The sequence below is a fragment of the Acidovorax sp. FG42 genome, assembly GCF_057809195.1.
The window spans coordinates 1-57,230 of record NZ_JBMDJM010000025.1 but is presented as its reverse complement, the minus strand read 5'-3'; the positions used below and the strand labels follow the sequence as shown (position 1 = coordinate 57,230).

Annotated in this window: 46 protein-coding genes; 26 read left to right on the top strand and 20 right to left on the bottom strand. The window is 64.3% G+C overall.

Features of this window, described 5'->3' with window-relative positions; genetic code table 11:
* Positions 1-36 precede the first annotated feature (36 nt).
* The 5 genes from ACODSM_RS21245 (at position 37) to ACODSM_RS21225 (ending at position 10,639) form a co-directional block, all read left to right on the top strand.
* Positions 37-1,068, top strand: a complete 1,032-nt coding sequence (locus ACODSM_RS21245) for a GGDEF domain-containing protein (protein WP_488806807.1) — start codon at positions 37-39, stop codon at positions 1,066-1,068.
* Between the two features lie 261 nt (positions 1,069-1,329).
* Positions 1,330-4,854, top strand: a complete 3,525-nt coding sequence (gene smc / locus ACODSM_RS21240; RefSeq protein ID WP_488806806.1) for a chromosome segregation protein SMC — start codon at positions 1,330-1,332, stop codon at positions 4,852-4,854.
* 16 nt (positions 4,855-4,870) lie between these two features.
* Positions 4,871-5,986, top strand: coding sequence for a cell division protein FtsZ (locus ACODSM_RS21235; protein ID WP_488806805.1), 1,116 nt, complete (start codon positions 4,871-4,873; stop codon positions 5,984-5,986).
* 152 nt (positions 5,987-6,138) lie between these two features.
* The gene (gene ligA / locus ACODSM_RS21230) at positions 6,139-8,226 is read left to right on the top strand and encodes an NAD-dependent DNA ligase LigA (protein WP_488806804.1); all 2,088 of its coding nucleotides are present in this window, start codon (positions 6,139-6,141) and stop codon (positions 8,224-8,226) included.
* 118 nt (positions 8,227-8,344) lie between these two features.
* Entirely contained in the window at positions 8,345-10,639 is a 2,295-nt protein-coding gene (locus ACODSM_RS21225; RefSeq protein WP_488806803.1) for a penicillin-binding protein 1A, read from the top strand.
* Positions 10,640-10,694: 55 nt separating this feature from the next.
* On the opposite strand, the gene ACODSM_RS21220 is transcribed toward ACODSM_RS21225, so the two are convergent.
* From ACODSM_RS21220 to ACODSM_RS21210, 3 genes are all read right to left on the bottom strand, one after another.
* Positions 10,695-10,928, bottom strand: coding sequence for a DUF1737 domain-containing protein (locus ACODSM_RS21220; RefSeq protein ID WP_488806802.1), 234 nt, complete (start codon positions 10,926-10,928; stop codon positions 10,695-10,697).
* A gap of 8 nt (positions 10,929-10,936) precedes the next feature.
* Positions 10,937-11,488, bottom strand: a complete 552-nt coding sequence (locus ACODSM_RS21215) for an NUDIX hydrolase (protein WP_488806801.1) — start codon at positions 11,486-11,488, stop codon at positions 10,937-10,939.
* Positions 11,489-11,605: 117 nt separating this feature from the next.
* The gene (locus tag ACODSM_RS21210) at positions 11,606-12,301 is read right to left on the bottom strand and encodes a fumarylacetoacetate hydrolase family protein (protein WP_488806800.1); all 696 of its coding nucleotides are present in this window, start codon (positions 12,299-12,301) and stop codon (positions 11,606-11,608) included.
* A 121-nt stretch (positions 12,302-12,422) separates the two neighbouring features.
* Between ACODSM_RS21210 and ACODSM_RS21205 the strand changes: the two genes are divergently transcribed.
* The 3 genes from ACODSM_RS21205 to ACODSM_RS21195 all read left to right on the top strand — a co-directional run bounded on the left by ACODSM_RS21205 (position 12,423) and on the right by ACODSM_RS21195 (position 14,552).
* Entirely contained in the window at positions 12,423-12,878 is a 456-nt protein-coding gene (locus ACODSM_RS21205) for a MarR family winged helix-turn-helix transcriptional regulator (protein WP_043566498.1), read from the top strand.
* Positions 12,879-12,981: 103 nt separating this feature from the next.
* The gene (gene maiA, locus ACODSM_RS21200) at positions 12,982-13,650 is read left to right on the top strand and encodes a maleylacetoacetate isomerase (protein WP_209819693.1); all 669 of its coding nucleotides are present in this window, start codon (positions 12,982-12,984) and stop codon (positions 13,648-13,650) included.
* Complete coding sequence (locus ACODSM_RS21195; RefSeq protein WP_488806799.1) at positions 13,647-14,552, top strand: purine nucleoside phosphorylase YfiH/LACC1 family protein; 906 nt, start codon at positions 13,647-13,649, stop codon at positions 14,550-14,552. Before maiA ends, ACODSM_RS21195 begins: the two co-directional genes overlap by 4 nt.
* On the opposite strand, the gene ACODSM_RS21190 is transcribed toward ACODSM_RS21195, so the two are convergent.
* Complete coding sequence (locus tag ACODSM_RS21190) at positions 14,472-14,813, bottom strand: hypothetical protein (protein WP_488806798.1); 342 nt, start codon at positions 14,811-14,813, stop codon at positions 14,472-14,474. The genes ACODSM_RS21195 and ACODSM_RS21190 overlap by 81 nt on opposite strands.
* A 122-nt stretch (positions 14,814-14,935) precedes the next feature.
* Here ACODSM_RS21190 and ACODSM_RS21185 point away from each other — a divergent pair, with 122 nt between their 5' ends.
* The 4 genes from ACODSM_RS21185 (at position 14,936) to phbB (ending at position 19,925) form a co-directional block, all read left to right on the top strand.
* Positions 14,936-16,636 (top strand): PHA/PHB synthase family protein, encoded by a 1,701-nt coding sequence (locus tag ACODSM_RS21185; RefSeq protein WP_488806797.1) that lies wholly within the window; start codon positions 14,936-14,938, stop codon positions 16,634-16,636.
* Positions 16,637-16,706: 70 nt separating this feature from the next.
* Complete coding sequence (locus ACODSM_RS21180; protein ID WP_060985858.1) at positions 16,707-17,885, top strand: acetyl-CoA C-acetyltransferase; 1,179 nt, start codon at positions 16,707-16,709, stop codon at positions 17,883-17,885.
* Positions 17,886-18,157: 272 nt separating this feature from the next.
* On the top strand, positions 18,158-18,940 hold the full coding sequence (locus tag ACODSM_RS21175; protein WP_343735922.1) for an EAL domain-containing protein: 783 nt from the start codon (positions 18,158-18,160) through the stop codon (positions 18,938-18,940).
* A 247-nt stretch (positions 18,941-19,187) separates the two neighbouring features.
* Positions 19,188-19,925, top strand: coding sequence for an acetoacetyl-CoA reductase (gene phbB / locus ACODSM_RS21170; RefSeq protein ID WP_056062618.1), 738 nt, complete (start codon positions 19,188-19,190; stop codon positions 19,923-19,925).
* A gap of 491 nt (positions 19,926-20,416) precedes the next feature.
* On the opposite strand, the gene ACODSM_RS21165 is transcribed toward phbB, so the two are convergent.
* The 6 genes from ACODSM_RS21165 to dapC form a co-directional block, all read right to left on the bottom strand.
* Positions 20,417-22,456 carry an ABC-F family ATP-binding cassette domain-containing protein gene (locus ACODSM_RS21165; RefSeq protein WP_488806796.1) on the bottom strand — a complete coding sequence of 680 codons (2,040 nt, stop codon included), beginning with the start codon at positions 22,454-22,456 and terminating at the stop codon, positions 20,417-20,419.
* Between the two features lie 114 nt (positions 22,457-22,570).
* Complete coding sequence (gene prmB, locus ACODSM_RS21160) at positions 22,571-23,500, bottom strand: 50S ribosomal protein L3 N(5)-glutamine methyltransferase (RefSeq protein WP_488806795.1); 930 nt, start codon at positions 23,498-23,500, stop codon at positions 22,571-22,573.
* The gene (gene dapE / locus ACODSM_RS21155; RefSeq protein WP_488806794.1) at positions 23,497-24,690 is read right to left on the bottom strand and encodes a succinyl-diaminopimelate desuccinylase; all 1,194 of its coding nucleotides are present in this window, start codon (positions 24,688-24,690) and stop codon (positions 23,497-23,499) included. Before dapE ends, prmB begins: the two co-directional genes overlap by 4 nt.
* Before the next feature lie 164 nt (positions 24,691-24,854).
* Positions 24,855-26,018: a PilT/PilU family type 4a pilus ATPase gene (locus tag ACODSM_RS21150; RefSeq protein WP_060987304.1), complete on the bottom strand. Its 1,164-nt coding sequence runs from the start codon at positions 26,016-26,018 to the stop codon at positions 24,855-24,857.
* Between the two features lie 68 nt (positions 26,019-26,086).
* Positions 26,087-26,920, bottom strand: a complete 834-nt coding sequence (gene dapD / locus ACODSM_RS21145) for a 2,3,4,5-tetrahydropyridine-2,6-dicarboxylate N-succinyltransferase (protein ID WP_060987303.1) — start codon at positions 26,918-26,920, stop codon at positions 26,087-26,089.
* A 16-nt stretch (positions 26,921-26,936) separates the two neighbouring features.
* Positions 26,937-28,142 carry a succinyldiaminopimelate transaminase gene (gene dapC / locus ACODSM_RS21140; RefSeq protein ID WP_209819684.1) on the bottom strand — a complete coding sequence of 402 codons (1,206 nt, stop codon included), beginning with the start codon at positions 28,140-28,142 and terminating at the stop codon, positions 26,937-26,939.
* Between the two features lie 363 nt (positions 28,143-28,505).
* Between dapC and ACODSM_RS21135 the strand changes: the two genes are divergently transcribed.
* Entirely contained in the window at positions 28,506-29,810 is a 1,305-nt protein-coding gene (locus ACODSM_RS21135) for a methyl-accepting chemotaxis protein (protein ID WP_488806818.1), read from the top strand.
* 58 nt (positions 29,811-29,868) lie between these two features.
* Here the strand turns inward: ACODSM_RS21135 and rsxB are convergent, their stop codons facing one another.
* The 3 genes from rsxB to ACODSM_RS21120 all read right to left on the bottom strand — a co-directional run bounded on the left by rsxB (position 29,869) and on the right by ACODSM_RS21120 (position 33,458).
* Entirely contained in the window at positions 29,869-30,576 is a 708-nt protein-coding gene (gene rsxB, locus ACODSM_RS21130; RefSeq protein ID WP_488806793.1) for an electron transport complex subunit RsxB, read from the bottom strand.
* Positions 30,573-32,153, bottom strand: coding sequence for a polyhydroxyalkanoate depolymerase (locus tag ACODSM_RS21125; protein ID WP_488806792.1), 1,581 nt, complete (start codon positions 32,151-32,153; stop codon positions 30,573-30,575). Before ACODSM_RS21125 ends, rsxB begins: the two co-directional genes overlap by 4 nt.
* Positions 32,154-32,369: 216 nt before the next feature.
* Positions 32,370-33,458 carry a GTP pyrophosphokinase gene (locus ACODSM_RS21120; protein ID WP_488806791.1) on the bottom strand — a complete coding sequence of 363 codons (1,089 nt, stop codon included), beginning with the start codon at positions 33,456-33,458 and terminating at the stop codon, positions 32,370-32,372.
* Between the two features lie 224 nt (positions 33,459-33,682).
* Between ACODSM_RS21120 and ACODSM_RS21115 the strand changes: the two genes are divergently transcribed.
* Positions 33,683-36,517, top strand: coding sequence for a bifunctional diguanylate cyclase/phosphodiesterase (locus tag ACODSM_RS21115; RefSeq protein WP_488806790.1), 2,835 nt, complete (start codon positions 33,683-33,685; stop codon positions 36,515-36,517).
* Here the strand turns inward: ACODSM_RS21115 and dusA are convergent.
* Positions 36,510-37,514 (bottom strand): tRNA dihydrouridine(20/20a) synthase DusA, encoded by a 1,005-nt coding sequence (gene dusA, locus ACODSM_RS21110; protein ID WP_488806789.1) that lies wholly within the window; start codon positions 37,512-37,514, stop codon positions 36,510-36,512. The genes ACODSM_RS21115 and dusA overlap by 8 nt on opposite strands.
* Before the next feature lie 282 nt (positions 37,515-37,796).
* A complete protein-coding gene (locus tag ACODSM_RS21105) occupies positions 37,797-38,966 on the bottom strand; it encodes an alkane 1-monooxygenase (RefSeq protein ID WP_488806788.1) in 1,170 nt (389 codons plus the stop codon).
* A gap of 321 nt (positions 38,967-39,287) precedes the next feature.
* Here ACODSM_RS21105 and ACODSM_RS21100 point away from each other — a divergent pair, with 321 nt between their 5' ends.
* Complete coding sequence (locus tag ACODSM_RS21100) at positions 39,288-39,875, top strand: lysophospholipid acyltransferase family protein (protein WP_488806787.1); 588 nt, start codon at positions 39,288-39,290, stop codon at positions 39,873-39,875.
* Between the two features lie 92 nt (positions 39,876-39,967).
* Here the strand turns inward: ACODSM_RS21100 and ACODSM_RS21095 are convergent, their stop codons facing one another.
* Positions 39,968-40,420 (bottom strand): Lrp/AsnC family transcriptional regulator, encoded by a 453-nt coding sequence (locus ACODSM_RS21095; RefSeq protein ID WP_488806786.1) that lies wholly within the window; start codon positions 40,418-40,420, stop codon positions 39,968-39,970.
* Positions 40,421-40,589: 169 nt separating this feature from the next.
* On the opposite strand from ACODSM_RS21095, the gene ACODSM_RS21090 reads away from it, so the two are divergent.
* Complete coding sequence (locus tag ACODSM_RS21090; protein WP_488806785.1) at positions 40,590-41,711, top strand: saccharopine dehydrogenase family protein; 1,122 nt, start codon at positions 40,590-40,592, stop codon at positions 41,709-41,711.
* A 16-nt stretch (positions 41,712-41,727) separates the two neighbouring features.
* On the opposite strand, the gene ACODSM_RS21085 is transcribed toward ACODSM_RS21090, so the two are convergent.
* Positions 41,728-43,584 carry an AMP-dependent synthetase/ligase gene (locus ACODSM_RS21085; protein ID WP_488806784.1) on the bottom strand — a complete coding sequence of 619 codons (1,857 nt, stop codon included), beginning with the start codon at positions 43,582-43,584 and terminating at the stop codon, positions 41,728-41,730.
* A gap of 184 nt (positions 43,585-43,768) precedes the next feature.
* Positions 43,769-44,404 carry a GntR family transcriptional regulator gene (locus ACODSM_RS21080; RefSeq protein ID WP_015014137.1) on the bottom strand — a complete coding sequence of 212 codons (636 nt, stop codon included), beginning with the start codon at positions 44,402-44,404 and terminating at the stop codon, positions 43,769-43,771.
* A 143-nt stretch (positions 44,405-44,547) separates the two neighbouring features.
* Here ACODSM_RS21080 and scpA point away from each other — a divergent pair, with 143 nt between their 5' ends.
* The 8 genes from scpA to ACODSM_RS21040 all read left to right on the top strand — a co-directional run bounded on the left by scpA (position 44,548) and on the right by ACODSM_RS21040 (position 53,111).
* A complete protein-coding gene (gene scpA, locus ACODSM_RS21075; protein WP_488806783.1) occupies positions 44,548-46,719 on the top strand; it encodes a methylmalonyl-CoA mutase in 2,172 nt (723 codons plus the stop codon).
* 59 nt (positions 46,720-46,778) lie between these two features.
* Complete coding sequence (locus ACODSM_RS21070; protein WP_488806782.1) at positions 46,779-46,955, top strand: hypothetical protein; 177 nt, start codon at positions 46,779-46,781, stop codon at positions 46,953-46,955.
* Between the two features lie 53 nt (positions 46,956-47,008).
* Positions 47,009-48,028, top strand: coding sequence for a methylmalonyl Co-A mutase-associated GTPase MeaB (gene meaB / locus ACODSM_RS21065; RefSeq protein ID WP_488806781.1), 1,020 nt, complete (start codon positions 47,009-47,011; stop codon positions 48,026-48,028).
* A gap of 35 nt (positions 48,029-48,063) precedes the next feature.
* Positions 48,064-49,596: an acyl-CoA carboxylase subunit beta gene (locus ACODSM_RS21060; RefSeq protein WP_015014134.1), complete on the top strand. Its 1,533-nt coding sequence runs from the start codon at positions 48,064-48,066 to the stop codon at positions 49,594-49,596.
* Positions 49,597-49,746: 150 nt separating this feature from the next.
* The gene (locus ACODSM_RS21055; protein WP_488806780.1) at positions 49,747-51,795 is read left to right on the top strand and encodes an acetyl-CoA carboxylase biotin carboxylase subunit; all 2,049 of its coding nucleotides are present in this window, start codon (positions 49,747-49,749) and stop codon (positions 51,793-51,795) included.
* Positions 51,796-51,905: 110 nt separating this feature from the next.
* Complete coding sequence (locus ACODSM_RS21050; protein ID WP_060987719.1) at positions 51,906-52,376, top strand: VOC family protein; 471 nt, start codon at positions 51,906-51,908, stop codon at positions 52,374-52,376.
* An 84-nt stretch (positions 52,377-52,460) separates the two neighbouring features.
* Positions 52,461-52,775, top strand: a complete 315-nt coding sequence (locus tag ACODSM_RS21045; protein ID WP_488806779.1) for a hypothetical protein — start codon at positions 52,461-52,463, stop codon at positions 52,773-52,775.
* 90 nt (positions 52,776-52,865) lie between these two features.
* Positions 52,866-53,111: a hypothetical protein gene (locus ACODSM_RS21040; RefSeq protein ID WP_488806778.1), complete on the top strand. Its 246-nt coding sequence runs from the start codon at positions 52,866-52,868 to the stop codon at positions 53,109-53,111.
* A 102-nt stretch (positions 53,112-53,213) separates the two neighbouring features.
* Here ACODSM_RS21040 and ACODSM_RS21035 read toward each other — a convergent pair whose 3' ends face one another.
* Positions 53,214-54,221 (bottom strand): DNA-binding protein, encoded by a 1,008-nt coding sequence (locus ACODSM_RS21035; protein WP_219165071.1) that lies wholly within the window; start codon positions 54,219-54,221, stop codon positions 53,214-53,216.
* A 90-nt stretch (positions 54,222-54,311) separates the two neighbouring features.
* Between ACODSM_RS21035 and ACODSM_RS21030 the strand changes: the two genes are divergently transcribed.
* Positions 54,312-55,511, top strand: coding sequence for a tyrosine-type recombinase/integrase (locus ACODSM_RS21030; RefSeq protein ID WP_245911765.1), 1,200 nt, complete (start codon positions 54,312-54,314; stop codon positions 55,509-55,511).
* On the top strand, positions 55,465-55,686 hold the full coding sequence (gene tnpB, locus ACODSM_RS21025; RefSeq protein ID WP_170073130.1) for an IS66 family insertion sequence element accessory protein TnpB: 222 nt from the start codon (positions 55,465-55,467) through the stop codon (positions 55,684-55,686). The genes ACODSM_RS21030 and tnpB overlap by 47 nt, the downstream gene beginning before the upstream one ends.
* 49 nt (positions 55,687-55,735) lie before the next feature.
* Here tnpB and ACODSM_RS21020 read toward each other — a convergent pair whose 3' ends face one another.
* Positions 55,736-57,124 carry an efflux transporter outer membrane subunit gene (locus ACODSM_RS21020; protein ID WP_170073131.1) on the bottom strand — a complete coding sequence of 463 codons (1,389 nt, stop codon included), beginning with the start codon at positions 57,122-57,124 and terminating at the stop codon, positions 55,736-55,738.
* Positions 57,125-57,230: the final 106 nt, after the last annotated feature.

The following is a 57,230-nucleotide window of genomic DNA, read 5'->3' as shown; positions in this document are numbered from 1 at the left end:
TCCATGTTCTTCAAAAAGCCTTCACCTCCCGCATCCGTGCCATTGCCGCAAGGCTTTGACGCACAGCGCGAGCGCTCGGTGATTGCCGAGATGCTGCTCAAGCGCTCTGCCAAGCTGATCCTGGGGCGCAGCGAGCTGGAGATCATCCGCGGGGTGTGCCAGGCCATTGTGGATGTCACCAGTCACATCCGCCTGGCGTGGACCTGGTTCGGCCCGACTGACACGCACACCATCCGCCCGCAGGTGTACGCAGGCCCGGCGGCCGCTTATGCCGAGTCGCTGACCATCGAGCGCAACCTGCTCACCCGCATCGGCCCTGCCTTCACCACGCTGGAGGGCAAGTCTGCGGGCCCTTTCACGGTGTCGCAGCTTTCCCCGTTTGGCCCCTGGCGCGAGGCGGCACGCCACCACGGTATCCATCACGTGCTGGCCTTGCCCATTGCCTCCACCTTCAATGGCTACAGCGGCATCTTTGTGCTGTACGCCGACCGCGATGGCTACTTTGACGAGGTTGGCGAGAGCCTGTTTGCGGGGCTGGCTGAACTGTTCGGCTCGCTCATGACCGTGGCCGCCGAGCGCCAGGAGCTGCAGCGCGCCGCTTACCACGATGCGCTGACCGGGCTGCTGAACCGCCACGCGGTGGACCTGATCGACCGGCGTGTGTACCGGGCCTCCTTGTTTGAGCCCGCTTCGTCCATCCTGCTCATGGACCTGGACCGGTTCAAGAGCATCAACGACCGCTTTGGCCACGATGCGGGCGACAAGGCCCTGCAGGCAGTGGCCCGGGTGCTGACCGATGCCCTGCGGCGCGGCGACGAGATCATTCGCTGGGGCGGCGAGGAGTTTCTGGTCTGCCTGCCCCAGACCGCACTGCCCGACGCGCTGAAGGTGGCCGAAAAGCTGCGCCGCGCGGTGGAGGGCATCACCGAGCCCGAGCAGCTCACCGTGTCCATTGGCGCGTGCGAGATCTCCGCGCTGCAGCACCTGCCCCAGGCAGTGACCCGCGCGGACGAGGCTCTGTTCAAGGCCAAGTTGGGCGGGCGTAACCAGGTGTGTGTGCTGCCTTGATGATCGTCGCCTTTGGCTATCAAAATCAATAGCAAGAAAGCCATATTGCACTAGCGCATCAGGCCGATTTGGCTGGATTTTTGGTGCCAGCCGGCCTGCGGGCACCCCTGGCGGCCCTTGCGCTCCGGGGCCGGGCAGGCGGCGCGGTATCATTCCGGCCTTGCCCATACCCGGCCCTGCCGGTGTGTTGTACGCCGGGACTGCGCACCGGCGCCCTGGTTGACCGCCGCGTCTCTTCTGCATCTACCCGCCATCTGATCCGTGCGTCTTACCTCGATCAAGCTCTCCGGCTTCAAGTCGTTCGCTGAACCCACCAATTTCATGCTGCCCGGGCAACTGGTCGGCGTGGTGGGGCCTAACGGCTGCGGCAAGTCCAACATCATGGACGCGGTGCGCTGGGTGCTGGGCGAGAGCAAGGCCAGCGAGCTGCGCGGCGAGAGCATGCAGGACGTGATCTTCAGCGGCACCACCACCCGCAAGCAGGCCAGCCGCGCCAGTGTGGAGCTGGTGTTCGACAACTCCGACCACCGCGCGGGCGGCCAGTGGGGCCAGTTTGGCGAAATCGCGGTGCGCCGCGTGCTCACCCGCGATGGCACCAGCAGCTACTTTCTGAACAACCAGCCTGTGCGCCGCCGCGACGTGCAGGACGTGTTCCTGGGCACGGGCCTCGGGCCCCGCGCCTACGCCATCATCGGCCAGGGCACCATCAGCCGCATCATCGAATCGCGCCCCGAGGAACTGCGGCTGTTCCTGGAGGAAGCGGCGGGCGTCTCCAAATACAAAGAGCGCCGTCGCGAGACCGAAAACCGCCTGTCGGATACGCGCGAGAACCTCACGCGGGTCGAAGACATCTTGCGCGAGCTGAACGCCAACCTCGAAAAGCTCGAAAAGCAGGCCGAGGTGGCCGCCAAGTACAACACCCTGCATGCAGACGCGACGCTCAAGCAGCATCAGCTGTGGTTTTTGAAGCGGGCCGAGGCCGAAGAGCAGCAGAACAAGGTGCGCCTCGATGGCCTGCAGGCCGTGAACGACCTCGAATCGCGCATGGCCGACCTGCGCGCCGTGGAGTCGGACCTCGAAACCATCCGCCAGGCCCACTACGCTGCAGGCGACCAGGTCAACCAGGCCCAGGGCAAGCTCTACGAAGCCACGGCCGAAGTCGGCAAGCTCGAAGCCGAGATCCGCTACGTGGTCGAAGGCCGCCAGCGCGTGGAGCAGCGCTTGGTGCAGCTGGCCGAGCAGATCGCCCAGTGGCAGGCCCGCAAGGAAGACGCCGATGTGGAGCTGGAAAACCTGGCCGGTGCCGGTGTGGACGCCGAAGAGCGCGCCGAACTGCTCGCCGCCCAGGTCGAAGAGCAGGCCATGCAGCTGCCCGACCTGGAAGAAGCCCTGCGCCAGGCCCAGGCCCGCACGGCCGAGCAGCGCAGTAGCGTCGTGCAGGTGCAGCAGCAGATTGGCGTGTTGGCCGCCGAGCAGCGCAGCTTTGACGAGCAAAGCCGCCAGCTGGACGCCCGCTTTGAACGCCTGCGTACCGACCGCAACGCGCTGGCCGCGCCCGATGAAGCCCGCCTGAACAACCTGCGCGAGCAACTCGAAGAAGCGCAGGAGATTGCCGAAACCACCGAGGCACGGTTGTATGAACTGCAGGAGTCCGTGCCCCAGCTGGACGAAGACCGCCGCGCCCGCCAGCAGGCGGTGAACGCCGAAAGCGCGCGCCAGGCCGAGCTGTCGGCCCGCATGGAGGCCCTGAAGGCCCTGCAGGAAAAGGTCAAGACCGACGGCAAGCTGCGCCCCTGGCTCGCCAAACACGGCCTCGATGGCCTGCAAGGCCTGTGGAGCCGCATCCACATCGAGCCCGGCTGGGAAAACGCGCTCGAAGCCGCCCTGCGCGAGCGTCTGGCCGCGCTGGAAGTGGGCCGCCTGGACATGGTGCGCGGTTTTCTGGGCTCCGGCGGCAACGATGCGCCCCCGGCGCGCCTGGCCTTTTACAGCGCGCCTGCGGCCGGCCAGCCCGAGGCGCCGTCCCAGCACCAGCGCCTGTCCGATCTGCTGCGCCTGAATGACGCGGGCCTGCGTGCCGTGCTCACCGACTGGCTGCAGGGCTGCTATACGGCCCCCACGCTGGACGAAGCCCTGGCCCGCCGCAGCCAGTTGCAACCTGGGGAGACGGTGTTTGTGCCCACGGGCCATGCCGTCAGCGCCCACAGCGTGAGCTTTTATGCGCAGGACTCCGAGCAGTCCGGCATGTTGGCCCGCGCGCAAGAGATCGAACACCTTGAAAAGGAACTGCGCGCGCAGGCCCTGATCGCCGAAGAATCGCGCACCGCCCTGGTCCGCGCCGAGGCCGCCTATGCCGATGCCTCGCAGCGCCTGGTGTCCGCCCGCCGCGAAGCGACCGAGGCCCAGAGCCGTGCGCACGAGCTGCAGGTGGAGACCCTGCGCCTGACGCAACTGGCCGAGCAGACCCGCGCCCGCAGCGCACAGATCGACGGCGACCTGGCTGAGGTCGAGGCCCAGCTGGCCGACCTGCAGGAGCGCCGTGTGGCCGCCGAGGCGCGCTTTGAAGAGCTGGACATGCAACTGGCCGACAGCCAGGAGCGCGAGGCCCAGTTGGGCGACAAGGTCATCGAGGCGGAGCGCAAGCTGGCCGCCTGCCGTGAACAGCAGCGCACGCTGGAGCGTCAGGCGCAAGAGGCCACGTTCTCGCAGCGCAGCCTGGAGGCGCGCCGCGCTGAATTGAACCGCTCCATCGAAACCGCCACCCAGCAGGCCAAGGCCCTGGCCGACGAAGAGCAGCGTGCGCGCGATGAACTCGCCCGCCTGTCCGACGCCGCCGCGCAGGGCGGCCTGCAGGCCGCGCTGGAGCTCAAGATGGAGCGCGAGAAAGCCCTGGCCGCCCAGCGCAGCGAATACGACGACCTGACCACCAAGCTGCGCGCCAGCGACGAACGCCGCATGCAGCTGGAGCGCGCCCTCGACCCGCTGCGCCAGCGCATCACCGAGTTCCAGCTCAAGGAACAGGCCGCGCGCCTGGGCCTGGAGCAGTACACCACCTTGCTGCAAGACGCCCAGGCCGACCTGGAGGCCGTGGCCCGCTCCATCGAGGAAGGCAATGTGCGCATCGGCGGTCTGCAAAGCGAAATCGACCGCCTGCACCGCGAGATCACGGCCCTGGGCGCGGTCAACCTGGCCGCGCTGGATGAGCTCAAGCTGGCCAGCGAGCGCAAGGTGTTCCTCGACGCGCAGACCGCTGACCTGACCGAGGCCATGAACACGCTCGAGGACGCGATCCGCAAGATCGACGGCGAAACGCGCCAGCTGCTCTCGGGCACCTTTGACACCGTGAACGCGCACTTTGGCCGCATGTTCCCCGAGCTGTTCGGCGGCGGCCAGGCCAAGCTCATCATCACCGGGGACGAAATTCTGGATTCGGGCGTGCAGGTGATGGCGCAGCCGCCCGGCAAGAAGAACCAGACCATCCACCTGCTGTCGGGTGGCGAGAAGGCCCTCACCGCCATTGCGCTGGTGTTTGCCATCTTCCAGCTCAACCCCGCGCCGTTCTGTCTGCTGGACGAGGTGGACGCGCCGCTGGACGACGCCAACACCGAACGTTATGCCAAGCTGGTGTCCAGCATGAGCAAGGGCACGCAGTTTTTGTTCATCAGCCACAACAAGATCGCGATGGAAATGGCCGAGCAACTGATCGGCGTGACCATGCAGGAGCAGGGCGTGTCGCGCATCGTGGCGGTGGACATGGAGTCCGCTTTGTCGATGGTGGACGCTTGAACCCATTCATTCAAACATGAGCACATTGCAACTGAGTCTGGCCATCATCGGTGGCCTGGTGCTGGCCCTGATCGTGGCCTACAACACCTGGACCTCGCGCCGCAACGCGCCCAAGCGCGCCTTGCCCCAAGACAGTGAACATGCGGCAGAACCCGCATTGCGCCAAGAGCCCGGCTTTGATGCAGGCGCGGCCGGTGCGATGCCCCCCGGCGAGTTCCACGGCCTGGACCGAGGACCGGAGCCGTCGGAACACACCGTGGACGCGGGCGAAGCCCTGCAACTGCCCGTGCCGCCGTTTTCGCCCGAGCGCCGCCCGGGGCTGGACCCGCTCATCGATGTGATCGCCTCGCTACAGCCCGAGCATGTGGTGTCCGGCGACGCGGCGCTGGCCGCATTGCCGCCCACCCGCCGCGCAGGCAGCAAGCCCTTTGCCATCGAAGGCCTGAACGAAGCCACCCAGCAGTGGGAAACCCCGGCCCCCGGTCAGCGCTACCAGTCCTTCCAGGCGGGCGTGCAATTGGCCAACCGCATGGGCGCGCTCAACGAGATCGAGTTTTCCGAGTTCGTGGTCAAGGCCCAGGCCTTTGCTGACGCCATTAACGCTGCCCCCGACTTCCCCGACATGCTGCAGGAAGTGGCCCGTGCTCGCGAGCTGGACCAGTTCGCCAGCGACCACGACGCCCAGCTCATGTTCATGCTGCGCGCCCGCCAGGCTGCCTGGAGCCCGGGCTACGTGCAGCAGAACGCCGCCCGCCTGGGCTTTGTGCCCGGTGCCATGCCCGGCCGCCTGGTGCTGCCCGCCAGCACCCAGGGTCTGCCGCCGCTACTCACGCTGGGCTACGACACCCAGGCTGCTCTGGCCGACGACCCCGACCAGTCCGCCATCCGCGACATCACGCTGAGCCTGGACGTCGCCCAGGTCCACCGCACCGAGCAGCCCTTCGCCCGCCTGCGCGACGTGGCCGCCGCCCTGTGCCAGGCCATGGATGGCGTGCTGTGCGACCAGAACGGCACGCCGCTGCCCGCCATGGCCATGGACCCGATCGCTGCCGACCTGGAGCTGCTGTATGACCAGCTCGATGGACGCGATCTGTCGGCGGGGTCGGTGTTGGCGCGGCGCCTGTTCAGCTAAAGATATGAAGCACCCCCTGAGCCGCCTTCGGCGTCTTCCCCCTCAAGGGGGACGACACCTTCGCTGCGGGGCGGCCCTGGCTCGGTGTCCCTGGCATGGACTGCGCCAGTCGTATAGGCCGCATACGGTGCACAGCGGGGTCGATCACTGAAATGACCGAGAATTTCGACCTTTTTTCGGCCTCAGCGCCCGTGGATCAAGCGCAGACAGCTATCAAAATCAAAGCGCTGCGCGACCAGCTCAACCAGTGGGCCCACCAGTACTACGTGCTGGACGAGCCCACCGTGCCCGACGCCGAATACGACCGCGTGTTCCGCGAGCTGCAGGCGCTGGAAGCCGCGCACCCCGACCTTGTCACCCCCGATTCGCCCACGCAGCGCGTGATTGGCGCGGTGATGGAGGGCCTGGCCCCCGTGCGCCACACGGTGCCCATGCTCAGCATCCACACCGAAACCGACACCGAAGCGACGGGCGCCCAGGCGTTTGATGCCCGCGTGCGGCGCGAACTGGGCCTGACCGATGCCGACCCTGCCATCGAATACGTGGCCGAGCCCAAGTTCGACGGCCTGGCCATGAGCCTGCGCTACGAAAACGGCCGCCTGGCGCAGGCTGCCACGCGGGGCGATGGCGAGGTGGGCGAGGACGTGACGCACAACATCCGCACGATCCGCCAGATCCCGCTGACCTTGCCCGACGGCGTGCCTTCTGTGCTCGAAGTGCGTGGCGAGGTCTACATGCGCCGTGCCGACTTCGACGCACTCAACGAGCGTCAGCGGGAGCAGGGCGGCAAGACCTTTGTGAACCCGCGCAATGCCGCCGCTGGCGCAGTGCGCCAGCTCGACTCCAACATCACCGCCCAGCGGCCCCTGAGCTTTTTTGCCTATGGTCTGGGCGCGATCACGCCGCCTGCCGAAGGTGGGCCGGTGTTCCGCACGCACTACGAGATGCTGCAGAAGCTGAAATCCTGGGGATTTCCGGTGGCAGCGCAGGTACAGATTGCGGTGGGTGCTACTGAATTGGTAGCGTTTCACCAGCAGGTGGGTGCCAGCCGCGATGCGCTGCCGTACGACATCGACGGTGTGGTTTACAAGGTCAACTCGTTGCAGCTGCAGCGTGACTTGGGCTTCAAGACCCGCGAACCGCGCTGGGCCGTGGCGCACAAGTACCCGGCGCAGGAGATGGCCACCAAGATCGAAGGCATCGACGTGCAGGTGGGGCGCACCGGCAAGATCACGCCTGTGGCACGCTTGGCGCCGGTGTTTGTGGGTGGGGTCACCGTGACCAATGCCACGCTGCACAACCTGTTCGAGATCCGCAAGAAGGGTGTGCGCGTGGGTGACACCGTCATCGTGCGCCGTGCGGGGGACGTGATTCCCGAGGTCGTGGGTGTCATGCCAGGGCAGCGTTCGAGGTATGTGCCCAACTTCCGCATGCCCACAGCCTGCCCCGTATGCGGCAGCGCCGTGGTGCGCGAAAAGGGCGAGGCCAACCACCGCTGCACCGGCGGCCTGTTCTGCGCCGCGCAGCGCAAGGAGGCGATCCTGCACTTTGCCGCGCGCCGCGCCATGGACATCGAGGGCCTCGGCGACAAGCTGGTGGACCAGTTGGTGGACGCCAACGTGATCCGCACACTGCCCGACCTGTACCGGCTGGGCCTGACCTCGCTCATTGCGCTGGAGCGCATGGCCGAGAAATCGGCCCAGAACGTGCTGGCGGCGCTCGAAAAGTCCAAACAGACCACGCTGCCGCGCTTCTTGTTTGCCCTGGGCATCCGCCACGTGGGCGAGGCCACAGCCAAGGACCTGGCGCGGCATTTCGGAGTGCTTGACGCCATCATGGATGCGACGGAAGAGCAGCTGCTGGCCGTCAACGACGTGGGCCCCATCGTGGCCAAGGCCATCCGCACCTTCTTTGAACAGCCGCACAACCGCGAAGTGGTCGAGCAGCTGCGTGCCTGCGGCGTGACCTGGCCCGAAGGCCCGGTGGCCGAGCGTGCCCCGCAGATCCTGGCGGGCAAGACGGTGGTGCTGACCGGTACCTTGCCGACGCTCAGCCGCGACGCGGCCAAGGACATGCTCGAAGCCGCAGGCGCCAAGGTGGCCGGCTCCGTCAGTAAGAAGACCAGTTACGTGGTGGCGGGCGAAGAAGCCGGCAGCAAGCTGGTCAAGGCCCAGGAACTGGGCGTGCCCGTGCTGGACGAAGCCGGCATGCTGGAACTGTTGTCAGGCCAAGGTGTCTGACGGAGCACGGTGCACCATGCCCGACTCTGCTTTTGCGTTCTCCATCCCCTTTTTCCTTCCTGACCGGCCCCTGGTGGGGCGGTCCTGAAGCGACCCCTTATTTCCCGGCGATTCATTGATGCACAAGTGGCTGCTTTCTTTCCGGGCCCGCATGGCGGGCCTGTTGGCCTGGGTTCCCCGGCCCGTGCGGCGCCTGCTGTTGTGGACGGTGGTGGCGGTGCCTGCTGCGCTGCTGGTGTTCACGCTGGCGCTCGTGCCTTTCACCCCCGGTATCAGCGACATCCGCAAGGCCAAGAGCGAGCTGCCGGCGCAGCTCATGTCGGCCGACGGCAAGCTGTTGGCCGAATACCGCTGGGCCAACCGCGAGTGGGTGGAGCTGAACCAGATCTCGCCCAGCGTGATTGATGCGCTGATAGCGACCGAGGACCACCGCTTTTACAAGCACTTCGGGCTGGACTGGCGGCGCACGGCGTCGTCGGTCGTGCTGACGCTGCGCGGCGACCCGCAGGGCGGCTCCACCATCACCCAGCAACTGGCGCGCAACCTGTTCCCGGAGGAAATCGGCCGCTCGCGCACGCTCACGCGCAAGCTCAAGGAGGCGATCACCGCCCTCAAGATCGAGGCGTCGTATTCCAAGGACGAAATCCTGGAGACCTACCTCAACACCGTGCCGTTTCTCTACAACGCCTACGGCATCGAGATGGCCGCGCGCACCTATTTCGACAAGTCGGCCGACAAGCTCAATGTGCTGGAGAGCGCCACGCTGATTGGCATGCTCAAGGGCACGGCCTACTACAACCCGGTGCTCAACCCCGAGCGCGCACAGGCCCGCCGCAACACGGTGCTGTCGCAGATGGTCAAGCGGGGCAAGCTCGATGCCAAGCAGTTCGAGACCCTGCAAAAACGCCCGCTGCGTATCAACTTTGAACGCCAGACGGAGGTGATGGGCCCGGCGCCGCATTTTGCGATCCAGCTGCGCAAGCAGCTCATCGACTGGGCCGACAGCAAGGGCTACAGCCTGTATTCGGACGGACTGGTGATCCGCACCACCATCGACTCGCGCCTTCAGGCCTATGCCAACCAGGCGGTGGCGCGGCAGGGTCGGCAATTGCAAGGCGTGGCGGACACCGCCTGGTCGCAGCGCAACGGCTGGGGCCCCAAGAACGAGCTGGTGCAGACCCTGGTGCGCGAGAGCGCCGAGTACCGCGCGGCCGTGGACAAGGGCGATACGCCCGACGACGCGCTGAAGGCACTGCTGGACGACGCCGCCTTCATGGCCAAGCTGCGTGCCGAAAAGACGCGCGTGCAGGCGGGCTTTCTGGCGCAAGACCCCGTCACCGGCCATGTGCTGGCCTGGGTGGGCAGCCGCGACTTTGCGCAAGACCCTTTCGACCACGTGCAGGCAGCGCGCCGCCAGCCGGGCTCGACCTTCAAGCCGTTTGTGTATGGCGCGGCGTTTGCCAACGGCGCCACGCCTGAAGACACGCTGATGGATACCGCCGTCGAAATCCCGCTGGGCGGCGGCCGCGTCTGGCGCCCCACCGATGGCGGCCCGCCCAGCGACCAGCCCATGACGCTGGCCGACGGCCTGGCGTTCTCCAAGAACACCATCACCGCGCAGGTGATGCAGCAGGTGGGCCCGGCCCGCGTGGCCGAAGTGGCGCGCGCCCTGGGCGTGCGGCAGTCCAAGCTGGAAGAGGTGCCCTCCTTGGCGCTGGGCACGAGTCCGGTTACGCTCAAGGAGATGATCTCGGCCTACAGCAGCATCGTGAACCTGGGTCGCTATGTGGAGCCCGTGCTCATCACCAGCATCGAAGACCGCAATGGCAAGGTGCTGGAGACCTTTGCCAAGCCCGTGCCCGAAGAGGTCTTCCAGCCCCGGGCAGCGCAGACCCTGCGCAACACCATGCGTGGTGCCGTGGACCGGGGCACGGCCACCGCCATCCGTACGCGCTATGGCATCCAGGCCGACGTGGCGGGCAAGACCGGCACCACGCAAGACAACACCGATGGCTGGTTCATCCTGATGCACACCCGCGTGGTCGCGGGGGCCTGGGCTGGCTTCAATGACGGACGCATCACGCTGCGCAGCGACTACTGGGGGCAGGGCGCGCGCAGTGCGTTGCCCATGGTGGGCGAGTTCATGCAGCAGGCCATTCGCAACAAGGTGATCGACGGCAATGACCGGTTTGTGGATGAGTTTGACACCAGCCCACCGCCACCGCCCGATAGCTCGCTCAGCACCATGCGTGACTGGATTCGTGGCCTGTTCCGCACCGACCCGCAGCAGGCCCCGGTGCCCGGCATGCCGCCCCGGCCCGCGGGTGCGGGCGGTTTGCCGCCGGTCACTATCGACCCACCGGGCTCTGTATCTCCGCCAGTGCCTTCAGAAGAGCGGGTTGGGGGCGAATGAGTGGCCGCGGCAGGCGTTCAGCGCGCGGCCTGATGGCCTGGGTGGGGCGGTGCCGTCAGTCGACCGTGCCGGGCCACACGATGGCCTGGGCCACGATCACGGTCTGCCCATTGAAGGTGGCCGCAGGAGAGCCATACAGCCGATAGCCCAGCGCCAGCGCGTCGCTTACGCGGCGGCAGAAGCTGGCGTCGTCGGGGCCGGTGAGCAGGCGGTAGGCAGGCAGGCCATCGGGCGGCACACTGGCCTGTGGGGTGGATACGGGTGATGCGGTGGAAGAGGCAACTGTCATGGCAGGGCCTACTCAATGTCGATGAAGTGCATGCCCATGGTGCCCGCCTTGCGGTCGGCAAAGTAGCACTCCAGCGTTTCTTTCACGGTGCGGAAGGCCAGCTCGTCCCAGGGCACCTCGTCTTCGGCAAACAGCCGCGCCTCGATGGTTTCGTAGCCTGGGTTGAACTCGTCGCTGAGTAGCGTGGCGCGGTAGAACAGGTGCACCTGGCCCACGCGGCGCACGTTCAGCAGGCTGAACAGAGGGCCGATCTCGATCTGCGCACCGGCTTCCTCATCGGTCTCGCGCGCCGCACCCTGCGCCGTGGTTTCGTCCAGCTCCATGAAGCCTGCGGGCAGCGTCCATTTGCCCCAGCGGGGTTCGATGTTGCGCTTGCACAGCAGAATGCGGCCATCGGGCAGCGCGGGCACCGTGCCCACCACATTGAGCGGGTTCTCGTAGTGCACCGTGTTGCAGGCGGGGCAGACCGCACGCTGTTTGGTGTCGCCGTCGTCCGGCAGGCGGTACACCACGGCGGTGCCACAGGCGCGGCAATGTTTGATGGGGCTGCGGTAGGTCATGCAGGGGTTTGAGGGTCAGAGTGGCTGATAGCGCTAGTGAAACATGCGCTACCAGCTATGAAAATCGTAGCGTTTTCGGCGTTTGCCTGGCCGGGCAGCAGGGCTGCCCGGTGGTCTTCAGACTACGGTCAGGCGCAAGGGCGTGAGTCCTGCTACGCCGCCTTCGAGCGTATCGCCACGCACCACGGCGCCCACGCCTTCGGGGGTGCCGGTGTAGATCAGGTCGCCGGGCTGCAGCTCCCACGCGGCCGACAGGTGCTCGATGGTCTCGGCAATGTTCCAGATCAACTGGGTCACGGTGCTGCGTTGGCGGTCCGTTCCGTTGACCTGCAGCCAGATGGGCGCGTTGGCCACATCACCTGCCTGGGCTGCCGGCGTGATGGGACCGATGGGCGCGCTGGCGTCGAAGCCCTTGCCAATGCACCAGGGGCGGCCCTGTTTCTTCATGTCGTTTTGCAGGTCGCGGCGGGTCATATCCAAGCCCACGGCGTAGCCATAAATGTGGCTGAAAGCGTCGGCGGCCTGGATGTTCTTGCCACCCTTGCCGATGGCCACCACCAGCTCGATCTCGTGGTGCAGGTTGGCGGTCAGGCTGGGGTAGGGCAGTTGTCCGGTTTCGCCCGCGTTGACGACCACGATGGCATCCGCAGGCTTGAGGAAGAAGAACGGTGGCTCGCGGCCGGTGAAACCCATCTCCTTGGCGTGTTCTTCGTAGTTGCGGCCCACGCAGTAGATGCGGTGCACCGGAAACCGTTCGCCGCTGCCCACCACGGGCACGCTGACCACGGGGGCTGGAGGAAACACGTAGCTCATGTCTGCCTTTCAATGGTTCTGGGAATGCTGTCAAAAAACCGGGCGCAGTACCGTGTGCGCCGCAGTGTGGCAGTGTGCCATGGGCGCAGACCCTCTGCTGGGGGGCGCTACACTCGCGCCCATGGCAAAGAGCTTCGATTTCCACAATACGCCGGGCCACCTGGTGCGCCGCGCCCACCAGCGGACCGTGGCACTTTTCATGGAAGAGACGGCCGGATTTGACGTGACGCCGGTGCAGTTCGCCATCCTGCACGAGCTGCTGGCCCAGCCGGGCGAAGACCAGGTCACCCTGGCGGCCCGCGTGGCGTTCGATGCGGCCACTTCCGGCTCGGTGATCGGGCGACTGGAAAAGCGCGGCTGGATCCGCCGCGAGCCCGACACCCGCGACCGCCGCCGCAAGCTGCTGTGGATCACGCCCGAAGGCGAAGTGGCGGCCCTGCAGATGCGCGATGCAGCCCAGCGCGTGCAGGAGCGCCTCACGGCACCGCTCACCGCCCAGGAAAGCGCCGACCTGATGGTGCTGCTCTCCAAAGTCGTCTACAACCACCAGGATCCGGCGGGCACCTCGGGCGCCTGACGGGGATGCCCTTGGCCGCCGGGCGCACTCTTTCTCTGGTCTGTCGGCGCCATGCCGCACGGGCTTAATTTCTTGTTTGACCGACTCCAGGCACCGCTCCGCCATGCAGCTCTACAACTACTTCCGCTCCTCTGCCTCGTTCCGCGTGCGCATTGCGCTGCAGCTCAAGGGCCTGCCCTACGACTACATGCCCGTGCATCTGGTCAAGGGCGAGCACAGGGCGCCCGACTACGCGGGCCGCATCGGGGACGCGCTGGTGCCCACGCTGGTGACCGATGGCGGCACGGCGCTGTCGCAGTCCATGGCCATCATCGAATATCTGGACGAAACCCACCCCACGCCTGCCTTGCTGCCCGCCACACCGTTGGCCCGTGCCCGGGTGCGCGCACTGGCGCAGATGGTGGCCTGCGAAATCCACCCCATCAACAACCTGCGTGTGCTCAGGTACCTGGTGCATGAACTGAAGGTGGACGAGGATGCCAAGAACGCCTGGTACCACCACTGGGTTCGCAGTGGTCTGGAGGCGTTCGAGCGGCAACTTGACCTGCTGGCGCAAGAGCGCGCTGCGCAGGGCATGGCGCCCTCGGTGCTGTGCTGGGGCGACACGCCCACACTGGCCGACTGCTGCTTGGTGCCGCAGATCTTCAATGCCCAGCGCTTCAAGGTCAGCCTGGATGGCCTGCCGCGCACCATGAGCGCGTTCGATGCCTGCATGGCACTGCCCGCGTTCCAGCAGGCGCAGCCCTCGGCCTGCCCGGACAACGAAGCGTGACGGCTGTGGCATCGTCGGTACAGGGCCAGCACGCAGACTGGCTGGTACCCGACTGGCCTGCACCGCCCGGTGTGCATGCGCTGTGCACCGTGCGCGCGGGCGGAGTGAGCCACGCACCGTACGACGAGTTGAACCTGGGCGCCCATGTGGGCGACGATCCACAGGCGGTGGCCGCCAACCGGCAGATCGTGCAGTCCGCCTTGCAATCCACCACCCCGGGCGCGCGTGCAGTGTTCTTGAACCAGGTGCATGGCGATGGCGTGGCGCTGCTCGATGTAGGTACCCCCGACGGGACAGAGGCCGACGCCTGCGTGGCCAGCGCACCCGGCGCCGTCTGCACCATCATGGTGGCCGACTGCTTGCCCGTGTTGCTGGCGCACCGCTCAGGCCTGGTGGTGGCTGCGGCCCACGCCGGCTGGCGCGGACTGGCCGGGCACGCGGGGCAGGGCGTGCTGGAATCGGTTTTCAAGCATTTTTGCCATGAAGCGCTAGTGCGTCATGCCTCGGTAGCTATCAAAAACGGAGCGTCGGCGCCAGCCTCTCTGGTCACTTCAGAGCTTGCTGCCCACACGCTGGCCTGGTTGGGCCCCTGCATCGGCCCCACAGCTTTCGAGGTCGGGGCGGAGGTGCGTGCCGCGTTCTGCGACGCCCCGGGTGCCCTGGGCCCTGCGGCTGCTCGGTGCTTTGTAGCCCGGCCCGATGCTCCGGGCAAGTACCTGTGCGATCTGGCAGGGCTGGCCCGGTTGCGTCTGCAAGCCATGGGCATCACCGCCATCTACGGCAATGACAGCACCGCACCGTGGTGTACCGTCACGCAGGTCTCACGGTTCTTTTCGCACCGCCGCGACAGCGCTGCCTTCGGCGGCAGCGGGCGTTTTGCCGCCTGCATCTGGCGCGGCTGACGTTGCGGGTTCGGCACCCGCATCGGCCATGAGAACTGCGGCCTGTTCCGCGTCATACGCGGCCTGTTCGGCCGCCTCTCGCGCCTTGATCTTGCGCTTGCGCGACGGCGTGCCCAGGATGTAGACCAGAATGCCCATGGGCAGCAGGCCATACAACGCGAACGTGATGACGGCGCCCAGCACAGTGCCCTGTGGACTGGTGGCCTCGGCCACCGCCATCATGAGCGTGACGTAGGTCCAGGCGATGACGATGAGGTACATTGATTTGTGTGCACTGAAAGCGTTGAATTCGTTGCCATGCCCCATGGGGTGGGCAACAATGAACCCGCGAAACAAAAATCAGGCCCCAGCCGCTGCGAGCGACCAACCATTGAGGAATGAGCATGACTTCTGAATCACCCTGGGCCGAGAGCGCCCAGCAGTTCCAGCAGATTTTCGGGCAAAGCTGGTCGCAGGCGCTGCAATCGTTTCAGAAACTGGACCTGGGGGCGCAGGTACCTGCCGCAGCGCCCCTGAAGCTGTCGCAGACCAAGCTGCAGGCATTGCAGCAGCAATACCTCAAGGAAGCGCAGGAGCTGTGGGCCCAGGGCCTGCAGGGCACCCCGGAGGTCAAAGACAAGCGTTTTGCTGGCGAAGGCTGGGCCAGCAACCCGGTGGCGGCGTTTTCTGCGGCTGCCTACCTGCTCAACGCCCGCACGCTGATGGGCCTGGCCGAGGCGGTCGAGGCCGACGAAAAAACCAAGGCCCGCATCCGCTTTGGCGTGGAGCAGTGGATGGCCGCCATGGCGCCCAGCAACTTCCTCGCCTTCAATGCCGAAGCGCAGAAGAAAGCCATCGAAACCAAGGGCGAGAGCATTGCCAAGGGCATGCAGAACCTGCTGCACGACATCACGCAGGGCCATGTGTCGATGACCGACGAAAGCCTGTTCGAGGTGGGCCGCAATGTGGCCACCACCGAAGGCGCGGTGGTGTACGAGAACGAACTGTTCCAGCTGCTCGAATACAAGCCCCTCACGGCCAAGGTGTACGAGCGGCCGTTTTTGCTGGTGCCGCCCTGCATCAACAAGTTCTACATCCTCGACCTGCAGCCCGAAAACTCGCTGATCCGCTACGCCGTCGAACAAGGCCACCGCACCTTTGTGGTGAGCTGGCGCAACCCCGACGACAGCCTGGCCCACAAGACCTGGGACGACTACGTGGAAGACGGCGCCATGGCCGCCATTGACGTGGTGCAGAACATCACCGGCGCCGAGCAGATCAACGCGCTGGGTTTTTGCGTGGGGGGCACCATCCTCAGCAACGCGCTGGCTGTGCTGGCGGCGCGTGGCGACGAGCCCGTGGCCAGTGCCACCTTCCTCACCACGCTGATCGACTTCAGCGACACCGGCATCCTCGACGTGTTCATCGACGAGGCCTTCGTCAAGTTCCGAGAGATGCAGATGGGCCATGGTGGGCTGATGAAGGGGCAGGACCTAGCCTCGACCTTCAGCTTCTTGCGCCCTAACGATCTGGTCTGGAACTACGTGGTGGGCAACTACCTCAAGGGCGAAACGCCGCCGCCGTTTGACCTGCTGTACTGGAACAGCGACAGCACCAACCTTCCCGGCCCGTTCTACGCCTGGTACCTGCGCAATTTTTACCTGGAGAACAACCTGGTCAAACCCGGCAAGCTCACCGTGTGCGGCGAAAAGCTGGACCTGGGCAATCTCGACTTGCCTGTCTACATCTATGGCTCGCGCGAAGACCACATCGTGCCGGCCACGGCCGCTTATGCATCCACCCAGGTGCTGCCGGGCAAGAAGCGTTTTGTGATGGGCGCCTCAGGCCACATCGCGGGCGTGATCAACCCACCCGCCAAGGGCAAGCGCAGCCACTGGACCCGCGCCGACGGCAAGTTCCCAGGCACGCTGGACCAATGGCTGGAAGGCGCTACCGAGCACCCCGGCAGCTGGTGGACCGACTGGTCAGGCTGGCTCAAGAGCCATGCGGGCAAACAGATTGCGGCGCCCAAAGCCTATGGCAAAGGCACCAAATTCAAGGCCATCGAGCCCGCGCCCGGTCGCTACGTCAAGCAGAAAGCCTGATACGCAAAAGTCCTGACTTTTGTCGCTGCGAGAATCACTGAACCACCACTCACCACTACAAGGACATTCCATGGAAGACATCGTCATCGTTTCGGCCACTCGCACCGCTGTGGGCAAGTTTGGTGGCTCGCTGGCCAAGACGCCCGCGGCCGACCTCGGCGCCATCGTGATCCGCGAAGCCATCGCGCGCGCAGGTCTCTCGTCCGACCAGATCGGCGAAGTCATCATGGGCCAGGTGCTGGCAGCGGGCGTGGGTCAGAATCCAGCGCGCCAGGCTTCGATGAAAGCAGGCGTGGCCAAGGAAACCCCCGCACTCACCATCAACGCGGTGTGCGGCTCCGGCCTCAAGGCCGTGATGCTGGCTGCCCAGGCCGTGGCCTGGGGTGACAGCGAGATCGTCGTGGCTGGCGGCCAGGAGAGCATGAGCCTGGCGCCCCACGTGCTGCCCAACTCGCGCGACGGCCAGCGCATGGGCGACTGGAAGCTGGTGGACACCATGATCGTGGACGGTCTGTGGGACGTGTACAACCAGTACCACATGGGCATCACGGCCGAAAACGTGGCCAAGCAATACGGCATCACCCGCGACATGCAGGATGCCCTGGCCCTGGCCAGTCAGCAAAAGGCAGCCGCAGCCCAAGATGCCGGCAAGTTCGTCGATGAAATCGTCGGTGTGAGCTTGGCGCAAAAGAAGGGCGACCCGATCCTCTTCAACACTGACGAATACCTCAACCGCAAGACCAACGCCGAAGCCCTGGCCGGCCTGCGCCCTGCGTTTGACAAGGCGGGCAGCGTAACGGCGGGCAATGCCTCGGGTCTGAACGATGGCGCCGCCGCCGTGGTGGTGATGAGCGCCAAGAAGGCTGCGGCCCTGGGCCTCAAGCCTCTGGCCCGCATCGCCGCGTTTGGGACGAGCGGCTTGGACCCCGCCACCATGGGCATGGGCCCCGTGCCGGCCTCGCGCAAGGCCTTGCAGCGCGCAGGCTGGAATGCGGCCGATGTGGACCTGTTCGAGCTGAACGAGGCCTTCGCCGCCCAGGCCTGCGCGGTGAACAAGGAGTTGGCAATCGACCCTGCCAAGGTCAATGTGAACGGTGGAGCTATCGCCATCGGCCACCCCATTGGCGCGTCGGGTTGCCGCATTCTGGTCACGCTGCTGCACGAAATGCAGCGCCGTGACGCCAAGAAGGGCTTGGCCGCGCTGTGCATCGGCGGCGGCATGGGCGTGTCGCTGGCGGTGGAGCGTTAAGCGTCAGCCTCAGCTTGGGATAGTTGAGTAGTTCCAACGATGGGTTGATCGAAGGTGCTGCCTATCCCCACCCCAAAAAGGCCGCATGTCCATGCGGCCTTTTTTGTTGGTTGCCCTGAATTCCTAAGGAGAGAAAGCGCTGTATCGCGTTTGGGAGTGCTGTCCCTGACTCACAACCCTCTAATGCAGGCCGGCGCGCAACTCCGGAAGGCTGTATCTGATTGGGTACCAGAAAGCCGCAAGTTTGTAATGATGCGCTACCATCTTTTCCCATGACAGTGACCATTTTTGCCCAACCCTTCGAACCCATGGGCTGCCAATCCTGTCGTGACAAGACGCAGCTTCCGTTCGACTTCACGATGGCGTTCCAGCCCATCATGGATCTGGAGTTGGATCGTCCGTTCGCCTACGAAGCGCTGGTACGCGGTGTGGATGGCGAGTCGGCCGGGACGGTGCTGTCGTGGGTGGATGACACCAACCGCTACCGGTTTGACCAAGCCTGCCGCGTCAAAGCGATTGAACTCGCGTCGCGCCTTGGGCTGGCGAGCTTGCCAGACTGCCGACTGAGCATCAATTTTCTGCCCAATGCGGTGTACCGACCCGAGACCTGCATCCGCGCCACCATGGAAGCGGCTGAGGAGTTCGACTTTCCGCACAGCCGCATCATGTTCGAGGTGACCGAGGGCGAGCAGGTCACCAGCGGCGCCCACCTCAAGTCCATCTTCAATGAATACCGGCGCCAGGGTCTCATCACGGCCATCGACGACTTTGGTGCGGGCTATGCGGGGCTGAACATGCTGGTTCAATTCCAGCCCCATGTGCTCAAGATTGACATGGAGCTGATTCGCAACATCGACCAAGACCCGGTGCGTCAGGCGATTGTGTGCGGCATCGTGCTGGTATGCCAACGCTTGTCCATCGACATAGTGGCCGAGGGCATTGAGACCCCAGCAGAGTCGGCCTACCTGAGATCGCTGGGCGTCCGCTACCAGCAAGGCTATCTGTTCGCCAAACCAGGGTGGGAATCCTTGCCGCTGGCGCCACGGCACGCATAGTCCCTGACGGCTTCCTCCGGGGGCGTCTTTCTGCCGCACAACAGTCAATAAGCGCTTGGTGACTGCCTGGTTTTGGTGCATCTGAAGGCACCATTCCTGTGACCCATCGCTAAGCTTGTCTTGCGTCAATGGTGTGACGCATGTGGATATGTCAAAAAGGAAAGGGCTTCAGTGTTTTCCTTCACGGCAGCGTCCAATTTCTTCGGTAGAGTGGGTCCTGAGCCAATCACTAACAAGGAGAAATCACATGAGCCAGAAAGTCGCGTATGTCACCGGTGGCATGGGAGGCATCGGTACCGCCATTTGCCAGCGCCTGCACAAGGAAGGTTTCAAGGTCATCGCTGGTTGCGGCCCGACACGGGACCACGCCAAGTGGCTGGCCGAGCAAAAGGCCCTGGGCTACACGTTTTATGCGTCGGTCGGTAACGTGGGTGATTGGGATTCCACGGTGGAAGCTTTCGGCAAGACCAAGGCAGAGCACGGAACCATCGATGTGCTGGTGAACAACGCCGGCATCACGCGCGACCGCATGTTCCTCAAGATGTCCCGCGAAGACTGGGACGCTGTGATCGAGACCAACCTCAACAGCATGTTCAACGTCACCAAGCAAGTGGTATCGGACATGGTGGAAAAGGGCTGGGGCCGCATCATCAACATCAGCTCGGTCAATGGCGAAAAAGGCCAGGCAGGGCAGACCAACTATTCCGCAGCCAAGGCTGGCATGCACGGGTTCTCGATGGCCCTGGCGCAAGAGCTGGCCACCAAGGGCGTTACCGTCAACACGGTTAGCCCCGGCTACATCGGCACAGACATGGTCAAGGCGATCCGCCCGGATGTGCTGGAGAAGATCGTTGCCACCGTCCCCGTAAAGCGCCTGGGCGAACCGAGCGAGATTGCCTCGATCATCGCCTGGCTGGCCTCGGAAGAGGGTGGGTACGCCACAGGTGCAGACTTCTCGGTCAATGGTGGCCTGCACATGGGCTAAAAGTGGTGCCTATCTCTTGAGCCAACAAAAAACCCCGCGTAGGCGGGGTTTTTTGTTGGGCCTTGCAAGGACTGTAGGCCGATGGACCTGACCTTGCTCGGGCCGTCTGAAAAATGCAGGGTCTATGTAGGCGGCTGCATTTTTCCTGTTCTGGTACGGTTAATGCTTATCGTGTGCTGCGCGGAGGCATCGTTATGCACAACAGAGGCTGGGCTGCAGCGCTTTCAGAAGCGGGCCGGAGCGCGCTTGCGGTCGCGTTCGTCTTCGGGCCAAGCGGACAAGATTGCGGTGGTATTCATGGTGGAAAACTCCTGTGATGTACCAACAACGCGGCCCGTACATGGTTCGTTGACAGCCTTTCGCAAAAAAATGCAACCGCAATAGCCTGTAGACTGATCCAAAAAATAGCTACATTTTTTGTAGCTGCGAATTCATATCCAGCTTTGTTAAATCCTGAAAACTCCAGCGAAAATTTACAGGACTTTACATCTTCACCTCACAGAAGCCGCTGAAATTTCTTCGAGCGCCGAAGAAACTTCCAGCCAGCGCTCCTCCAGTTTTTCCGTTTCGTCGTTCCCAGCTTTCAGGCGCCGGCCGCATTCGGCGATCTCTGCGGGAGGCAGGGTTTCCGTCAGTTTTTGCTCCAATGCGGTGCGTTCTGCACTCAAGGCCGCCAGGCGCTTGTCGATCTGCTCCAGCTCTTTTTTGAGCGGGCGGGTCTTTTCGGCCAGTTGTTGACGGGTCTGGGCATCCAGCTTGCGCTGTTCCCGTCCGTCGCGTGCGGGGGGGGAAGAGGGCGCAGGTGGGGGCATATCCACGGAAGGTGCCAACGTTGGCTGTGCGACGGCTGGGGCTGCAACAGGAGCCTGTGAGGCCTGTTGTTGTGCCTGCTCGGCCAGCCGTGCTTCTTCGCGCAGGCGCTTGGATTCTTCGAGCAGGTATCGCTGGTAGTCGTCGAGGTCTCCGTCGAACGGGCCGACCACGCCCCGGCCCACCATCCAGAAGTCCTCGCACACCGAGCGCAGCAATGCACGGTCGTGGCTGACCAGCATGACCGTGCCGTCGAAGTCGTTGAGCGCCATGGCCAACGCTTCGCGGGTGGCCAAGTCCAGGTGGTTGGTGGGCTCGTCGAGCAGCAGCAGGTTGGGGCGCTGCCAGACAATCATGGCCAGGACCAGGCGCGCTTTTTCGCCTCCGCTCATGGTGCCCACGGCCTGTTTGACCATATCGCCGGTGAAGTTGAAGCTGCCCAGGTAGCTGCGCAGATCCTGCTCACGGCTCGGTTGTTTGGCATCCGGCCCTAGCTCCTTGGCCAGACGGATCATGTGCTCCAACGGGTTTTCACTGGGGCGCAGCACATCGAGCTCTTGCTGCGCAAAGTACCCGATGTTCAGCCCCTTGCCCTCCGTGATGCTGCCCGCGAGCGGCTTCATGGTCCGCGCAATGGTCTTGACCAGCGTGGACTTGCCCTGTCCGTTGGCGCCCAGGATACCGATGCGCTGCCCAGCCAGCACCGAGCGGTTGACGCCCGTGAGAATGGTGGTGGGCGTACCTTCTTCGTCCACATAGCCAAACGACGCGTCGCTGATGGCAAGCATCGGATTGGGCAGGTTGGCTGGCTCCTTGAACTCGAAAGTGAACTCGGCCTCGGCCAGCACCGGTCCGATCTTCTCCATGCGCTCGAGCTGCTTGACCCGGCTTTGCGCCTGCTTGGCCTTGCTGGCCTTGGCCTTGAAGCGGTCGATGAACTTCTGCAGGTGCGCCATCTTCTCCTGCTGCTTGGCAAAGCTGGCTTGCTGCAGTTCAAGTTGCTGGGCGCGTAGTTCTTCGAACTTGCTGTAGTTACCACCGTAGCGGTTCAATTCGCCTTGCTGGATTTGCAGGGTGACGTTGGTGATCGCGTCCAGAAACTCGCGGTCGTGGCTGATCACGATCATGGTGCCTGCATAGCGCTTGAGCCAGGCTTCGAGCCAGACAAGCGCATCCAGATCCAAGTGGTTGGTGGGCTCGTCCAGCAGCAGCAAATCGCTGGGGCACATCAGCGCACGCGCCAATTGCAGGCGCATGCGCCAGCCACCCGAAAAGCTGTTGACGGGCTGGTCGAGTTCGCTCACCCGAAAACCCAACCCCAGTATGAGCGCCTGGGCGCGGGCCACGGCGTCATGGGCGCCGGCGTCGTGCAGGTCGGAATACGCATGGGCAATGGCCATGCCATCGTCGCTGGCTTCAGCCTCAGCCAGCTGGCGCTGCACCTCGGCCAGGCGCGTGTCGCCTTCCAGCACAAAGTCGGTGGCCGACTGGTCAGTCTCGGGCATGTTCTGCGCGACCTCGGCCATGCGCCAGCTCGACGGAATGTGAAAGTCTCCGCCATCTTCATGCAGCTTGCCACTGAGCAGCGCAAACAGGCTGGATTTGCCTGCGCCATTGCGCCCCACAAGCCCGACGTTTTCGCCGGGGTTGATGGTGGTGGACACGCTGTCGAGCACGACTTTCGTGCCGCGGCGCAGGGTAACGTTCTTGAGGGTGATCATCCGGGAATCAGAAAAAAGCACACCCGCGCGAGGCGGGTGGCATACAAAACTCTGGGGGCCAGCGCAGCTGTGAACGGCGGCGCCGCTGCAGCTGCCCAAGGTGGCGCAGGGGCTCTATTGTGCCGTGAGCTGGGTTTGGGCGGCCAGGGCCTGCCGGGTGACCAGCAAAACCTGGTCTTCTCCCGCACTGGTTTCCAACCAGAAAACCGGCAGTTGCGGAAACGCCGCTTCGAAGTGCGCCCGTTCGTTGCCGATCTCCAGAATGATCACGGCGTCTTCGGTCATGCAGGCGGGGGCTGCGGCAAACAGCTGGCGCACGAAGTCCATGCCATCGGTGCCGCCGGCCAGGGCCAGTTCAGGCTCGGCACGGTACTCGCTGGGCAGCGCGGCCATGCTGTCAGCGTTGACATAGGGCGGGTTGCACAGGATCAAGTCCCAGGGGCCGGGCAGGGCGGCCAGGCCATCAGAGAGCTGCAGCCGGATGCGGTCTTGCAGGCCGTGTTTGTCCACGTTGATGCGGGCCACGGCCAGGGCGTCGGCCGAAATGTCGGCGCCGGTCACTTCCACCTCGGGCCAGGCCATGGCGGCCAGCACGGCCAGGCTGCCGTTGCCGGTGCACAAGTCCAGCACCTGGCGGGTGTTTTCGCTCAGAAATCCGTCTACGCTGCCATCGGCCAGCAGTTCTGCGATGAAGCTGCGCGGCACGATGGCGCGTTCGTCAATGTAGAAGGGCACGCCCTGCAGCCAGGCCTCGCGCGTGAGGTAGGCGGCGGGCTTGCGTGTGCGGATGCGTTCTTCAAAAAGTGTAGCTACCAGGGTGAGCTGATCGGGCGTTACGGCCCGATTTTTGATGGAATCTGGTGCGTCGGAGAGATCACTGTCCAGCGGCAGGCCCAGACGCCACAGCACCAGCCAGGCGGCTTCGTCATGGGCGTTGGTGGTGCCGTGGCCAAAGAACACCCCGGCCGATGCCAGCCATTGGGCGCCAGATTCGACCAGCGCACCGACGGTGTTGCCGGTCAGCTGATGCGTAGAGCTGCTCATGCGGTCACCGCCTGGGCCGCCAGGGCCTGAGCGTGCAGGTTTTCCAGCGTGCAGCGGTAAATGTTCTTGAGCGGCTCGATATCGGCCACCACCACATGCTCGTCGATCTTGTGGATCGTGGCGTTGGGGGGGCCCAGTTCGATCACCTGGGGGCAGATCTGCGCCATGAAACGGCCGTCGCTGGTGCCTCCGGTGGTGGACAGTTCCGTGGTAATGCCTGTCTCGGTCGCGATGGCCTGCTGCACGGCGCCCACCAGCTCGCCAGGCGTCGTAAGGAAGGGCTGGCCGCCGAGCGTCCAGCGCAGGTCGTATTCCAGGCCATGGCGGTCGAGCACGGCGTGCACTCGCTGCTGCAGGCCCTCTGCCGTCGATTCGGTCGAGAAGCGGAAATTGAAGTCGATCACCACTTCCCCGGGGATCACGTTGGTTGCGCCCGTGCCGCCATGCATATTGCTGATTTGCCAGCTGGTGGGCGGAAAGAACGGATTGCCGTTGTCCCACACCGTGGCTGCCAGCTCGGCCAGCGCGGGCAGGGCCTGGTGGATAGGGTTGCGGGCCAGCTGCGGGTAGGCAATGTGGCCTTGAATGCCGCGCACGCTGAGCTTGCCGCTCAGGGTGCCACGCCGTCCGTTCTTGATCATGTCTCCGGTTTTCTCGACGGAGGTGGGTTCGCCCACGATGCAGTAATCGAGTTTTTCGCCGCGCGCCTTGAGCTGTTCCACCACGACCTTGGTGCCATCGACGGAGGGACCTTCCTCGTCGCTGGTCAGCAGAAATGCCAGCTCGATCAACGGAGCAGGCGTGGCGGCTAGGAACTCTTCCACTGCAACCACGAAGGCGGCAATAGACGTCTTCATGTCGCTGGCACCCCGGCCATAGAGCTTGCCGTCTTTGTGGGTGGGCACGAACGGGTCGCTGCTCCACTGGGCCAGCGGGCCGGTGGGAACGACATCGGTATGCCCTGCGAATACTATGGTTTTGATAGCTGCTGAGGCATGATTCGCCTGCGCTACCGGCCGCTTTGCCCACAAATTGCTGACGCGGAAGTTGGCGGGGCCACTGTCCAGGCGTTCGCACACAAACCCGAGCGGGGCGAGCCGCGCGGCCAGCAGGTCCAGGCAACCGGCGTCCTCCGGTGTGATGGAAGGCAGTGAGATGAGCTGTTCAGCCAGGTGCAGGGTTCGGGACATGGGATCAGAATCAGGAAATGGAGACACGCAGCCAAGCTGCGATCATGGAGGCGGGTAGCGATACTCCGTAGCCTCGGCAAGAACTGCTTTTTAAGAGGCGCTCAACACCGAACGCGGCGTCCCCTTGGGGAAGGACTCCGCAGGCCGCTTCGTGCGGCATCACATCATGCCGCCGGCTTGACGTCCAGCACGATCTCGGTGAACGACGGCGTATCGTCGGGGGCATCGCGTGCTTCTTTCTGGGCCTTGGCGGCATTGGCGGCCAGGGAAAAGTCGTTTTGCAGGCGCCACATCAGGTTGGTAGGCGAATCGGCATAAGCCATGCCTTCCTTGCGGTCGATCTGCGCGTCCATGATGAGGCGGGCCAGCGCTTCTTCGAAGGTCTGCGATCCTTCGGCCATGGATTTCTCCATGGCTTCGCGCACGCCCGAGAAGTCGCCTTTTTCGATGAGATCGGACACCAGCTTGGTGTTGAGCATGACCTCGACCGCAGGCACCCGACCGCCGTCGGTCTTGCGCACCAGGCGCTGCGACACCACGGCCTTGAGGGCCGATGCCAGGTCGCCCAGCATGGTGGGGCGCACCTCGACCGGGTAGAAGCTCAGGATACGGTTGAGCGCGTGGTAGCTGTTGTTGCCGTGCAGCGTGGCCAGGCACAGGTGGCCCGACTGCGCGTACGCAATGGCGGCCGACATGGTTTCGCGATCGCGGATTTCGCCGATCAGGATCACGTCGGGCGCCTGGCGCAGCGCGTTCTTCAGGGCGGTTTGCAGGGACTGGGTGTCGCTGCCGATTTCGCGCTGGTTGACGATGGACTTCTTGTTCTTGAACTGGTACTCGACCGGGTCCTCGATGGTGAGGATGTGGCCTGTCAGCGCCTCGTTGCGGGTGTCGATCATCGACGCCAGCGAGGTGCTCTTGCCCGAGCCCGTGGCGCCCACCATCAGGATGAGGCCGCGCTTTTCCATGATGAGCTCGCGCATCACCGGGGGCAGACCCAAGGTGTCGAACTCGGGGATCTGCTGCGAGATGAAGCGGATCACGACCGCGTAGCTGCCGCGCTGGCGCATGGCGCTGACCCGGAAGCGCCCTACACCGCTGAGCGGCACACCCATGTTGAGTTCGCCGGTTTCTTCCAGCTCTTCGATGCGGTCCGGGGGGACCACTTCAGACAGCAGGTTGCGCGGTGCGTCGGGCGGCAGGATCTGGTTGTTGATGGGCACGCACTCGCCGTTGATCTTGATCAGCGCGGGGGCGTTGGCCGACAGATAGACGTCGGAGGCCTTTTTCTCTGCCATCAGGCGAAGAATTCGTTCCATCGTGCTCATGGTGTTTCCCTCTTGTTGTCAGTCTCTGTCGGCAAGGCGGCCCATCAGGCCGCGCTCATGCAGCGCAATCAGTCGCGCAGCAGGTCGTTGATGCTGGTCTTGGAGCGGGTTTGCGCGTCCACCTGCTTGACGATGATGGCAGCGTACATGCTGTAAGGTGCGCCGTTGGCGGCGGTCTTGGGCAGGTTGCCGCTCACCACCACCGAGCCCGAAGGCACGCGGCCATAGCTGATTTCGCCGGTGGCACGGTTGAAGATCGGGGTGCTCTGGCCCAAGTACACGCCCATGCCCAGCACGGAGTTCTCTTCGACCACCACGCCTTCGACGACCTCGGAGCGGGCGCCAATGAAGCAGTTGTCTTCAATGATGGTGGGGCCGGCCTGCAGAGGCTCCAGCACGCCGCCAATGCCCACGCCGCCGGACAGGTGCACGCCCGCGCCGATCTGCGCGCACGAGCCCACTGTGGCCCAGGTGTCGACCATGGTGCCTTCGCCCACGTAGGCGCCGATGTTGACGTACGAGGGCATCAGGATCGCGCCCTTGGCAATGAAGCTGCCACGGCGGGCCACAGCAGGTGGCACCACGCGCACGCCGGTGGCCTTCATTTCTTCTTCGGACAGGTGGGCAAACTTGGTCTGTACCTTGTCGTAAAAGCCCAGGTCACCAGCCTTGACGACTTCGTTGTCCTTCAGACGGAAAGACAGCAGCACGGCCTTCTTGATCCACTGGTGCACGGTCCACTGGCCCACGCCTTCGCGGGTGGCCACACGCAGCTTGCCATTGTTCAGCTCGGCAATCACGTGCTCGACAGCGTCCTGGATCTCCTTGGGGGCGGCGGCGGGCGAGAGACTGGCGCGGTTTTCCCAGGCGTTGTCGATGAGGGTTTGGAGTTGTTGGGTCATGTTGTTGTCGATCAGATCAGGCAGTACGGGATTGGATGAATTGCACGATGCGCAGCGCGGCTTCCACGCATTCTTCGGCTTCGGCCACCAGGGCCATGCGCACGCGCTGGGCGCCGGGGTTGCTCCCCTGGGCCTCGCGGGCCAGGTAGCTGCCGGGCAGCACCGTCACATTGTATTGAGCCAGCAGGGCACGCGCGAACTCGGCATCGTCCATGCCCAGGGCTTCCGGCACCTTGGCCCACAGGTAGAAACCGGCGTCGGGCAGGGCAACTTCCATCACGCCGGCCAGCAGCGGCGTGACCTGGGCAAACTTTTTGCGGTACAGCGCCCGGTTTTCGACCACATGCTTTTCATCGCTCCAGGCGGCGATGCTGGCGGCCTGCACGATGGGGCTCATGGCGCTGCCGTGGTAGGTGCGGTAGAGCAAGAAGGACTTGATCAGCGCGGCATCGCCAGCCACAAAGCCGCTGCGCATGCCGGGCACGTTGCTGCGCTTGGAGAGGCTGGTGAAAGAGATCAGGTTCTTGAAGTGGCCACGCCCCAGTTGCGCCGCCGCCTGCAGGCCACCCAGCGGCGGTTCGTCGCGGAAATAAATTTCGCTGTAGCACTCGTCCGAGGCAATCACGAAGCCGTATCGGTCGCTCAGCTCAAACAGCTTCTTCCACTCGCTGAGCGGCATCACGGCGCCCGTGGGGTTGCCGGGCGAGCAGACGAAGAGCAGCTGTGTGCGTTGCCACACAGCCTCGGGCACGGCGTCCCAGTTCACCGCAAAGTTGCGGCTGGGATCGCTGGCCGCGTAGTACGGCTGGGCACCTGCCAGCAGGGCGGCACCTTCGTAGATTTGATAGAACGGATTGGGGCAGACGACCAACGGCTGGCCTTGGGAGGGATCAATGATGGTCTGCGCGAACGCAAACAGTGCCTCGCGCGAACCGTTGACCGGCAGCACCTGGCTGCCCGGGTCCAGGGTCAGCGCATAGCGCTGTTGTATCCATTGTGTGAAGGCCTCGCGCAGCTTGGGTTCGCCTGCGGTGGCAGGGTAACTGGCCAGTCCGCCCAGGTTGTTACTGAGTGCATCTTTGATGAACTGCGGTGTAGGATGGCGTGGCTCACCCATGCCCAGGCTGATGGGGCTGTAGGCCGCCGGGGGGGTGACTCCCGCAAAGAGTTGCCGCAGCCGCTCGAAGGGGTAGGGCTGGAGATGGGAGAGCAGGGGATTCATGGAGCGACATTATGGGCGAAGGGCGTGCGCCCAAGGCGTGGTGCCAGGTGTCGTCCACGCCATGGCAATGGGCAGGGCAATGCGCTGAGGCGGGCCCCCACGCGCCGGATGGGGTTGTCAATCCGACGTAAGAGCGGACACCTAGCATGGCTCCCTTTCAAAAACGATAACGGAGACAAGATGTCTGGATTCCTACCGCTGCGCCCCGGACTCTGGTGGATGCGCAGGTGGCACCTGCCGGGCAAACTGATCACGCTGGGTGTGTTGATGGCGGGCGCCCTGGCGATGGCCGCCATGGATGCCCCGTGGTGGGCTGTGGCGCTGGCCGGTGCCGTGGTGCTCTATGCCCTGTGCGCTTTGTATATGGGGCTGGCCTCCGACCTGCAGAGCGTGGCGCATGCGATGGAGCAGACCACGCGGGGCGACTTGTCGGCCCGTGCGGGTGTCAACGGACGGGACGAGGTCGGGTCCATGGCCCAGTCGCTCGACCGGATGGTGCTCACGCTCTCATCCATGGTGGCGGATATTCGCAGCAACGCGGCACTGGTGGCCCATGCGGGGCAAAGCCTGGCGCAAGGCAACCGCTCCCTGGCTGAACGCACCGAACAACAAGCCGCCAATCTGGAACAGACAGCTGCCAGCGTGGAGCAGCTTTCGTCGGCCGTGCAGAACAACGCACAGACCGCGCGCAGCGCCGATGCCCGTGCCGCCGAGGTGCGCAAGGCCGCCGACAGCGGGGCCGAGGCCATGGCGCGTGCCGTGCAGTCGGTGGAGGCCATCCAGCAAAGCGCGCGCCGTATGACCGAAATCATCGGCGTCATCGACAGCATTGCGTTTCAGACCAACATCCTGGCCCTGAACGCTGCGGTCGAGGCCGCCCGCGCCGGTGAGCAGGGCCGAGGCTTTGCCGTGGTGGCGGGTGAGGTGCGTACGCTGGCCAAGCGCTCGGGCGACGCGGCGCGCGAGATCCGTGAACTGATCGGCGCCTCGGTCAACCAGGTGGAGGCCAGCGCGGGCCTGATCCGGTCGGCTGGCGAAGGCATTGCCAACATGGCCAGCGGCATTCGCAGCGTGGCGGCCAGCATGACCGAGATCTCCGGCTCCAGCGCCGAGCAAAGCACGGGCTTGAGCGAGGTCAGTTCTGCCGTGCAGCAGCTCGACCAGATCACGCAGCACAATGCCCAGATGGTGGGCCACGCCGTTTCGCAGGCTGAGGCGCTGGAGCACCGCGCCTCCACCCTGTCCCAGGCGGTGGCGGCGTTCCGGCTGCAGCAGGGTACGGCCGACGAGGCGGTGGCCCTGGTGAACAAGGCAGTGGCGCTGCACAAGACCACCTCGCGCGACCAGTTTCTGCGCAGCATCACCGACAAGACGCAGCCCTACCATGACCGCGACATGTATGTGTTTGTGCTGGATGCTGGCGGCACCTACCTGGCGTTTGGCGGCAACCAGGCCAAGGTGGGTACCCGCGTGCAGGACATCCCCGGCATTGCAGGCGACCGGCTGGTGAGCGACATCGTGACCCAGGCCGACCGCGCCCCAGGGTGGGTGGAGTACGACATCACCAACCCAGCCACGGGCGCGGTGCAAACCAAGATGTCCTACGTGAGCCGCGTGGGCGATTGGTACGTGGGCTGCGGCGTGTACAAGTCACTGGCCGCGCGGTAATCCGCAGACCAGCAGTTTCTCGTCCAGAGACTTGGGCGTCGCTTTTGGGGTGCCGCTTTCAGCGTGCCCCTTTTTCACGCAGCTGGCGCGCGCGCTCCATGGCGGCGGCAATGGCCGCCTTGCGTGCTTCTATGCCCTCAGCAGCCACTGCAGTAGCTGCGGGGCGCGATAAGGCGGTTGTTGTGGAATCGGCCTGCGCTCCGAATCCATCGTCCTCGACATCTTCCAGCGGCACCCGCTGGCGGTGTTGCTGGTAGCGCTGCTTGGCTTGAAGTGCCAACGCATCAGACCATGCGGCCCACCCGGTCGCGCCACCGCTGGCGTTGTCGAGCTGGATGCAGTCCACGGGGCAAACGGGGATGCACAGCTCGCACCCTGTGCAATAGGGCTCGATGACGGTGTGCATTTTTTTGTTGGAGCCCACGATGGCATCGGTTGGGCAGGCCTTGATGCACAAGGTGCAGCCAATGCACCACGCTTCGTCAATGAAAGCCACGGTGCGTGGTCCCTCCACGCCGTGGTCGGCACTCAAAGGCACCACGGCGTGGCCCGTGATGGCGGCGAGGCGCGCGACACCTTCAGCGCCCCCGGGGGGGCACTGGTTGATGGCAGCCTGGCCCTGGGCGATGGCCTGCGCATAGCTTGCACAGTCGGGGTAGCCGCAGCGCGTGCACTGCGTCTGGGGCAGGGCGGCATCGATCCGCGCTGCGAGTTCAGCTAAGGCAGCGTGGGCTGGTGCGGTGCTGGCGGAAGCGGGGTGGCTCAAGCCTTGCGCGCCTTGCTCTTGCCGCTACTGCGGGTGGACGGCGCCGCCGTAGCGCTGGTCTGCGCCGTGCTCAGGTCGGCAGTGGGCTCCTGGGCGGCCCCCGTGGGGGTGGCTGCCGGTTGTACCCAGCGTGTGGCCACCGCCGTGGCACCGGCGGGCTTGGACGCAGCACGGGCTGGCGCAGGCTTGGCGGCTGCCTTGTGTGCTTTGGCCGTGGTGGTTTTGGCTACCGGTGCCACCTTGGCGGGAGCGGGCGAGGGGCTGGCGAGCTTGGGCGCTGCCGGGGCTGCAGTCGAAGCCACGGGCTTGGCGGGCAGTTCGTGTTCCAGGATGAAGGCGCGCACCTTGGGGTACACGATGTCGCGCCAGCGGCGGCCGCTGAAGATGCCGTAGTGGCCTGCGCCCTTGGCCTCCAGGTGGCGCTGCTCCTTGCGCACGATGCCGCTGCACAGGTCGTGGGCAGCTTCGGTCTGGCCCGAGCCAGAGATATCGTCCAGCTCGCCTTCCACCGTGAACAGGGCGGTGGTCTTGATGTCCTGGGGGCGCACGCGTTCCAGCTTGCCGGCGGGGGAGCGCACGTCCCAGGTGCCATTCACCAGCTTGTAGTCCTGGAACACGGTCTGGATGGTTTCGAGATAGTAGTCCGCATCCATGTCCAGCACGGCGTTGTACTCGTCATAGAACTTGCGGTGGGCCTCGGCGCTGGCGTCGTCGCCCTTGATCAGGTTCTTGAAGTAATCGTAGTGGCTGGACGCATGGCGGTCCGGGTTCATGGCCACAAAGCCGGTGTACTGCAAAAAGCCAGGGTACACGCGGCGGCCGGCGCCAGGGAATTTCTCCGGCACGCGGTAGATCACGTTGTTCTCAAACCATTCGTAGCTGCGGTTGGTGGCCAGGTTGTTCACCGCCGTGGGCGACTTGCGGGCGTCGATGGGGCCACCCATCATGGTCATGGTCAGGGGCGTCTTCTCGCCGCGGCTGGCCATCAGCGACACAGCAGCCAGCACCGGCACCGTGGGCTGGCAGACGCTGATCACGTGGCAGTTGCCGTAGATGCCTTGCAGATGGCGGATGAAGTCCTGCACATAGTTGACGTAGTCGTCGAGGTGGAACTCACCCTCCGACAGCGGCACCAGGCGAGCGTTTTTCCAGTCGGTGATGTAGACCTTGTGGTCCTTGAGCATGGTGCGCACGGTGTCGCGCAGCAGCGTGGCGTAGTGGCCCGAAAGTGGCGCCACGATGAGCACCACGGGCTGGCCCTTGAGCTTGGTCAGCGTGGCGGGGTCGTCCGAAAAGCGCTTGAAGCGGCGCAGTTCGCAAAACGGCTTGTCCACCTCGATCCGCTCATGGATGGCGACGCCAATGCCGTCCACATCGACCGTGTGGATGTCGAAAGCAGGCTTTTCGTAATCCTTGCCCAGGCGGTAGAGCAGGTCGTAGCCGGCGGCCATGCGCTGGGCCACCGAGGTCTGGCTCAGCGGCGAGACCGGGTTGCTGAACAACTTGGAAGCCGCCTGCGCAAAATCTGTGAAGGGCTCCATCAAGGAGCGCTGCGTTTCGTAGAGGTGGTACAGCATGGGGCGAAACTCCGTTTTGTTGCAGTGCAATATAGCAGCACTTGGTAACAAGCGCATGGAGTAAAACCACCAATGTCTAGTCGCCTTTGCGACAAACCATCCTGGGCCCCGTTTCAGTGCAGTGGTGCCTCAGGGACCTGCCATACCTCACTCCATAGCCATCAAAATTGATAGCATCTAGCGCAATACACACTAGCGCTTGCGCCCATTTTGGCTTTATCCCTGCAGCTTGGACTCTGCGTTGTCGTTCAGCCACGCCTCGAACGACTCGCGGGCCGAATTGCGCAGCGCGGGGCGGAAAGCGGTCTTGTTACTCAGGTACAGGCAGTGCCGGATCACCGTGTAGGGGTTGAAGCTGGCCTGGGGGTTCTGGTCTTCAAAGTGCTGCTTGTAGCGCTTGACCACGCCAATCGTCTCCCGCATCAGGCTGTTGAATCGGGCGCGCGTCATGCCCGCCGACCAGGCCTGGATGTCGTCCACAAAACCATCCACCTTGGACGGTTCAAACTCGAAGTCCTTGAAGAAATGCGTGGCGATTTTCAGGAAGGTGAAGGCGTTGAGCTCGCTGCTGGGGGCTGCAGCGCGGGCTGGGGCCTGCAAATCCGCGGCCGCGTCGGGTGCGGGTTCGGCAGTTTCGTCCGGGGCCTGCAGCAGTTCTGCCGCTGTGGCATCGCGGATCTGGCGGAACTCCCGGTCGGCCAGTTCGAACAGGGCCGACAGCACGTTGATGCGCCGCTTGAGCTGCCCCGGGATGGATTTTTTGTACTTGATCTTGTGGTCCAGCACGCTCCACGAGTCCTGGATGATGGTGCGCACCTGCAGCTCGAAGGGCCACTGGGCATACGCCGCATGCTCCGGCAGGTCACGTTCGGCCACGCTCAGCCGCAGGTCCAGGTGCAGTCCCTTGTAGCCAAACGACGCCTCGGTGCTCTCCACCGCCGACACCTTGTCGGTCACATCAATGACCGCGAAATGGGCACGCACGATCTGGGCGATCTTTTCCAGCTCGTCTTCATACAGGCACACCACGCGCACGCCAATCAGGTCGGTGATGTAGGCCTGGATGTCATAGGGCGTGTTGCTCTCTTCCAGCGCCGGCCGGTATTTGCGCACGAACTTGCGCACGCATTCATCCACGTCTTTCACCCGGCCCTCGACCTTGGTGACGTCCACGCCGCCCGCCTGGGTCACCACGGTCGCCACGCGCGCCGTGAGCGCTGCGCAGGCGTCTTCCAGCGCTACGGCTTGCGCCGCATACCAGCTGCGAAATTGGGATTCCTCCAGATCGAAATCAAGCGATGCCATGCCAGGCCTTTGGGTTGAGTGTTGCCGTGTTGATTGGTGAGCGCTGGTGCACAGGCTCGGGACTGCCGCACAGCGGTTGCGAGCATAGCCGCGCAGCATTCCCAAGCAGTGTGCAGTTTGCGCACAAATGCCCCTTTTCGGCGCAGGACAGATGCTCATAATGGTGCAGCCCCTCGGGTCCACAGCTTGTGTACCGCCGACGCGCTTCCATCACCCAGGATGCCATGACACCAGAACCCGCTCCGCACACCGATGCGCCTGCACCGCAGGGGCCGGTGGCGTGGGCGCCCGAAGGGGTGGCGGGCACCAGCAACCACCGCTGGTTGCCCGTGGTGCTGCCCCCGCTGATTGCGCTGCTGACCCTGGGCCTGACCTTTCTGTACTGGCAGAGCGAAGAGAAGAACACGCGGGCCAAGCGCGAGCAGAACTTTGAGGTGGCGGCCGACCAGATCGCCTACAACCTCAAGGACCGCATGGCGACCTACGAGGTGGTGCTGCGCGGCGTCAAAGGCTACTTTGAAGGCTCGGAGCGCATCGACCGCGCTGAGTTCCAGGCCTACGTGAATGCGCTGCAGTTGCAGGCCACCCGGCCCGGGCTGCAGGGGGTGTCGCTGATCCTGCAGTTCCCCGGCAATGCGCTGAACGCCCACCTGGAGGACATGCGCCAGCGGGGCTTCGACCAATATGCGGTGCGCCCGCCCGGCGAGCGCGCACTGATGGCCCCCATCACCCACATCGAACCGCTGGAGGGCCCCAATCTCAAGGCCCTGGGCTTTGATGTGCTGACCCTTCCACCCGCCAAGGAGGCGCTGGACCGGGCCCGCGACACCGGAGCGCTGGCGCTGTCGGGGCGGCTGACCCTGATGCAAAACGCGGCTCCGGGGCTGGTGATGTACATGCCCCTGTACCGCGCCGACGCCGACAATGGCACGGTGGAGGGCAGGCGGCAAGGGCTGGCGGGCTGGGTGTCGGCGCCGTTTCGCATGGAGGATGTGATCCACGGCATGTCCCGTGAATTTGACGCCGACATCGGCCTGCAGATCATCGACAGCACCCCGGGCGCGGGTGCCTTGTCCCCCGTTGCCATCGCTGGAGACGCCGGTGCCGCCGCAGGTGTGCAGCTGTTCAGCAACCTGAAGGCGCCGGCCCTGGGGGCGGGTGGGCAGCCTTTGCAGGCGCGGCGCGAGCTGGAGCTGGGAGGGCGGCGCTGGACCTTGCAGATGGCGCCCCAGCCAGGCTTTGTGCAGCGCTTTCAGGACGATGGACACCACCCGGTGGCACTGCTGGGCACGGTGCTGAGCCTGATCCTGGCCTGGTTCACCTGGCTGCTGGCTACGGGGCGCGAGCGCGCTGTGGCCTTGGCGCGGGACATGACGGCCGAGCTGCGCGCCACCCGCGACGACCTCGAAAGCACGCTAAGCGCCATTCCTGATCTGCTGTTCGAGCTGGGGCTGGACGGCTGCATCCACCACTACCGTTCGGCCCGATCAGGAGAGCTGGCGGTGCCGCCCGAGATGTTTCTGGGCCGCCTGCTGCGCGATGTAGTGCCGCCCGAGGCCGTTGCTGGCTGCCATGCGGCCCTGCAAGCGGCGCACCACACCGGGTATTCGTCAGGCCACCAGTTCCGGCTGGAGCTGGGCGGCGTGACCCACTGGTTTGAGTTGTCGATTGCGCGCAAGGAGAGTGCTGCGCCTGGCGACGAACCCCGGTTCATCGCGCTGTCGCGCGACATCACCGAGCGCAAGCAGGCCGAGGCGCGCTCACACCAGCTAGCGTACTTTGATGCGCTTACCGGCCTGCCCAACCGGCGCATGCTGCTGGACCGCATGGAACACGCTTTGGCCAATGCGCAAAAGGCCGCCCAGGTGGGGGCCGTGCTCTACATCGACCTGGACAATTTCAAGCAGATCAACGACGCGCGGGGGCACACGGTGGGCGACATGCTGCTGATGCAGGTGGCGCAGCGGCTCACGCAGTTGCAACGCCCGGGCGACACCGTGGCGCGCCTGGGTGGGGACGAGTTTGTGGTGCTGGTGCACAACGTGGCGTCGGACATGGAGTCCGCCGGGCGCGCCGCGCTGCTGGTGGCCGAAGAAATGCGTACCGCGCTGGAGGCGCCGTACACCATCGACACCCACCTCTACAGCACCACCGGCAGCATCGGCATCACGCTCTTCCCCAAGCGGGGCGAGGGTGTAGAAGACCTTCTGCGGGAGGCCGACACGGCCATGTACCGCGCCAAGGACCTGGGTCGCAACCGCATCCGCTTTTACGAAGCCGCGATGCAGGCCGACGTGCAGGAGCGCCTGGCGCTGGAGCAGGACCTGAAAAAAGCGCAAACCCTGGGCCAGTTGGCCGCCTTTGTGCAAAACCAGGTGGACGCCGCGGGCAACGTCGTGGGCGGCGAGCTGCTGATGCGCTGGGACCACCCCGTGCGCGGCAATGTCCCGCCCAGCCGCTTCATCCCCATCGCCGAGGCCTCGGGCCTGATCCTGCGCATGGGCGACTGGATGATCCAGCAGGCCTGTGAGACCCTGGCACGCTTGCAGGTGGCCGGGCACGCGCTGTCGCTGTCCGTCAACGTGAGCGAGCGGCAGTTCCGCCAGGACGACTTTGTGGAGCGCGTGCGCCACATCCTGGCCCACACCGGCGCCAACCCGGCCCATCTGATCCTGGAGGTGACCGAAAGCCTGCTCATCGAAGACCTGGACGACACCATCGCCCGCATGACCGAAATCGTGGGCCTGGGCGTGCGGTTCTCCATTGACGACTTTGGCACCGGCTATTCGAGCCTGGCCTACCTCAAGCGGCTCCCGCTTTACGAGCTCAAGATCGACAAGAGCTTTGTGGACGACACGCCCGACGACCCCAATGACACGGCCATCGTGCAGTCCATCATCTCGGTGGCCCGCCATCTCAACCTGCGCGTGGTGGCCGAGGGGGTGGAGACACGCGCCCAGGCCGACTTTCTGGTCGAAAGCCAGTGCGAGTGCCTGCAGGGCTACCTCTTCGGGCGGCCAGAGCCGCTGGCGGCCTGGGTGGGGCGGCTGACTAAGTAGTCACGGAGTCCAGTGTTGCGGGTTCAGCGCTGGGCTCCGACGCTCCACTGGCATAGGCTTGCATTGCCAGCGCGTGCACTTCCCGCGCGGGGCGGTCCTTGAGCAGATGGTTGCTCCACACCTGGCGCCAGATGCGGGCGCCGGGCAGGCTGTGGCGCAGGCCCAGCATGTGGCGGGCGATGTGGGGCCAAGGGGTGCCGTGCTGTGCGGCCTCGCGCTCCATGTATTCCACCATCGCCAGCTCCACTTCCTCTCGGGTCAGGGGGCAAGGGGCGCCGCCGTAGTAGAGCTGGTCCCAGCGCGCCAGCCACCAGGGGTTGTGGTACGCCTCGCGGCCGATCATCACGCCGTCCAGGTGTTGCAGCTGCTCCTGCACCACCGCGTCGGCGGTGATACCGCCGTTGATGGCGATGGTGAACTGCGGAAACTCGGCCTTGAGGCGGTGGACCACCTCGTAGCGCAGCGGCGGGATGTCGCGGTTTTCCTTGGGGGAGAGGCCCTGCAGCCACGCGTTGCGCGCATGCACGATGAACACGGTGCAGCCTGCCTCGGCCACGGTGCCGATGAAGTCGCGCACAAAGCCGTAGTCCTCCACCTTGTCGATACCGATGCGGTGCTTGACGGTGACGGGCACGCTCACCACGTCCTTCATGGCCTTCACGCAGTCGGCCACCAGCTGGGGGGCCTTCATCAGGCTGGCGCCAAAGGCACCGCGCTGTACGCGGTCGCTGGGGCAACCGCAGTTCAGGTTGATTTCGTCGTAGCCCCATTCCTCACCCAGCCTGGCGGCCTGGGCCAGTTTGTCGGGCTCGTTGCCGCCCAGCTGCAGGGCCACGGGGTGCTCTTCGGCGTTGTAGCGCAGGTGGCGCTCGGTGCCGCCGTACAGGATGCCGCCCGCATTCACCATCTCGGTGTACAGCAGGGTCTGGCGGGTCAGCAGCCGGTGAAAGTAACGGCAGTGGCGGTCAGTCCAATCCATCATGGGGGCGACGGACATGCGCCAGGGGCTCAGGGTGGTTTCCACGGGCAAACAGCGAAGGCGGGGAGGGAAGGTTCTGCAGCAGAGCGGCCTCTCTGGTCGGGGGCGCTGCGGGGCTGCAGGTGCGAGCCCAGGATTATCCCACTGGCTGCGCTATAAGTGTCGCAGGAGGTTTTTGAGTCAAAACAGATGCAAGCGCTAGTGCTGATTGCGCTGCGTGCTATCAATAATGAAGTGCAAGGGCCGAAGTGTCTGGCCCAGCCGACGTCCTGTGAACGGTCGCCACCCCGTCCAGCCGTCCTAACCCAGGTCGCGCAACCCGTATTTCCGCATGATCGCGGCCCGCTGGCGCGGGTCGATGTTGATGTGGGCGGCATCGTGGCCCACTTGGGCCAGCAGGCGCGGATCCATCACGCGGCGCCATAGGGGCGGCACATAGGCCAGCGTGAACATGCCGAAGTAGCCGATGGGCAGTTGCGGCACGTCGTCAAAGTGGCGCAGCGACTGGTAGCGGCGCAGCGGGTGGGCATGGTGGTCGGAGTGCCGCTGCAGATGGAACAGGGCCCAGTTGGAGAAGACGTGATTACTGTTCCACGAATGCTGGGGGCGGCAAGGTTCGTAGCGGCCGCTGGCGTCCTTGCGGCGCAGCAGCCCGTAGTGCTCGACATAGTTGGCCGAGGTCAGCTGAAAGTTGGCCCAGAACGACGCCGCGAGCAAAAACGGCAGGATCGCCACACCCAGCCACAGCGCCAGCCCGGCCCACAGCAGCGCCGTGACGAGCGCGGGCTGCAGTATCTCGTTGTGCCACGACAGCAGCGGCAGGTGCTGGCGGGTCAGACGGTCTTTCTCCAGCGCCCAGGCGCGGCGTGCGGCGCCGGGCATCTCGCGCAGCACAAAGCGGTAGATGGACTCGCCCATGCGCGACGAAGCCGGGTCGGCCGGGGTGGCCACGTCGCGGTGATGGCCCCGGTTGTGTTCGATGAAGAAGTGCCCATAGGCCGTGGGCGCCAGCACCAGCTTGGCCAGCCAGCGCTCCAGCGCCGTGTTCTTGTGGCCCAGCTCATGCCCCAGGTTGATGCAGAACCCGCCCACGGTGCCCGTGGTCAGCACCATTGCCAGCACGCCGTGCCAGGGCAGGGGCTGCTTGGCCACCCACCAGGCGCTGAAGAGGAAGGCCGCCCACAGCACCGGCACCAGCAGAAAGGTGATGCGGCGGTAGTACCGGTCGTTTTCCAATGCAGGCACGGCGGATTCGGGCGGGTTGCTCTGGTCCACGCCCAGCAGCCAGTCCAGCAACGGGGCGACGAGGTAGAAAAACGCCACCGGCGCCCACAGCGACAGCGGATTGCCCGTCCAGGCCATCAAAGCCGGGCCTACGCCCACGGTGCAGGGCACCACCAGCGACAGCAGCCATGCGTACCGCTTGCGGTCGCGGTAGGGCGGGGTGGTGGGGCGCTGGGCTTGCAGCATGGGGCGGCAGTGAGAACACGGGCCTGCTGGGGGCGGATTCTGGACCTGTTGGGTGCAAACGCCAGCTTTATTTGGCATGGCAGCCGCTGCTACCGAAAATTTGGCAGAAACACCCGGTAGCGCCTATTTTATTGCCCTAACAGCTATCACAACAATAGCGCCTTGCATGGGATTCAAGGATGTGGCGGCGACGGCCATTTGCCTTGCGTCAAGGCGGGGCATTGCCCTGATCAGCGATACTCGCGGCGCTTTCGATGCCTGCACAGCCCGGGTTTTTCACCCGCTCCAGCGCTCCAGGCCCCGTTCTGTCACCCGTTTCCCATGCACCACACCATTTTTGACACGCCGGTTGTCAACACGCTCCTGCGCGCTTTTTCCCGCTTCACCCTGCGCATCACCGGCTGGAAGGTGGAAGGCGCCTTGCCTGCCCACGCCGCCAAAAGCGTGCTAATCGCCGCGCCGCACACCAGCAACTGGGACTTGCCGTACACGCTGATGCTGGCGTTTTCGCTGCGGCTGCGGGTGTACTGGATGGGCAAACACAGCCTGTTCAAGGCGCCGTTTGGCGGGGTGATGCGCTGGCTGGGCGGCATACCGGTGGACCGCAGCCAGGCCAACAACCTGGTCGCCAACTCGGCCCAGGCCATGCGCGATGCCGACGGCCCCATGCAGCTCATCGTGCCGCCCGAAGGCACGCGGGGCAAGACGCGGCACTGGAAGACGGGTTTCTACTTCATCGCCCAGCAGGCGGGTGTTCCCATCGTGCTGGCGTTTGTGGACTACGGCCGCAAGGTCGGCGGCCTGGGCCCGGTGTTTGAGCCCACGGGCAATGTGGAGCGCGACATGGCGAGCATCAAGGCGTTTTATGCGCCGATTCGGGGCAAGAACCCGACGCAATTCGAGGCCTGAGTTAGTTGGTTTTTTGAATGAAATCGGCTGCTGGCGCTTATGTAGAAAGCGCTGGCAGCTATAAAAAAGTAGTAAAAGCGGTGGGGCGGTATTCAGGCCCCCACGCTTCGCCGGTCGATCTTGCGGCTGAGCACGATGCTGGTCTGCGTCTGGTGCACGCCGTCCAGTTGGCCCACCTTGTCGAGCAGGGTATCGAGCTGCTCGTGGCTGGTGCAACGCAAGAACACCAGGTAGTCAAACGGCCCGCTCACAGCCGACACCTCTTCGACCTCGGCCATGGCCTCCAGCGCGCGCAGCACGGCGGGCGCCGTCTTGGGCAGCACGCTGATGCTGCACCAGGCGCGCACGGTGGTGGCGTCTAGCCGCTGACCCAGCCGCACTCCGTAGCCCGCCACCACACCCGATCGCTCCAGCCGCGCAATGCGCGCCACCACGGTGGTGCGGGCCAGCCCCAGCTTGCGGGCGAGCTGGGCCGTGCCCTCGCGCGCGTCGGCTTGCAACAGGCTGAGCAGTTGCCGGTCGGTCTCATCCAGGGGCTGGGTCATGGGTGCTCCGTCCAAAAAGTCATAACGCCCATCATATTCGCCGTTATGGCAAAACAAACTGCCGCTTTCGACGTTTTGAGAGCTACACATTGACAGTGCTGCTGCCTAGCATCAAGGCATCACCAACACCTCGCCGCTGCATGCGGTGAGCACTACCGGGAGCGCTGCCATGACCACCTTTGCCACTAAGTCGAACTCCGCCGCCCGCCGCGCCATCACCATCCTGGGGGCGGGCCACATCGGCTTTGCGATGGCGCTCTTGCTGCAGCAGTCCGGCGACTACGACATCCTGGTGGCAGACCGTAATCCGGCCCGCCTGGCCGAGGTGGCGGCGCTGGGCATCTCCACTCGATTGACCACGGACGACGCCAGTCTGCAAGCCGCCATCGATGGCCGCTTTGCCGTACTCAACGCACTGCCCTTCCACCGCGCTGTGCCCTTGGCCACGTTGTGCGCCAGCGCCGGCGTGCATTACTTTGACCTGACCGAAGACGTGGCCAGCACCCAGGCCATCCGCGCGCTGGCCGCTAATGCCCGCAGCGTGCTCATGCCCCAGTGTGGCCTGGCGCCGGGCTTCATCGGCATCGTGGGCAACGATCTGGCCCGGCGTTTTGACACCCTGCACGCGCTGCGCATGCGCGTGGGGGCGCTGCCCCGCTACCCGCAGGGCGCCCTGCGCTACAACCTGACCTGGAGCACCGAAGGCCTCATCAACGAATACTGCAACCCCTGCGAAGCCATTGTGGACGGCGTGCGCACCACGGTGCCCGCGCTGGAGGGGCTGGAGACCTTTGCGCTGGACGGTGTGGAATACGAAGCCTTCAACACCTCGGGCGGGCTGGGCACGCTGACGGAGACGCTAGCGGGCAAGGCGCGGCAGGTGGACTACCAGTCCATCCGCTATCCGGGCCACAACGCCATCCTCAAGCTGCTGCTGAATGACCTGCGCTTGCGCGACCGGCGCGATCTGCTCAAGGACATTCTCGAAACCGCCATCCCCACCACCGACCAGGACGTGATCGTGGTGTTTGCCACCGCATCAGGCCTCAAGGGCGGGCGGCTGGTGCAGGATTCGTATTCCGCCCACATCGTGGGCACCGAGGTGGCCGGGCATCGGCTCAGCGCCATCCAGCTCACCACGGCCGCAGGCATCTGCACGGCGCTGGACCTGGTGGCGCAAGGCAAGTTGCCGCAGCAGGGCTTTGTGGGGCAGGAGGCTGTCGCGCTTGGCGACTTTTTGGCCAACCGCTTTGGCTCCGCCTACGCGCGGGAAGGCGAGCTGGTGCACTGAGCCCGTCTTGACTGGCTCAGCGCCCCGGCTTTTGGTACATGCCCTCAATCGCCTCGGCAAAGTGCGCCATCAGGTTGTTGCGCTTGAGCTTGAGCGTGGGGGTCATGAAGGTGTTTTCAATCGTCCATGGATCGAGCGTCAGATGCACTGTGCGCGGCACGGCATAGCGGGCAAAGCTGGCGGTGTTCTTTTCGATGCGCGCCAGCACGGCACGGTGCACACTGGGATGGTTCAAGCTGTCCGCCGCCTGGGGGTTCAGGCCCAGGTCGGCGGCCAGGCGCTGCCACTCGCCTGCGTTCAGCACGGCCACGCAGGCGATGAAGGGGCGGTTTTCGCCCACCACAAAGGCTTGTTCCAGCAACGGGTCGGCCAGCAGGGCCAGTTCCAGGTCGCCAGGGGGCACCTTTTCACCGGTCGAGGTGACGATGATTTCCTTGATGCGGCCCTTGATGTAAATGCGGCCGTTCACGATGTCGGCCTGGTCGCCGGTGCCCAGCCAGCCGTCGGGGCTCAGGATCTTGGCCGTGTCTTCGGGCCGCTTCCAGTAGCCCTTCATCACGATGGGGCCACGCACCTGCAGCTCGTGGTTGTCGCCAATGCGCACCTCCACACCGGGCAGGGCCTTGCCCACGCAGGCGGGGTCGTTGTCGTCCAGTGCGTTGACCGACACCACGGGTGCGGTCTCTGTCATGCCGTAGCCCTGGATCAGCGGCAGCCCCAGACCCAGAAAACACTTGGCAATGGTGGGCGACAGCGGGGCGCCTCCACTCACCGCCACACGCACGCGGCCGCCAAACTGGGCCAGTAACGGCTTGGCCACCAGGGCCTGCAGCACCGGCCAGGGCAGGGCGGCCATCCAGCCTGCGGCGTGGCTGCTGGCGTCCGGCGTGGGGGCGGGCAGGCGCTGTGCGGCACAAAACCGGGCCCAGCCCTTGTTCTGCGCGGCTTCGTAGAGCTGCATCTTCCACGGGGTGGGCGAGAGCTTTTCGATGAGCTTGGCGTGGATGCGCTCGTAAATGCGCGGCACCGACACCAGCACAGTGGGGCGTATGGTTTTCAGATCTTCCGCCAGCTGGGCCACCGACCGGGCATAGGCCACACAACTGCCCGCCGCAATCGGCAGGTAGTAGCCGCCCGTGCGTTCAAAGGTGTGCGACAGCGGCAGGAACGACAGGAACACGTCGTCCACCGTGGGAGCAATGCGCTCCAGCACGGCTTTCACGTCGCTCACCACGTTGCGGTGCGTCAGCATCACGCCCTTGGGTTTGCCGGTGGTGCCAGAGGTGTAGACGATGGCGGCCAGGTCATCGGCCTGCGGACCCATGCCGGTTGTAGGTGTGCCCGTTTGCGCCGCCCCCGTCAGCCACTGCGCGAGCGAGCCCACGGCCGGGCTGTCGATAGACGCCGGGGTGGGCTTGAAGGCGTCGTCGTCATCGGTAATGACCACGGCGCGCAGGGCTGGGAACGGCGTGCCCACGGCGCGGATCTTTTCCCACTGCTCGGCCTGGCTCACGATGAGCATCGAGGCCTCGCAGTCGGCCAGGATGTAGGCGATGCTGCCCGGGTTGTCGATGGCGTGCAGCGGCACGGGCACGCCACCAGTGGCCAGCGTGGCCTGGTCGGCGCACATGGCATGCAGGCCGTTGGGAAGCAAGATGGCCACGCGCGCGGCCGGTGGCAGCTGCATGGCGGCGAGGGCTTGGGCCCAGGTGTTCACGCGCTCTGCGGTCTGCGCCCAGGTGAGGCTTGCCCAGGCTTGGCGGGAGGAGTCAAACGCACGGTAGGCCTCGGCCTGAGGGGTGCGGGCGGCGCGGTAGGCCAGGAGCTGGGGCAGCGTTTGCACGCTGGCGATATCGGCGGGGGTAGAGGTCATCAAACTCGGCGGTGAAGGCTGCTGTGGCGTGCGGCGCCAAGGCCTCGGTGGAAACCCGGGGGATGATAACGAGCGCAACCTGGGCCGGGCCGTGTGCCATCACCCCATGTGTTGCAAATGGTGCGTTCCTGTTTGCGGAATGATCGTGGACGCGTGGGTACGGGTCAGCACGGCCCGCAGCACCTCAGGTCGCTGCTTCCAGCCCCTGCGCAAAGTGCGCCTGCATGGCCTTGACCGTGGCCTTGGCGTCGCGCGCCACCATGGCGGCCAGGATGGCGCGGTGCTCGCCCAGCGAATCTTCGATGCGCCCTTGCTTGAACAGCGAGTTGTGGCGGTTGAGCTTCATCACCTTGCGCAGGTCGGCCACCATCTGGCTGCGCCAACGGTTGTCGGCCATCTCCAGCAGGTGCATGTGAAAGCGCTCGTTGATGGCAAAGAACTTTTCGCGGTCTGCCACGGCGGCTTCCAGCTCGGCGTGCAGGTCCTGCAGGGTCTTTAACTGGGCGTCGGTGGCGCGCTCGGCCACCACGCCTGCGGCGTCGCTCTCCAGCAGGCTGAGCAGGTGGTACACGTCGCGCAGGTCTTTTTCGCTCATCTCCGTCACATAGGCGCCACGGCGCACCTTCATCGTGACCAGGCCTTCGGCGGCCAGCACCTTCAGCGCTTCGCGCAGTGGCGTGCGGCTGATGCCGAATTCCTCGGCAATCTTGAGCTCGTCGATCCAGCTGCCGGGCTCCAGCTCGCGACGGAAGATGCGCTGGCGCAATTGCTCGGCCACTTCTTCGTAGAGCGCGCGGGGAGTGAGGGTGAGGGCAGACATGGGGCGGATTGTAAGCTGCACGGAATATTTTGAATCAATAATTATGAATGATGTAAACTCGCCGCCACACCACAGCACCTGTGCGGTCACCGCCTGTGCGCCGTGTTGGACGCCCCCATGCCATCTTCGGAGTAGCTTTTGCCATGAGTGACAAACCCACCAACAACGCCCCAGAGTTCGCCGCGTCTTCGCTGGAAGCCTGGGCCAAGGCCGCAGCCAAGTCGGCACCGGGGGGCGATGTCAGCGCCCTCAATTGGGTCACGCCCGATGGCATCACGGTCAAGCCGCTGTACACCGCCGAAGACACGGCCAGCCTGCCGTATGCCAACACGCTGCCGGGTTTTGAACCCTACCTGCGCGGCCCCCAGGCCACCATGTATGCGGTGCGGCCGTGGACCATTCGCCAATACGCAGGCTTTTCGACCGCTGAAGAGTCCAACGCCTTCTACCGCAAGGCGCTGGCCGCAGGCGGGCAGGGCGTGTCGGTGGCGTTTGACCTGGCCACCCACCGGGGCTACGACAGCGATCACCCCCGCGTGACGGGCGATGTGGGCAAGGCCGGTGTGGCGATTGATTCGATCGAGGACATGAAGATCCTGTTCGACCAGATCCCGCTGGACAAGGTCAGCGTATCGATGACCATGAACGGCGCGGTGCTGCCCGTGCTGGCGGGCTATGTGGTGGCGGCAGAAGAGCAGGGCGTCTCGCAAGACAAGCTCAGCGGAACCATTCAGAACGACATTCTGAAAGAGTTCATGGTGCGCAACACCTACATCTACCCGCCCAAGCCATCGATGAAGATCATTGGCGACATCATCGAGTACACGGCCAAGAACATGCCGAAGTTCAACTCGATCTCCATCAGCGGCTACCACATGCAGGAAGCCGGGGCCAACCAGGCACTGGAACTGGCCTTCACCCTGGCCGATGGCAAGGAATATGTGAAGACCGCCATCGCCAAGGGCATGGATGTGGACGAATTCGCCGGGCGCCTGAGCTTCTTCTGGGCCATCGGCATGAATTTCTACCTGGAAGTCGCCAAGATGCGCGCCGCGCGCCTGCTGTGGTGTCGCATCATGAAGGCCACAGGCGCCAAGAACCCCAAGAGCCTCATGCTGCGCACCCACTGCCAGACCAGCGGCTGGAGCCTCACCGAGCAAGACCCCTACAACAACGTGGTACGCACCACCATCGAGGCCATGGCGGCCGTGTTTGGCGGCACGCAAAGCCTGCACACCAACAGCTTTGACGAAGCGATTGCGCTGCCCACCGAGTTCAGCGCCCGCATTGCGCGCAACACACAACTCATCATCCAGGAAGAGACCCACATCACCAACGTGATCGACCCCTGGGCCGGCAGCTACATGATGGAGAAGCTGACCCAGGACATGGCCGACGCCGCCTGGAAGATCATCGAAGAGGTCGAAGCCATGGGCGGCATGACCCAGGCCGTGGACAGCGGCTGGGCCAAGCTCAAGATCGAAGCCGCCGCCGCCGAGAAGCAGGCACGCATCGACAGCGGCAAGGACGTGATCGTCGGCGTCAACAAATACAAGCTGGCCAAGGAAGACCCGGTCGATATCCTGCAGATCGACAACATGAAGGTGCGAGACGGACAGATCGCTCGCCTACAAAAGATCCGTGCAACTCGCGATGCCGCCAAGGTGCAGGCAGCGCTGGATGCGCTGACGGCCGCCGCCGAGAGTGGCGAAGGCAATCTGCTCGACCTGTCGATCCAGGCTGTGCGCCTGCGCGCCACGGTAGGCGAAGTGAGCGATGCCCTGGAAAAGGTATACGGGCGCCACCGCGCCGACACACAAAAGGTGACCGGTGTGTACGCAGCTGCTTATGACTCGGCCGAGGGCTGGGACAAACTCAAGACCGAAATCAACGCCTTTGCCGAAGAGCAGGGCCGCCGCCCCCGCGTGATGATCGCCAAGCTGGGCCAGGACGGCCACGACCGTGGCGCCAAGGTGGTGGCCACCGCGTTTGCCGACTTGGGCTTTGACGTGGACATGGGGCCGCTGTTCCAGACGCCCGAGGAATGCGCCCGTCAGGCCATTGAAAACGACGTGCACGCCGTGGGCGTGAGCACGCTGGCTGCGGGCCACAAGACACTGGTGCCTGCCATCATCCAGTCGCTCAAGGACCAGGGGGCGGACGACATCATCGTGTTCGTTGGCGGTGTGATCCCCGCGCAGGACTATGACTTTTTGTACGAGTCGGGCGTCAAGGGCGTGTACGGCCCCGGCACACCCATTCCCGCCAGCGCCAAGGATGTGCTGGAGCAGATTCGCAAGGCGGTGGCCGTTTGATTAATGGCAGCGGGACGTCGATGCTTATCTGCCTCTCAAATGCAACCAGAGGAGTCGCCATGAAAAAGCCCTTGAGTCCGGCAAATCGCGTGATGTCAGCCATCTGGGAAGGTCTCGTCCTCGGCGGAATTGGCGCGGCGCTGATCCAACACGACCATCGATTTTGGGGTGTCTTCGTCATCTTGGTCGCCGTGATCTTTGCGGTATGGATGTTGTTGCCGCCCAGAAAGCACTGATCCGGCATGAAGTTTTCACTTACCGTGGCCGCCGCCAGGGCGGAGGCGTCCACATGAGCTTGTATACAGGCGTCACTGGCAACCCCGGCCCCATCCAGCGCCGCGCCATGTCCAAAGCCATCACGCTGCTCGAATCGACGCGGGTGGACCATCGCGCCCAGGCCGACGAACTTTTGACCCAGCTGCTCCCGCACACGGGCAAGGCCTTTCGCCTGGGTATCAGCGGCGTGCCTGGCGTGGGCAAGTCCACCTTCATCGAAGCCCTGGGCCTGTACCTCATCAGCCAGGGCCATCGCGTCGCCGTTCTCACCATCGACCCCTCCAGCACCGTCTCTGGCGGCTCCATCCTGGGCGACAAGACGCGCATGGAACACCTGTCGGTGCACGAAAAAGCCTACATCCGCCCCAGCCCGTCGAGCGGCACGCTGGGCGGCGTGGCAGAGAAAACGCGCGAGGCCATGCTGGTCTGCGAGGCGGCGGGTTACGACGTGGTGATTGTCGAGACCGTGGGTGTGGGCCAGAGCGAGATTGCTGTGGCGGGCATGACGGACATGTTTGTGCTGATGCAGCTGCCCAACGCGGGCGACGACCTGCAGGCCATCAAGAAGGGTGTGATGGAGATTGCCGACCTGGTGGTCATCAACAAGGCCGACATCGACAAGAACGCCGCCACGCGGGCCGAGGCGCAGATCACGTCGAGCCTGCGCCTCTTGAGCCAGCACGGCAACCCCGAGAACGCGCACCACGACGAAACCATGTGGCACCCCAAGGTTGTGCAGATCAGCGCGCTGCTAGGGCAGGGCGTGGACAGCTTCTGGGCCGCCGTCACGCAGTTCCGCCAGCTGCAGACCGCCAACGGCCGCCTGGCCACGCGGCGCGAGAAGCAGGCGCTGGCATGGATGTGGGAGCGCATCGACGCGGGCCTCAAGCTCGCGTTTCGCCAGCACCCGCAGGTCAAAGAGCTGCTGCCCCAGATGCAGGCCGATGTGGCCGCAGGGCGCGTTGCGGCATCCACTGCAGCACGAAATCTGCTCCAAGCGCAATCTAATCATGCGCTGGTAGCTATCAAATAAATAGTAGACACCAACCCATTCACCAAAGGACGACCATGCAAGACATCCTGGATCAACTGGAGAAAAAGCGTGCGCTGGCACGCCTGGGCGGCGGGCAAAAGCGCATTGATGCGCAGCACGCCAAGGGCAAGCTCACCGCGCGCGAGCGCATCGAGCTGCTGCTGGACGACGGCACGTTCGAGGAATGGGACATGTTCGTCGAGCACCGCTGCACCGACTTCGGTATGGAGGACAACAAAATCCCCGGCGACGGTGTGGTGACGGGCTACGGCATGATCAACGGCCGCCTGGTGTTCGTGTTCAGCCAGGACTTCACGGTGTTTGGTGGTGCGCTGTCTGAAACCCATGCCGAGAAGATCTGCAAGGTGATGGACCAGGCCATGAAGGTGGGCGCGCCGGTCATTGGCCTCAACGACTCGGGCGGTGCGCGCATCCAGGAAGGCGTGGCGTCCCTGGGCGGCTACGCCGACGTGTTCCAGAAGAACGTGCTGGCCAGCGGCGTGATTCCGCAGATCAGCATGATCATGGGCCCCAGCGCCGGTGGTGCCGTGTACTCGCCCGCCATGACGGACTTCATCTTCATGGTCAAGGATTCGAGCTACATGTTCGTGACCGGCCCCGAAGTGGTCAAGACCGTGACGCACGAAGAAGTCACGGCCGAAGAGCTGGGCGGCGCCGTGACGCACACGACCAAGAGCGGTGTGGCCGACATGGCGTTTGAGAATGACGTGGAGGCGCTGATGATGCTGCGCCGCCTGTACAACTACCTGCCGCTCAACAACCGCGAAAAGGCCCCGGTGCGCCCCAGCAACGACCCGGCCGACCGCATGGATCTGAGCCTGGACACCCTGGTGCCCGAGAACCCCAACAAGCCCTACGACATGAAGGAGCTGATCCTCAAGACGGTGGACGATGGGGACTTTTTCGAGCTGCAGCCCGAGTACGCCAAGAACATCATCATCGGTTTTGCCCGCATGGAAGGCCAGACCGTGGGCATCGTGGCCAATCAGCCGCTGGTGCTGGCCGGTTGCCTGGACATCAAGTCCAGCATCAAGGCCGCGCGCTTTGTGCGCTTTTGCGATGCGTTCAACATCCCGGTCGTCACCTTTGTGGACGTGCCCGGCTTCATGCCCGGCACCAGCCAGGAGTACGGCGGCATCATCAAGCACGGTGCCAAGCTGCTCTACGCGTACGCCGAGTGCACGGTGCCCAAGATCACCGTCATCACCCGCAAGGCCTACGGCGGCGCGTACGACGTGATGAGCTCCAAACACCTGCGCGGCGACGTGAACCTGGCCTGGCCCAACGCAGAAATTGCGGTGATGGGCGCCAAGGGCGCGGTGGAAATCATCTTCCGCGAAGACAAGAACGACCCCGTCAAGCTGGCTGCGCGCGAAGCGGAATACAAGCAGCGCTTTGCCAACCCATTTGTGGCCGGGGCGCGCGGCTTTATCGACGATGTGATCCTGCCGCATGAGACACGCAAGCGCATCTGCCGGTCGCTGGTCATGCTGCGCGACAAGAAGCTCGAAAACCCATGGCGCAAGCACGGCAACATCCCACTGTGAGCGGACAAGGAGCATAAGAACATGTTTACGAAAATCCTGATCGCCAACCGTGGCGAAAACGGCCGCGCAGCGGACGTTTCGACGAATCGCCTGACGCAGACCGCGCAGCGGGCTGCTACACGCCACCCCATCGCCTGAGGAGATAAGAGAATGTTTACAAAAATCCTGATTGCGAACCGGGGCGAGATTGCGTGTAGGGTCATCGCGACTGCCCGCAAGATGGGCATCAAGACAGTGGCCGTCTATTCCGACGCCGACAAGGAAGCCCGCCACGTCAAGCTGGCCGACGAGGCCGTGCACATTGGCGCTGCGCCCTCGCGCGAGTCGTACCTGCTGGCCGACAAGATCATTGCCGCCTGCAAGCAAACCGGCGCACAGGCCGTGCACCCCGGCTATGGCTTCCTGAGCGAGAACGAAGCCTTCGCCAAACGCTGCGAAGACGAAGGCATTGCCTTCATCGGCCCCAAGGCGCATTCGATTGCGGCCATGGGCGACAAGATCGCGTCCAAGAAGCTCGCCAACGAAGCCAAGGTCAACACCATCCCTGGCTACAACGATGCGATTGCAGGCCCCGAGCAGGCGGTGGAAATCGCCAAGGGCATTGGCTACCCCGTGATGATCAAGGCCTCGGCCGGCGGCGGTGGCAAGGGCCTGCGCGTGGCCTACAACGACAAGGAAGCGTTTGAAGGCTTTGCCAGCTGCCAGAACGAGGCCCGCAACAGCTTTGGCGACGACCGCATCTTCATCGAGAAGTTTGTGCAGGAGCCGCGCCACATCGAGATCCAGGTGCTGGGCGACAGCCACGGCAACGTGATCTACCTGAACGAGCGCGAGTGCTCCATCCAGCGCCGCCACCAGAAGGTGATCGAAGAGGCACCATCGCCCTTCATCAGCGACGCCACGCGCAAGGCCATGGGCGAGCAGGCCGTGGCGCTGGCCAAGGCCGTGAAGTACCAGTCCGCAGGTACCGTGGAATTTGTGGTTGGCAAGGACCAGGATTTCTACTTCCTCGAAATGAACACCCGCCTGCAGGTGGAACACCCGGTAACAGAGTGCATTACCGGCCTGGACCTTGTGGAGTTGATGATCCGCGTGGCGGCGGGCGAAAAGCTGCCCTTGACCCAAGCCGACGTGAAGCGCGACGGCTGGGCCATCGAATGCCGCATCAACGCCGAAGACCCGTTCCGCAACTTCCTGCCCTCCACCGGCCGCCTGGTGCGCTTTCAGCCGCCGGAGGAAACCATGTTCCAGTCCGACACCAGCAAGAAGCTGGGCGTGCGGGTGGACACGGGCGTGTACGAGGGCGGCGAGATCCCGATGTATTACGACTCGATGATCGCCAAGCTCATCGTGCACGGCACGGACCGCAATGACGCGACTGCCAAGATGCGTGCGGCGCTCAACGGCTTTGTGATCCGTGGCATCAGCAGCAACATCCCGTTCCAGGCCGCGCTGCTGGCGCACCCCAAGTTTGTGACGGGCGACTTCAACACCGGCTTCATTGCCGAGAACTACGGCAAGGGCTTCCACGCTGAAGACGTGCCGCACAGCGACCCGCTGTTTTTGGTGGCGCTGGCCGCCTACATGAACCGCCGCTACCGCGCACGCGCCTCGGGCATCAGCGGCCAGCTGGCCGGCCACGAGGTGAAGGTGGGCGAGCAGTTTGTGGTGGTGACGCTGGGCGCCGAAGGGCAGAACCAGCACCACGAAGTCACGGTCTCTGACTTTGAAGACAAATCGGGCTCTAGCTCAGTATCTGTAGGCGGCAACAGCTATCAGATCAGTAGCAATGCCACGCTGGGCCAGATCCGCGTGCAGGGCGCGTGCAATGGTCAGGGCTTCACTGCCCAGGTGGAGCGCGGTGTGGGCAAGAACCCGCTGGCGCTGCGCATTGCGCACAACGGCACGCAGATCGACGCGCTGGTGCTGTCGCCGCTGGGCGCCCGCCTGCACAAGCTGATGCCCTTCAAGGCGCCGCCAGACCTGTCCAAGTTCCTGCTCTCGCCCATGCCCGGTTTGCTGGTGGATGTGGCGGTGCAGCCCGGCCAGAAGGTGCAGGCGGGTGAGAAGCTGGCTGTGATCGAAGCCATGAAGATGGAGAACATCCTCTTCGCCGCGCAGGACGGCGTGGTGGGCAAGATCGTGGCGGGCAAGGGCGAGTCGCTGGCGGTCGATCAGGTGATCCTGGAATTCCAGTGATCCCAAGGGCCCGACAGCCCATCTGGAGGGGCCTTGCGCCCCTTTTTTAGTCTTTTTGGCCGATAGCGCTAGAGGAATATGCGCTGGCAGCTATCAAATCAGGAGTAATCATGAGCACGACCCCACGCCCCTTCAAGGTCCTGGGCATCCAGCAGGTCGCCATTGGCGGCACCGACAAGCAGCGGATGAAGACGCTGTGGGTGGACATGCTGGGCCTGGAGCAGACCGGCACCTTCCAGAGCGAGCGCGAGAACGTGGACGAAGACATCCTGGCCATGGGCAAGGGCGCCTTCAAAGTGGAGGTGGACATCATGCAGCCGCTGGACATCGAGAAAAAGCCAGCCGTGCACACCACGCCGCTCAACCACATTGGCCTGTGGATCGACGACCTGCCCAAGGCGGTGGAATGGCTCACCGCCAAGGGCGTGCGCTTTGCACCCGGTGGCATCCGCAAGGGCGCTGCGGGCTACGACATCACGTTCTTGCACCCCAAGAGCAATGACGAGTTTCCGATTGCCGGTGAGGGCGTACTGATCGAGCTGGTGCAGGCCCCGGCGGATGTGATTGCGGCGCTGGGCTGAACGGCGCGATCACCAACTCCCGTGCATTCCGTGTTTTCTCTGCAGTGTGCGCTTCGGGTCGGCACCAGGGTGTGTGCAGCGCTCGTGTTGGCGCTGGCAGGGCAAGGGGCCGAAGCCGCAGGCGGCACCGGCGCCTATCCGCTCGATTGGGGCAGGGCGGGGGAAACCTTGCAGTACCGGTCCTGCGGCTGCGCAGACCGCTGCTGGGTGGCGGAAGTGAAACACCAGGGGTCTCGCAAGACGCTGGCCACGCTGCGTTGCGACTGCGAACGCCTGTTCGCTCGGGTCGGCACCAGCGGCCCGGAGGTAGAGCGCAGCCCCACCTGCTCAGCAATAGACGATGGGGACAACAAGCCCCGCGCCATTCGCGAGGCGCTGGAGCAGATGCTGGGGCGCTGAACCGCGCGGTGTCCATGACCGGGCACGTCATGGTCGCCAGCCCCGACGGGGGCTACAACAGGGGTACCTTGTCTTTGGTGTCGCCTGCCCATGCAAAAAATTGCTTCTCTGGCCCTGCTGCTCGCAGGTGCCATTCACCTGATTCCGTTGCTCGGCGTGCTTGGCACAGCGCAACTGGCCAGCCTCTACGGCACGCCCCCTTCTGATCCGAACACCCTCATCCTGCTGCGCCACCGTGCCGTGCTGTTTGGCATTGTGGGTGGCATCTGCATGGGGGCGGCGTTCAAGCCTGCCTACCAGAGGGCAAGCCAGGATACGGCCAGTTTTAGCTCATAAGCGTTTTGGCTATTAAGAATTCATTTTTTATGCCGGATTTTGCCGCGCGTGGCAGTCGGCGTTACTGAGAGCCTCCGGCAGTCGCTCTACCAGCCGCTCTCTTCATTGGCCTTCCGGGCCCCCCGGGCTCCGCTTCCTGCGCACGGGTTTGGGTGACGGCTGGAACTGCGCCATCAGCGCGCGAAGGGTATCCGCTTCCGCCTTGTGCTGCGACACGTCCCGAAGGGCCTGTTGCAGTGCTGCACTTTGCTCTTGGCCAATTCTGACGCTCTCGGCCGATGCGGCCTTGGCATTGTCCAGTTCCGACGCCATCCGAGAAGCTGCGGCACTCATGTCGATCAGCTTTGCCTGGTGGTTTCGTTCGGCCTCGGCCAACTTGGTGCGCATTTGTTCCAGCTGCTTTTCTGAATGGCTTCGTGCCGTGCGCTCCTGGTCGATTTCCCGAAGAGCTCTGCGCTCCGCCTCAGTTGCCCGCTGGGCGGCATCTGCGATGGCCTGGCGCCCCTTGTCCAACTCGGCGCTGAAGTGCTGACGGCTCTTGGCCTGCTCCAGCTTCAGTTCGTCGATCTGGCGCTGCAGTGCGTCGGCCCGGGCAGTCGTTGCTGCGTGTATGCGCCTCTCCCGCTCCAACTCCGAGTCTAGACTTTGGGCGCGGGCCTCCAACTCGCCTATCCGGCCCGCAGCGGCCTGAATTTGGACTTCAAGCTGCGCGTTCAGCTGCAGCGCATGCTCCAGGCTGGCCAAGGCGCCCTGGGCTTCGGCTCGCGCCTCTACGCGTACGGCAGCTAGCTCTGTTCGTGCCAGCTCGGTGGCTTGGCCCCACAACTCGCTGACCACCTGGCCTGCAGCCTGCTTCAGGGTGTCTGGGAGGTCGGGATGATCGATTTCCACGCGGGCCTTGCTTCGAAGGTCCTCCCAGAAATTGGCCAGGGCCTCGGCGGGAGCGCTCATGGACCCTTTGCGCACATGCTGGTAGAGCTTGCTCGCAGTGGGCGTGATGCCATATCGGAAAAACAGCAGCGCGCACACCTCGCGGTACAGCGTTTTGGTGTCGCTGAATCGTGCCCGCAGGGCCTCTACTTCGGTCTGGATCTCTGATTCTTCGCTCATCAATAAATAATACAACGTATAACGTATAAATTGATGAGCTTATTTCTAATCTCTAGACATAATTACTCTAATGTCCATAGAATTTGCCGCATGACTGATTTGGCTGTCCTAGCGTTGAATTCTGGTGGTCTGGTGCCCTTGGCTGGCATGGTGCTGCCCTCCCATTTGTCCGGGGAGCGCGGCCGAAATCGGGCCTCAGGGCTCCCCCAGGTGGCGGCCGACGACGACCGTGCGGCAGTTTTGGCCTGGCTTGAGCGGTACCAGGACTCGCCGGCGACGCTCTCCAGCTATCGCAAGGAGGCCGAGAGGCTGCTGCTTTGGTGCGTGCACCAGCACGGCAAGGCCATGTCCGATCTGACCCACGAGGACTTCCTGGCGTTCGAGCGTTTTCTCGCAGACCCCCAACCAGCCGGTCGATGGATCATGCAGGTCGCACAGAAGGCCCCCCGGGCGTCACCCCACTGGCGCCCGTTTGCAAAGCCCTTGGACCGGCAGAGCCAGCGCCAGGCGCTGTCCATACTCAACGGCCTTTTCAACTGGCTCGTCCAAGCTGGGTATCTGGCGGGCAATCCTCTTGCGCTCAGGCGCCGCAAATCCATAGCGCGGCCAGCCAAAACAAGCCGATTCCTACCCCATGAACACTGGGCGCAGGTGCGCGCGACCATCGAGGCGTTGCCCGCAAATACACCTCGCCTTGCCAAGCAGGCGGCCCGATACCGCTGGCTCTTTTCCCTGCTCTATATCGGTGGTCTACGCATCTCGGAGGTCTGCACCAACTCAATGGGAGATTTCTACTGGCGTCGAGGTGCGGATGGCCGTGAACGCTGGTGGCTGGATGTCTGTGGCAAGGGAGAAAAGACACGTCTCGTGCCGGCAACCGACGAGCTGGTGTCAGAGCTGATGCGCTACCGAAAGGCCAACGAACTCGCACCGCTGCCGCGCGAAGGGGAAAATCTGCCGCTGCTGATTCCCATCATCGGAGCCTCCCGCTCGATGTCGCGAAGCTCCGTGCATGAATTGGTCAAGGATGTGTTTCGCGAAACCGCAACCCGCCTTCGGGAGCTTGGACCGGAGCACGAGGGCGCGGCCTTGCATGTGGAACAAGCGTCTGCACACTGGCTCAGGCACACGGCAGGCACACACCAAAGCCACAGCATGGACCTCAAGGCCGTGCGAGACAACTTGGGGCATGCAAACATCTCCACGACCAGCATCTATTTGCACACAGAAGATGATGTGCGCCATGACCAGACCTCGAGTGCCCACAGAGTGGGATGGTCGGTGTCCTGAAGGATTAACAGGCATCGGCATCTGGCTGGCGGCTCGCCGCCTGCACCAGAGCAAGTTCGTCTGGCCGACACCAGGCGATGAGCAGTGGCAACTGGAGCCCGATCAGCTCCAGGCCCTGGTCCTGGGTCTGCCCTGGCAGCGCATGGGAAGCGCCGGCATCATCACCGTGGTCTGAAGCTGGCGTGCAATCCGTGGATCTGCGCATGACAGCGCAGTGCCACCGATCAAACTCTTCCTGCGAACGCCCTGCGCACCGCAACTGCCGCCGCCAATTGCGCGCCTTGCCCTTGCAACAGGCCGTCACGCGCCTTCAGGTAGCTGCGCCGCGTATCAAGTACCGTGTTGATATCCACCAACCCTGCGTTAAACAGTCGCTCGCTTTTGGATAGTGCTGCGGCGCCGGCAGTCTGCGTGCTCTCCAACGCTGAGACACCGTCGCTTGCCGCCGCAAGTTGGACCACTGCCGTCTCGGCGTCCGCAAGCGCACTGAGCATCGCCTTTTCATACGCAAGCATTGCTTCCTGAGCCTTGCCCTCGTGAATTTCGATGTTGGCGCGGATGCGGCCACCGTCAAAAATGGGCAGTGAAAGGGCCATGCCGTAACCAACGACTGTCGTTGGCGACGCGCTACCACTGCCAACACGCAAGCGTTCCTTGCCACCCGACCAATCGAGTGCGATACGCGGATACAGGTCGCGCTTGGCCACCCCCAGACGAGCGACGGCGGCTTCAACAGCGCGGGCAGGACCCCGAACATCAGGGCGCCGCTCTAACAGCTCTATCGGCAGCACTACGGCTGGCATCCCTGTAGCCGCGTTGTCAGTTGCGGGGAAAGTCAAGCCAACTGGGGGGTGTGGGGCGCCAAGCAGCACAGCCATTTGTCGCAGCCTTACTTCATGTGCCCCTTTCAGTTGAGCCGCGTTGGCTCGCTCCTGACCTAGCTCCGCCGTCAGCCTGTCGATGTCCAGTTTGCTGATCTGTCCCGCTTCAAAGCGTCGACGGGTGACATCGGTCAGACGCTCCAAAGTTGCGATGCCATAGTGCGCCACCGCTTGTCTTTGCGCGAGGGATCGAGCATCGAAGTAGGAGGTCATAACCTCAGCCGCAATAGCCACCCGCATTGCTTGCCGGGTCAGTTCCGCGCCCTCGGCATCTTTTTCGGCTGCAAGGCTGGCTAAGCCTTTGTCGCCGAAGATGTCCGGTTCCCAGCTCGCGCGAAGCCCGGCACGGGCCTGAGTGGTTTTCGGATCAGCACTCGAATCTCGGCCGCGTTGCAGGCCGGCCCCCAGACCCAACTGCGGATAGTGATCGGCCTGGACCGTGTCAACCAGGGCCCGGGCCTGCGCTACACGGGTTGCGGCGATACGCAGATCGGTGTTGGCAAGCAAGGCAGATTCGACCAGCGCATTCAGTTCTGTGTTCCCGAAGTCTTTCCACCAAGCGGTCGCGGCCAACGGTTTGCTGCCTGAGTCTCCTTTTGCCTCGAAGCTCCACGCCTCGGGAGTGACTGCAGGCATTGGTGGTGCGACCAATGGCGCATGCGAGCACCCTCCCAGTAGCGCCAGCGCAGCGATTGCAATCAGTGTTCTGTGTTTTTTGATGATGAAGGACATAGGACAGTTCAGGTGTTGACGTTGAATAGTTGAAACTGTACTATACGTGCAGAGCCTGTCAGAAACTTTGTGTGTAAGGCATAGCATGTCAACAAGGAGCATGAAT

Excerpts from the sequence above, each read along its gene's own strand:
- ACODSM_RS21235 (WP_488806805.1), top strand. The coding sequence starts at position 4,871 with ATGAGCACATTGCAACTGAGTCTGGCCATCATCGGTGGCCTGGTGCTG.
- ligA (WP_488806804.1), top strand. The coding sequence starts at position 6,139 with ATGACCGAGAATTTCGACCTTTTTTCGGCCTCAGCGCCCGTGGATCAA.
- ACODSM_RS21225 (WP_488806803.1), top strand. The coding sequence starts at position 8,345 with ATGCACAAGTGGCTGCTTTCTTTCCGGGCCCGCATGGCGGGCCTGTTG.
- ACODSM_RS21220 (WP_488806802.1), bottom strand. The coding sequence starts at position 10,928 with ATGACAGTTGCCTCTTCCACCGCATCACCCGTATCCACCCCACAGGCC.
- ACODSM_RS21215 (WP_488806801.1), bottom strand. The coding sequence starts at position 11,488 with ATGACCTACCGCAGCCCCATCAAACATTGCCGCGCCTGTGGCACCGCC.
- ACODSM_RS21210 (WP_488806800.1), bottom strand. The coding sequence starts at position 12,301 with ATGAGCTACGTGTTTCCTCCAGCCCCCGTGGTCAGCGTGCCCGTGGTG.
- ACODSM_RS21205 (WP_043566498.1), top strand. The coding sequence starts at position 12,423 with ATGGCAAAGAGCTTCGATTTCCACAATACGCCGGGCCACCTGGTGCGC.
- maiA (WP_209819693.1), top strand. The coding sequence starts at position 12,982 with ATGCAGCTCTACAACTACTTCCGCTCCTCTGCCTCGTTCCGCGTGCGC.
- ACODSM_RS21190 (WP_488806798.1), bottom strand. The coding sequence starts at position 14,813 with ATGTACCTCATCGTCATCGCCTGGACCTACGTCACGCTCATGATGGCG.
- ACODSM_RS21185 (WP_488806797.1), top strand. The coding sequence starts at position 14,936 with ATGACTTCTGAATCACCCTGGGCCGAGAGCGCCCAGCAGTTCCAGCAG.
- ACODSM_RS21180 (WP_060985858.1), top strand. The coding sequence starts at position 16,707 with ATGGAAGACATCGTCATCGTTTCGGCCACTCGCACCGCTGTGGGCAAG.
- ACODSM_RS21175 (WP_343735922.1), top strand. The coding sequence starts at position 18,158 with ATGACAGTGACCATTTTTGCCCAACCCTTCGAACCCATGGGCTGCCAA.
- phbB (WP_056062618.1), top strand. The coding sequence starts at position 19,188 with ATGAGCCAGAAAGTCGCGTATGTCACCGGTGGCATGGGAGGCATCGGT.
- ACODSM_RS21165 (WP_488806796.1), bottom strand. The coding sequence starts at position 22,456 with ATGATCACCCTCAAGAACGTTACCCTGCGCCGCGGCACGAAAGTCGTG.
- prmB (WP_488806795.1), bottom strand. The coding sequence starts at position 23,500 with ATGAGCAGCTCTACGCATCAGCTGACCGGCAACACCGTCGGTGCGCTG.
- dapE (WP_488806794.1), bottom strand. The coding sequence starts at position 24,690 with ATGTCCCGAACCCTGCACCTGGCTGAACAGCTCATCTCACTGCCTTCC.
- ACODSM_RS21150 (WP_060987304.1), bottom strand. The coding sequence starts at position 26,018 with ATGAGCACGATGGAACGAATTCTTCGCCTGATGGCAGAGAAAAAGGCC.
- dapD (WP_060987303.1), bottom strand. The coding sequence starts at position 26,920 with ATGACCCAACAACTCCAAACCCTCATCGACAACGCCTGGGAAAACCGC.
- dapC (WP_209819684.1), bottom strand. The coding sequence starts at position 28,142 with ATGAATCCCCTGCTCTCCCATCTCCAGCCCTACCCCTTCGAGCGGCTG.
- ACODSM_RS21135 (WP_488806818.1), top strand. The coding sequence starts at position 28,506 with ATGGGGCTGGCCTCCGACCTGCAGAGCGTGGCGCATGCGATGGAGCAG.
- ACODSM_RS21125 (WP_488806792.1), bottom strand. The coding sequence starts at position 32,153 with ATGCTGTACCACCTCTACGAAACGCAGCGCTCCTTGATGGAGCCCTTC.
- ACODSM_RS21120 (WP_488806791.1), bottom strand. The coding sequence starts at position 33,458 with ATGGCATCGCTTGATTTCGATCTGGAGGAATCCCAATTTCGCAGCTGG.
- ACODSM_RS21115 (WP_488806790.1), top strand. The coding sequence starts at position 33,683 with ATGACACCAGAACCCGCTCCGCACACCGATGCGCCTGCACCGCAGGGG.
- dusA (WP_488806789.1), bottom strand. The coding sequence starts at position 37,514 with ATGTCCGTCGCCCCCATGATGGATTGGACTGACCGCCACTGCCGTTAC.
- ACODSM_RS21105 (WP_488806788.1), bottom strand. The coding sequence starts at position 38,966 with ATGCTGCAAGCCCAGCGCCCCACCACCCCGCCCTACCGCGACCGCAAG.
- ACODSM_RS21100 (WP_488806787.1), top strand. The coding sequence starts at position 39,288 with ATGCACCACACCATTTTTGACACGCCGGTTGTCAACACGCTCCTGCGC.
- ACODSM_RS21095 (WP_488806786.1), bottom strand. The coding sequence starts at position 40,420 with ATGACCCAGCCCCTGGATGAGACCGACCGGCAACTGCTCAGCCTGTTG.
- ACODSM_RS21090 (WP_488806785.1), top strand. The coding sequence starts at position 40,590 with ATGACCACCTTTGCCACTAAGTCGAACTCCGCCGCCCGCCGCGCCATC.
- ACODSM_RS21085 (WP_488806784.1), bottom strand. The coding sequence starts at position 43,584 with ATGACCTCTACCCCCGCCGATATCGCCAGCGTGCAAACGCTGCCCCAG.
- ACODSM_RS21080 (WP_015014137.1), bottom strand. The coding sequence starts at position 44,404 with ATGTCTGCCCTCACCCTCACTCCCCGCGCGCTCTACGAAGAAGTGGCC.
- scpA (WP_488806783.1), top strand. The coding sequence starts at position 44,548 with ATGAGTGACAAACCCACCAACAACGCCCCAGAGTTCGCCGCGTCTTCG.
- ACODSM_RS21070 (WP_488806782.1), top strand. The coding sequence starts at position 46,779 with ATGAAAAAGCCCTTGAGTCCGGCAAATCGCGTGATGTCAGCCATCTGG.
- meaB (WP_488806781.1), top strand. The coding sequence starts at position 47,009 with ATGAGCTTGTATACAGGCGTCACTGGCAACCCCGGCCCCATCCAGCGC.
- ACODSM_RS21060 (WP_015014134.1), top strand. The coding sequence starts at position 48,064 with ATGCAAGACATCCTGGATCAACTGGAGAAAAAGCGTGCGCTGGCACGC.
- ACODSM_RS21055 (WP_488806780.1), top strand. The coding sequence starts at position 49,747 with ATGTTTACAAAAATCCTGATTGCGAACCGGGGCGAGATTGCGTGTAGG.
- ACODSM_RS21050 (WP_060987719.1), top strand. The coding sequence starts at position 51,906 with ATGAGCACGACCCCACGCCCCTTCAAGGTCCTGGGCATCCAGCAGGTC.
- ACODSM_RS21040 (WP_488806778.1), top strand. The coding sequence starts at position 52,866 with ATGCAAAAAATTGCTTCTCTGGCCCTGCTGCTCGCAGGTGCCATTCAC.
- ACODSM_RS21035 (WP_219165071.1), bottom strand. The coding sequence starts at position 54,221 with ATGAGCGAAGAATCAGAGATCCAGACCGAAGTAGAGGCCCTGCGGGCA.
- ACODSM_RS21030 (WP_245911765.1), top strand. The coding sequence starts at position 54,312 with ATGACTGATTTGGCTGTCCTAGCGTTGAATTCTGGTGGTCTGGTGCCC.
- tnpB (WP_170073130.1), top strand. The coding sequence starts at position 55,465 with ATGACCAGACCTCGAGTGCCCACAGAGTGGGATGGTCGGTGTCCTGAA.
- ACODSM_RS21020 (WP_170073131.1), bottom strand. The coding sequence starts at position 57,124 with ATGTCCTTCATCATCAAAAAACACAGAACACTGATTGCAATCGCTGCG.